61 protein-coding genes (2 of these 61 cut by a window edge) are annotated in these 55,463 nt (G+C 69.4%); 54 read left to right on the top strand and 7 right to left on the bottom strand.

Translation table 11 applies throughout. From position 1 onward, the window contains the following. Both rpoB and IF29_RS0108135 read left to right on the top strand, forming a co-directional pair. On the top strand, positions 1-254 hold the 3' end of the coding sequence (gene rpoB / locus IF29_RS0108140; protein WP_030251663.1) for a DNA-directed RNA polymerase subunit beta. It extends 3,220 nt beyond the left edge of the window; the window shows 254 of its 3,474 coding nt (coding positions 3,221-3,474); the start codon falls outside the window, past its left edge; it ends in the stop codon at positions 252-254. A gap of 104 nt (positions 255-358) precedes the next feature. Then, on the top strand, positions 359-4,258 hold the full coding sequence (locus IF29_RS0108135; protein WP_030251660.1) for a DNA-directed RNA polymerase subunit beta': 3,900 nt from the start codon (positions 359-361) through the stop codon (positions 4,256-4,258). Between the two features lie 81 nt (positions 4,259-4,339). On the opposite strand, the gene IF29_RS43305 is transcribed toward IF29_RS0108135, so the two are convergent. Together IF29_RS43305 and IF29_RS0108125 are read right to left on the bottom strand one after the other, a co-directional pair. After that, positions 4,340-6,694, bottom strand: a complete 2,355-nt coding sequence (locus tag IF29_RS43305; protein ID WP_051725040.1) for a helicase-associated domain-containing protein — start codon at positions 6,692-6,694, stop codon at positions 4,340-4,342. Positions 6,695-6,927: 233 nt separating this feature from the next. Continuing rightward, on the bottom strand, positions 6,928-8,331 hold the full coding sequence (locus IF29_RS0108125) for a DUF2786 domain-containing protein (RefSeq protein WP_084713729.1): 1,404 nt from the start codon (positions 8,329-8,331) through the stop codon (positions 6,928-6,930). Positions 8,332-8,567: 236 nt separating this feature from the next. Here IF29_RS0108125 and IF29_RS0108120 point away from each other — a divergent pair, with 236 nt between their 5' ends. The 6 genes from IF29_RS0108120 (at position 8,568) to tuf (ending at position 15,479) form a co-directional block, all read left to right on the top strand. Next, positions 8,568-9,875: a DUF2637 domain-containing protein gene (locus IF29_RS0108120; RefSeq protein ID WP_084713726.1), complete on the top strand. Its 1,308-nt coding sequence runs from the start codon at positions 8,568-8,570 to the stop codon at positions 9,873-9,875. Positions 9,876-10,024: 149 nt separating this feature from the next. Then, positions 10,025-10,747 carry a DUF1707 and DUF4190 domain-containing protein gene (locus IF29_RS0108115; RefSeq protein ID WP_051725039.1) on the top strand — a complete coding sequence of 241 codons (723 nt, stop codon included), beginning with the start codon at positions 10,025-10,027 and terminating at the stop codon, positions 10,745-10,747. Positions 10,748-11,098: 351 nt separating this feature from the next. After that, a complete protein-coding gene (rpsL, locus tag IF29_RS0108110; RefSeq protein WP_014144289.1) occupies positions 11,099-11,470 on the top strand; it encodes a 30S ribosomal protein S12 in 372 nt (123 codons plus the stop codon). Positions 11,471-11,472: 2 nt separating this feature from the next. Continuing rightward, positions 11,473-11,943 (top strand): 30S ribosomal protein S7, encoded by a 471-nt coding sequence (gene rpsG / locus IF29_RS0108105; RefSeq protein ID WP_030251646.1) that lies wholly within the window; start codon positions 11,473-11,475, stop codon positions 11,941-11,943. A gap of 42 nt (positions 11,944-11,985) precedes the next feature. Next, positions 11,986-14,091: an elongation factor G gene (gene fusA, locus IF29_RS0108100; RefSeq protein WP_030251643.1), complete on the top strand. Its 2,106-nt coding sequence runs from the start codon at positions 11,986-11,988 to the stop codon at positions 14,089-14,091. Between the two features lie 194 nt (positions 14,092-14,285). Beyond that, positions 14,286-15,479: an elongation factor Tu gene (tuf, locus tag IF29_RS0108095; RefSeq protein WP_030251640.1), complete on the top strand. Its 1,194-nt coding sequence runs from the start codon at positions 14,286-14,288 to the stop codon at positions 15,477-15,479. 118 nt (positions 15,480-15,597) lie between these two features. Here tuf and rfbC read toward each other — a convergent pair whose 3' ends face one another. Both rfbC and rfbA read right to left on the bottom strand, forming a co-directional pair. Then, the gene (gene rfbC, locus IF29_RS0108090; protein ID WP_198037344.1) at positions 15,598-16,191 is read right to left on the bottom strand and encodes a dTDP-4-dehydrorhamnose 3,5-epimerase; all 594 of its coding nucleotides are present in this window, start codon (positions 16,189-16,191) and stop codon (positions 15,598-15,600) included. 5 nt (positions 16,192-16,196) lie between these two features. Further along, positions 16,197-17,069, bottom strand: a complete 873-nt coding sequence (gene rfbA, locus IF29_RS0108085) for a glucose-1-phosphate thymidylyltransferase RfbA (RefSeq protein WP_030251634.1) — start codon at positions 17,067-17,069, stop codon at positions 16,197-16,199. 102 nt (positions 17,070-17,171) lie between these two features. Here rfbA and rfbB point away from each other — a divergent pair, with 102 nt between their 5' ends. The 39 genes from rfbB (at position 17,172) to truA (ending at position 43,973) form a co-directional block, all read left to right on the top strand. Further along, complete coding sequence (rfbB, locus tag IF29_RS0108080; RefSeq protein WP_030251631.1) at positions 17,172-18,149, top strand: dTDP-glucose 4,6-dehydratase; 978 nt, start codon at positions 17,172-17,174, stop codon at positions 18,147-18,149. A gap of 5 nt (positions 18,150-18,154) precedes the next feature. Beyond that, on the top strand, positions 18,155-19,072 hold the full coding sequence (gene rfbD / locus IF29_RS0108075; RefSeq protein ID WP_030251628.1) for a dTDP-4-dehydrorhamnose reductase: 918 nt from the start codon (positions 18,155-18,157) through the stop codon (positions 19,070-19,072). Beyond that, complete coding sequence (locus IF29_RS0108070) at positions 19,069-20,415, top strand: lipopolysaccharide biosynthesis protein (RefSeq protein WP_063757454.1); 1,347 nt, start codon at positions 19,069-19,071, stop codon at positions 20,413-20,415. The genes rfbD and IF29_RS0108070 overlap by 4 nt, the downstream gene beginning before the upstream one ends. A gap of 28 nt (positions 20,416-20,443) precedes the next feature. After that, entirely contained in the window at positions 20,444-20,869 is a 426-nt protein-coding gene (locus tag IF29_RS0108065; RefSeq protein ID WP_084713723.1) for a DUF2304 domain-containing protein, read from the top strand. After that, on the top strand, positions 20,866-21,597 hold the full coding sequence (locus IF29_RS0108060; protein ID WP_030251619.1) for a glycosyltransferase family 2 protein: 732 nt from the start codon (positions 20,866-20,868) through the stop codon (positions 21,595-21,597). The genes IF29_RS0108065 and IF29_RS0108060 overlap by 4 nt, the downstream gene beginning before the upstream one ends. After that, on the top strand, positions 21,594-22,532 hold the full coding sequence (locus tag IF29_RS0108055) for a glycosyltransferase family 2 protein (protein ID WP_232242063.1): 939 nt from the start codon (positions 21,594-21,596) through the stop codon (positions 22,530-22,532). The genes IF29_RS0108060 and IF29_RS0108055 overlap by 4 nt, the downstream gene beginning before the upstream one ends. Next, positions 22,529-24,163: a DUF2142 domain-containing protein gene (locus IF29_RS0108050; protein ID WP_030251611.1), complete on the top strand. Its 1,635-nt coding sequence runs from the start codon at positions 22,529-22,531 to the stop codon at positions 24,161-24,163. The genes IF29_RS0108055 and IF29_RS0108050 overlap by 4 nt, the downstream gene beginning before the upstream one ends. A 62-nt stretch (positions 24,164-24,225) precedes the next feature. Continuing rightward, positions 24,226-26,100, top strand: a complete 1,875-nt coding sequence (locus IF29_RS0108045; protein ID WP_030251609.1) for an ArnT family glycosyltransferase — start codon at positions 24,226-24,228, stop codon at positions 26,098-26,100. Positions 26,101-26,540: 440 nt separating this feature from the next. Further along, positions 26,541-26,849 (top strand): 30S ribosomal protein S10, encoded by a 309-nt coding sequence (rpsJ, locus tag IF29_RS0108040; RefSeq protein ID WP_020549238.1) that lies wholly within the window; start codon positions 26,541-26,543, stop codon positions 26,847-26,849. A 16-nt stretch (positions 26,850-26,865) separates the two neighbouring features. Beyond that, positions 26,866-27,510, top strand: coding sequence for a 50S ribosomal protein L3 (rplC, locus tag IF29_RS0108035; protein ID WP_030251605.1), 645 nt, complete (start codon positions 26,866-26,868; stop codon positions 27,508-27,510). Between the two features lie 4 nt (positions 27,511-27,514). Continuing rightward, positions 27,515-28,192, top strand: a complete 678-nt coding sequence (gene rplD, locus IF29_RS0108030; RefSeq protein WP_030251603.1) for a 50S ribosomal protein L4 — start codon at positions 27,515-27,517, stop codon at positions 28,190-28,192. After that, positions 28,192-28,521: a 50S ribosomal protein L23 gene (rplW, locus tag IF29_RS0108025; protein ID WP_030251600.1), complete on the top strand. Its 330-nt coding sequence runs from the start codon at positions 28,192-28,194 to the stop codon at positions 28,519-28,521. The genes rplD and rplW overlap by 1 nt, the downstream gene beginning before the upstream one ends. 42 nt (positions 28,522-28,563) lie before the next feature. Continuing rightward, positions 28,564-29,400 (top strand): 50S ribosomal protein L2, encoded by an 837-nt coding sequence (gene rplB, locus IF29_RS0108020; RefSeq protein ID WP_030251595.1) that lies wholly within the window; start codon positions 28,564-28,566, stop codon positions 29,398-29,400. Between the two features lie 11 nt (positions 29,401-29,411). Beyond that, positions 29,412-29,693, top strand: coding sequence for a 30S ribosomal protein S19 (gene rpsS, locus IF29_RS0108015; protein ID WP_030251592.1), 282 nt, complete (start codon positions 29,412-29,414; stop codon positions 29,691-29,693). Positions 29,694-29,737: 44 nt separating this feature from the next. Then, positions 29,738-30,085 (top strand): 50S ribosomal protein L22, encoded by a 348-nt coding sequence (rplV, locus tag IF29_RS0108010; protein WP_037594640.1) that lies wholly within the window; start codon positions 29,738-29,740, stop codon positions 30,083-30,085. After that, a complete protein-coding gene (gene rpsC / locus IF29_RS0108005) occupies positions 30,085-30,921 on the top strand; it encodes a 30S ribosomal protein S3 (protein ID WP_030251589.1) in 837 nt (278 codons plus the stop codon). Before rplV ends, rpsC begins: the two co-directional genes overlap by 1 nt. Before the next feature lie 4 nt (positions 30,922-30,925). Continuing rightward, positions 30,926-31,345, top strand: a complete 420-nt coding sequence (gene rplP, locus IF29_RS0108000; protein ID WP_030251586.1) for a 50S ribosomal protein L16 — start codon at positions 30,926-30,928, stop codon at positions 31,343-31,345. Beyond that, positions 31,345-31,569, top strand: coding sequence for a 50S ribosomal protein L29 (gene rpmC / locus IF29_RS0107995; protein WP_030251584.1), 225 nt, complete (start codon positions 31,345-31,347; stop codon positions 31,567-31,569). The genes rplP and rpmC overlap by 1 nt, the downstream gene beginning before the upstream one ends. Further along, positions 31,569-31,847, top strand: coding sequence for a 30S ribosomal protein S17 (gene rpsQ, locus IF29_RS0107990; RefSeq protein WP_030251582.1), 279 nt, complete (start codon positions 31,569-31,571; stop codon positions 31,845-31,847). The genes rpmC and rpsQ overlap by 1 nt, the downstream gene beginning before the upstream one ends. 112 nt (positions 31,848-31,959) lie before the next feature. Further along, the gene (rplN, locus tag IF29_RS0107985) at positions 31,960-32,331 is read left to right on the top strand and encodes a 50S ribosomal protein L14 (RefSeq protein WP_030251577.1); all 372 of its coding nucleotides are present in this window, start codon (positions 31,960-31,962) and stop codon (positions 32,329-32,331) included. Positions 32,332-32,346: 15 nt separating this feature from the next. Then, positions 32,347-32,670, top strand: a complete 324-nt coding sequence (gene rplX, locus IF29_RS0107980; protein WP_030251573.1) for a 50S ribosomal protein L24 — start codon at positions 32,347-32,349, stop codon at positions 32,668-32,670. Then, entirely contained in the window at positions 32,670-33,239 is a 570-nt protein-coding gene (gene rplE, locus IF29_RS0107975) for a 50S ribosomal protein L5 (RefSeq protein WP_030251571.1), read from the top strand. Before rplX ends, rplE begins: the two co-directional genes overlap by 1 nt. A 4-nt stretch (positions 33,240-33,243) precedes the next feature. Beyond that, a complete protein-coding gene (locus IF29_RS0107970) occupies positions 33,244-33,429 on the top strand; it encodes a type Z 30S ribosomal protein S14 (protein WP_030251570.1) in 186 nt (61 codons plus the stop codon). A 201-nt stretch (positions 33,430-33,630) separates the two neighbouring features. Then, positions 33,631-34,038: a 30S ribosomal protein S8 gene (gene rpsH / locus IF29_RS0107965; protein WP_030251568.1), complete on the top strand. Its 408-nt coding sequence runs from the start codon at positions 33,631-33,633 to the stop codon at positions 34,036-34,038. 23 nt (positions 34,039-34,061) lie between these two features. Further along, positions 34,062-34,601 carry a 50S ribosomal protein L6 gene (gene rplF, locus IF29_RS0107960; RefSeq protein WP_030251566.1) on the top strand — a complete coding sequence of 180 codons (540 nt, stop codon included), beginning with the start codon at positions 34,062-34,064 and terminating at the stop codon, positions 34,599-34,601. A gap of 3 nt (positions 34,602-34,604) precedes the next feature. Beyond that, positions 34,605-34,988, top strand: a complete 384-nt coding sequence (rplR, locus tag IF29_RS0107955) for a 50S ribosomal protein L18 (protein WP_030251564.1) — start codon at positions 34,605-34,607, stop codon at positions 34,986-34,988. A 45-nt stretch (positions 34,989-35,033) separates the two neighbouring features. Next, complete coding sequence (gene rpsE, locus IF29_RS0107950; RefSeq protein WP_030251561.1) at positions 35,034-35,660, top strand: 30S ribosomal protein S5; 627 nt, start codon at positions 35,034-35,036, stop codon at positions 35,658-35,660. Continuing rightward, complete coding sequence (gene rpmD / locus IF29_RS0107945) at positions 35,660-35,842, top strand: 50S ribosomal protein L30 (RefSeq protein WP_030251557.1); 183 nt, start codon at positions 35,660-35,662, stop codon at positions 35,840-35,842. Before rpsE ends, rpmD begins: the two co-directional genes overlap by 1 nt. Continuing rightward, positions 35,843-36,298: a 50S ribosomal protein L15 gene (gene rplO, locus IF29_RS0107940; RefSeq protein ID WP_030251554.1), complete on the top strand. Its 456-nt coding sequence runs from the start codon at positions 35,843-35,845 to the stop codon at positions 36,296-36,298. Positions 36,299-36,592: 294 nt separating this feature from the next. After that, positions 36,593-37,900, top strand: a complete 1,308-nt coding sequence (secY, locus tag IF29_RS0107935; RefSeq protein WP_030251552.1) for a preprotein translocase subunit SecY — start codon at positions 36,593-36,595, stop codon at positions 37,898-37,900. Beyond that, positions 37,900-38,562, top strand: a complete 663-nt coding sequence (locus IF29_RS0107930; RefSeq protein WP_030251549.1) for an adenylate kinase — start codon at positions 37,900-37,902, stop codon at positions 38,560-38,562. The genes secY and IF29_RS0107930 overlap by 1 nt, the downstream gene beginning before the upstream one ends. Positions 38,563-38,697: 135 nt before the next feature. After that, positions 38,698-39,531, top strand: coding sequence for a type I methionyl aminopeptidase (gene map / locus IF29_RS0107925; protein WP_030251547.1), 834 nt, complete (start codon positions 38,698-38,700; stop codon positions 39,529-39,531). A 217-nt stretch (positions 39,532-39,748) separates the two neighbouring features. Further along, complete coding sequence (gene infA, locus IF29_RS0107920; protein WP_003956442.1) at positions 39,749-39,970, top strand: translation initiation factor IF-1; 222 nt, start codon at positions 39,749-39,751, stop codon at positions 39,968-39,970. A gap of 63 nt (positions 39,971-40,033) precedes the next feature. Continuing rightward, on the top strand, positions 40,034-40,147 hold the full coding sequence (rpmJ, locus tag IF29_RS0107915; RefSeq protein ID WP_009740505.1) for a 50S ribosomal protein L36: 114 nt from the start codon (positions 40,034-40,036) through the stop codon (positions 40,145-40,147). 186 nt (positions 40,148-40,333) lie between these two features. Continuing rightward, on the top strand, positions 40,334-40,714 hold the full coding sequence (gene rpsM / locus IF29_RS0107910) for a 30S ribosomal protein S13 (protein ID WP_030251540.1): 381 nt from the start codon (positions 40,334-40,336) through the stop codon (positions 40,712-40,714). Positions 40,715-40,788: 74 nt separating this feature from the next. Further along, on the top strand, positions 40,789-41,196 hold the full coding sequence (gene rpsK / locus IF29_RS0107905; RefSeq protein ID WP_030251538.1) for a 30S ribosomal protein S11: 408 nt from the start codon (positions 40,789-40,791) through the stop codon (positions 41,194-41,196). 124 nt (positions 41,197-41,320) lie between these two features. Next, a complete protein-coding gene (locus IF29_RS0107900) occupies positions 41,321-42,340 on the top strand; it encodes a DNA-directed RNA polymerase subunit alpha (RefSeq protein ID WP_030251536.1) in 1,020 nt (339 codons plus the stop codon). Positions 42,341-42,478: 138 nt separating this feature from the next. Next, positions 42,479-42,994: a 50S ribosomal protein L17 gene (gene rplQ, locus IF29_RS0107895; protein WP_030251534.1), complete on the top strand. Its 516-nt coding sequence runs from the start codon at positions 42,479-42,481 to the stop codon at positions 42,992-42,994. 76 nt (positions 42,995-43,070) lie between these two features. Next, a complete protein-coding gene (gene truA, locus IF29_RS0107890) occupies positions 43,071-43,973 on the top strand; it encodes a tRNA pseudouridine(38-40) synthase TruA (protein ID WP_030251532.1) in 903 nt (300 codons plus the stop codon). A 39-nt stretch (positions 43,974-44,012) separates the two neighbouring features. Here truA and IF29_RS43300 read toward each other — a convergent pair whose 3' ends face one another. Then, positions 44,013-45,086, bottom strand: a complete 1,074-nt coding sequence (locus tag IF29_RS43300; RefSeq protein WP_051725038.1) for a hypothetical protein — start codon at positions 45,084-45,086, stop codon at positions 44,013-44,015. Positions 45,087-45,275: 189 nt separating this feature from the next. On the opposite strand from IF29_RS43300, the gene IF29_RS0107880 reads away from it, so the two are divergent. From IF29_RS0107880 to glmM, 5 genes are all read left to right on the top strand, one after another. Next, positions 45,276-46,175, top strand: coding sequence for an SGNH/GDSL hydrolase family protein (locus IF29_RS0107880; protein WP_037594651.1), 900 nt, complete (start codon positions 45,276-45,278; stop codon positions 46,173-46,175). 49 nt (positions 46,176-46,224) lie between these two features. Beyond that, positions 46,225-47,910, top strand: coding sequence for an ABC-F family ATP-binding cassette domain-containing protein (locus IF29_RS0107875; protein ID WP_030251524.1), 1,686 nt, complete (start codon positions 46,225-46,227; stop codon positions 47,908-47,910). A gap of 275 nt (positions 47,911-48,185) precedes the next feature. Then, positions 48,186-48,629: a 50S ribosomal protein L13 gene (gene rplM / locus IF29_RS0107870; protein WP_030251521.1), complete on the top strand. Its 444-nt coding sequence runs from the start codon at positions 48,186-48,188 to the stop codon at positions 48,627-48,629. A gap of 43 nt (positions 48,630-48,672) precedes the next feature. After that, complete coding sequence (gene rpsI, locus IF29_RS0107865; protein WP_030251518.1) at positions 48,673-49,173, top strand: 30S ribosomal protein S9; 501 nt, start codon at positions 48,673-48,675, stop codon at positions 49,171-49,173. Positions 49,174-49,327: 154 nt separating this feature from the next. Continuing rightward, a complete protein-coding gene (gene glmM / locus IF29_RS0107860) occupies positions 49,328-50,689 on the top strand; it encodes a phosphoglucosamine mutase (RefSeq protein WP_030251515.1) in 1,362 nt (453 codons plus the stop codon). A 76-nt stretch (positions 50,690-50,765) separates the two neighbouring features. Here glmM and coaA read toward each other — a convergent pair whose 3' ends face one another. Continuing rightward, entirely contained in the window at positions 50,766-51,746 is a 981-nt protein-coding gene (gene coaA / locus IF29_RS0107855) for a type I pantothenate kinase (protein ID WP_030251512.1), read from the bottom strand. A gap of 141 nt (positions 51,747-51,887) precedes the next feature. Here coaA and IF29_RS0107850 point away from each other — a divergent pair, with 141 nt between their 5' ends. Next, positions 51,888-52,889 (top strand): daunorubicin resistance protein DrrA family ABC transporter ATP-binding protein, encoded by a 1,002-nt coding sequence (locus tag IF29_RS0107850; RefSeq protein ID WP_037594632.1) that lies wholly within the window; start codon positions 51,888-51,890, stop codon positions 52,887-52,889. A 2-nt stretch (positions 52,890-52,891) separates the two neighbouring features. Further along, positions 52,892-53,698 carry an ABC transporter permease gene (locus IF29_RS0107845; RefSeq protein WP_030251507.1) on the top strand — a complete coding sequence of 269 codons (807 nt, stop codon included), beginning with the start codon at positions 52,892-52,894 and terminating at the stop codon, positions 53,696-53,698. Between the two features lie 2 nt (positions 53,699-53,700). Here the strand turns inward: IF29_RS0107845 and IF29_RS0107840 are convergent, their stop codons facing one another. Continuing rightward, positions 53,701-55,463: the 3' portion of an ATP-binding protein gene (locus IF29_RS0107840; RefSeq protein WP_051725036.1), read on the bottom strand. It continues 1,513 nt past the right edge of the window; only the last 1,763 of its 3,276 coding nucleotides appear in the window; the start codon falls outside the window, past its right edge — the gene reads right to left on this strand; the stop codon is at positions 53,701-53,703.

Raw genomic sequence — 55,463 nt, 5'->3', positions numbered from 1 at the left:
CCGACGACGTTCTCGGCCGCGTGAAGGTCTACGAGGCCATCGTCAAGGGCGAGAACATCCCCGAGCCCGGCATCCCCGAGTCCTTCAAGGTGCTCATCAAGGAGATGCAGTCGCTCTGCCTGAACGTGGAGGTGCTGTCCTCGGACGGCATGTCCATCGAGATGCGTGACTCCGACGAGGACGTGTTCCGCGCCGCGGAGGAGCTCGGTATCGACCTGTCCCGGCGAGAGCCGAGCAGCGTCGAAGAGGTCTGACGAGGGTCCGGGTCGGCGCTGTCCAACCAGCGCCGGCCCGCCGCCCCCAGGACCCCCTCAGACCAGATGTAAGACTTCGACCCCGAAGGTGGGATTGACGACCCGTGCTCGACGTCAACTTCTTCGATGAACTGCGAATCGGCCTGGCGACCGCTGACGACATCCGTCAGTGGTCCCACGGCGAGGTCAAGAAGCCCGAGACCATCAACTACCGCACCCTCAAGCCGGAAAAGGACGGGCTCTTCTGCGAGAAGATCTTCGGCCCCACCCGGGACTGGGAGTGCTACTGCGGCAAGTACAAGCGCGTCCGCTTCAAGGGCATCATCTGTGAGCGCTGCGGCGTCGAGGTCACTCGCGCCAAGGTGCGTCGTGAGCGGATGGGCCACATCGAGCTGGCCGCCCCCGTCACGCACATCTGGTACTTCAAGGGCGTGCCGTCACGTCTGGGCTACCTCCTGGACCTTGCCCCCAAGGACCTCGAGAAGGTCATCTACTTCGCCGCCTACATGATCACGTGGGTGGACGACGAGCGCCGCACCCGTGACCTGTCCTCGCTGGAGGCCCAGGTCTCCGTCGAGCGCCAGCAGATCGAGCAGCGCCGCGACGCCGACCTGGAGACCCGCGCCAAGAAGCTCGAGGGCGACCTGGCCGAGCTCGAGGCCGAGGGTGCCAAGGCGGACGTGCGCCGCAAGGTGCGCGAAGGCGCCGAGCGCGAGATGAAGCAGCTCCGTGACCGGGCCCAGCGCGAGCTGGACCGTCTGGACGAGGTGTGGGCCCGCTTCAAGTCCCTCAAGGTCCAGGACCTGGAGGGTGACGAGCTGCTCTACCGCGAGCTGCGGGACCGCTTCGGCACCTACTTCTCCGGATCGATGGGAGCCGCGGCGCTGCAGAAGCGCCTGGAGACCTTCGACCTGGAGGAGGAGGCCGAGCGCCTCCGCGAGATCATCAAGACCGGCAAGGGCCAGAAGAAGACCCGTGCGCTCAAGCGCCTCAAGGTCGTCTCCGCGTTCCTGCAGACCACCAACAAGCCCTCGGGCATGGTGCTGGACTGCGTGCCGGTGATCCCGCCGGACCTGCGTCCGATGGTGCAGCTGGACGGTGGCCGCTTCGCGACCTCCGACCTGAACGACCTGTACCGCCGCGTGATCAACCGCAACAACCGCCTCAAGCGGCTCCTCGACCTCGGCGCGCCCGAGATCATCGTCAACAACGAGAAGCGCATGCTTCAGGAGGCCGTGGACGCGCTGTTCGACAACGGCCGCCGTGGCCGTCCGGTCACCGGTCCGGGCAACCGCCCGCTGAAGTCCCTGAGCGACATGCTCAAGGGCAAGCAGGGTCGTTTCCGCCAGAACCTGCTCGGCAAGCGAGTCGACTACTCGGCCCGTTCGGTCATCGTCGTCGGCCCGCAGCTCAAGCTGCACCAGTGCGGCCTGCCCAAGGCCATGGCGCTGGAGCTCTTCAAGCCGTTCGTGATGAAGCGCCTGGTGGACCTGAACCACGCGCAGAACATCAAGTCGGCCAAGCGCATGGTCGAGCGCGCCCGCCCGGTGGTCTGGGACGTCCTCGAAGAGGTCATCGCCGAGCACCCGGTGCTGCTGAACCGTGCGCCCACGCTGCACCGCCTCGGCATCCAGGCCTTCGAGCCGCAGCTGGTCGAGGGCAAGGCCATCCAGATCCACCCGCTCGTCTGCACCGCGTTCAACGCGGACTTCGACGGTGACCAGATGGCCGTGCACCTTCCGCTGTCCGCGGAGGCGCAGGCCGAGGCCCGCATCCTGATGCTGTCCTCCAACAACATCCTGAAGCCGGCCGACGGTCGTCCCGTCACCATGCCGACCCAGGACATGGTGCTGGGTCTGTTCTTCCTGACCTCGACCCGTGACCCGGAGACCCTCCGCGGCGTGGGCCGGGCGTTCGGTTCGACGCCGGAGGCCGTGATGGCCTTCGACGCCAAGACCCTGGACCTGCAGGCCGAGATCGACCTGCGGCTGCCGCTGGGCACCGTGCCGCCGCGCGGCTGGACCGCGCCGGTGGACGAGGACGGGAAGCCGACCTGGCAGGAGGGTGAGCAGCTGCGACTGCGCACCACCCTGGGCCGCGCGCTCTTCAACGAGCTGCTGCCCGAGGACTACCCGTTCGTCGAGGACGAGATCAACAAGAAGCAGCTCTCGGCGATCGTCAACGACCTCGCCGAGCGCTACCCCAAGGTCGTCGTGGCGGCGACCCTGGACAACCTGAAGGCGGCCGGTTTCCACTGGGCCACCCGCTCGGGCGTCACCGTCTCCATCTCGGACGTCGTGGTCCCGCCGAACAAGCCCCAGATCCTCGAGGGCTACGAGGCGCAGGCCGAGAAGGTCCAGAAGCAGTACGAGCGCGGTCTGATCACCAAGGACGAGCGCCAGCAGGAGCTCGTGGCGATCTGGACCAAGGCGACCAACGAGGTCGCCGACGCCATGAACGCGAACTTCCCGAAGACCAACCCCATCTTCATGATGGTGGACTCCGGGGCTCGCGGAAACATGATGCAGATGCGTCAGATCGCCGGTATGCGCGGTCTGGTGTCGAACGCCAAGAACGAGACCATCGCGCGACCCATCAAGGCGTCGTTCCGTGAGGGCCTCTCCGTGCTGGAGTACTTCATCTCCACCCACGGTGCCCGTAAGGGTCTGGCCGACACCGCCCTGCGTACCGCCGACTCCGGCTACCTCACCCGTCGTCTGGTCGACGTCTCCCAGGACGTCATCATTCGCGAGGAGGACTGCGGCACCGAGCGCGGCCTCAAGCTGCCGATCGGCACCGTGGGCTCGGACGGCGTGCTGCGCAAGGCGGAGGACGTCGAGACCAGCGTCTACGCCCGTGCGCTCGCCGAGGACATCGTCGTCGACGGCGAGGTGCTGGCCCCGGCCAACACCGACCTGGGCGACGTGCTGATCGACGAGCTGATCCGCCGCGGCATCTCCGAGGTCAAGACCCGCTCGATCCTGACCTGCGAGTCCGCCGTCGGCACCTGCGCCATGTGCTACGGCCGCTCGCTGGCCACCGGCAAGCTGGTCGACATCGGTGAGGCGGTCGGCATCATCGCCGCCCAGTCCATCGGTGAGCCCGGCACCCAGCTGACGATGCGTACCTTCCACACCGGTGGTGTGGCCGGTGACGACATCACCCAGGGTCTGCCGCGTGTGGTCGAGCTGTTCGAGGCCCGCAACCCGCGTGGTGTGGCCCCGATCAGCGAGGCCGAGGGCCGGGTCCGGATCGAGGACACCGAGAAGACCCGCAAGCTCGTGGTCACCCCGGACGACGGCAGCGAGGAGATCGCCTACCCGGTCTCCAAGCGCGTCAAGCTGCGGGTGTCCGAGGGCGAGCGGGTGGAGGTCGGCCAGCAGCTGACCGCCGGTACCGTCAACCCGCACGACGTCCTGCGCATCCTGGGCCAGCGTGCCGTCCAGATCCACCTGGTGGCCGAGGTCCAGAAGGTCTACAACTCGCAGGGTGTGTCGATCCACGACAAGCACATCGAGATCATCATCCGGCAGATGCTCCGCCGGGTCACGATCATCGAGTCCGGCGACGCCGAGCTGCTGCCCGGCGAGCTGGTCGAGCGCGGCCGCTTCGAGACCGAGAACCGTCGTGTGGTGTCCGAGAGCGGCCAGCCCGCCTCCGGCCGTCCGCAGCTGATGGGTATCACCAAGGCCTCGCTGGCGACCGAGTCCTGGCTGTCGGCCGCCTCCTTCCAGGAGACGACCCGGGTGCTCACCGACGCGGCGATCCACGCCAAGTCGGACCCGCTGCTGGGCCTGAAGGAGAACGTCATCCTCGGCAAGCTCATCCCGGCCGGTACGGGTCTGCCCCGCTACCGCAACATCCGGGTGGAGCCCACCGAGGAGGCCAAGGCCGCGATGTACTCGGCCGTCGGCTACGACGACATCGACTACTCGCCCTTCGGCACCGGCTCCGGCCAGGCTGTCCCGCTGGACGACTACGACTACGGCCCCTACACCGGCTGACAGTCGCAGCACGTAGTACGACCGGAGGGCGGCCACCCCGAGAGGGGTGGCCGCCCTTCGGCGTTCCCGGGCCCGACCTGCTCAGACCCTGCCGCGGTTGCGGCGCATCCGGTCGTAGTCGGGCATCCGCTGCTCCGCCCGGGTGCCGGGGGCGCGCTCCACCACCGTCACGCCGCTCTCTGCCTCCAGCACCGGCGCGTACCCCGCGGCGCGCAGGGCCTCCAGGGTGGCGCTGGGGGAGTGGGTGCTGATCAGCACGGTCGGTGCGATCCGGCGCAGCCCCAGCTTGGCCAGCACCCTGGTCTTCGACAGCTCCAGCACCAGCGCCTCGTCGTCGGAGCGGATGCAGCAGGCGGAGCGGACCACCCGGACCCGGCCGTGGGTCCTGCCGGTGTCCTTGACCAGGTACTCCAGCGGCTGCGGGAGCGCCCCCTCGGAAGCCTCCCGCAGCGCCGCGAGCAGGTCGTCGGCGCTCATGCCGGCGTCCAGGGCGCGGCGTACCGAGCCGGCACTGAAGCGCCAGACCACCGCATGCCCCTCCGACTCCCGGTCGGCGGCCGAGCCCATCAGCTCCGCCAGGGCCGCCGAGGGGGCGCCGGCGGCGACGGCGGTCAGATCCGCCTGGAACCTGGCGGTCCGCTGCGGCGGGGGCAGCAGCGCCGCGCAGGCCTCCCGCAGCAGCCGCAGCGGGCCCGCGTAGGCGTCGCCGTCCTTGGCGGCGACGCCCGGCACGCAGGGGAACCAGTCGGCGGCGTCGGTCTCCAGCAGCGCCAGCACCGCCTCGCCCAGCGGGCTCGGCCGGCCGTGGGCCAGCACACCCAGCTGTTCCGCCTCCAGCAGCGTCTCCAGCACCCGGCCCAGGCCGTCCTCGTCCAGGGTGACCAGACCGGGGCTGTGCCAACCCACCAGCCGGACCAGCTCCTCCAGGGTCTCGGCGGCGAAGGCCGCCACCGGGCCCAGGCCCTCGCCGGGCGGCAGCGAGGCCAGCGCCCGGAGCAGTTCGCGGCGCAGCGGTACCGCCTCCCGGTCCTGCGGGGCCACCAGGGCCACCGGGGTCTCCTCCCGGTACTCCGGCCACCAGGTCAGCACCTCGGGGATGACCGCCCAGGTGGCCACCACCGGGACCAGCCGCTCGGCGGGGGACCGGGACAGCCAGTCGTCGTAGCGGGCGGTCGGCAGCAGTCGCAGCGGGGCGCTGGGCACGGCCGCGCGCCGGCTGCGGCCCCGGGGCGCCGGGCCGTCCGGCACCTCCTGGTGGTCGCCGAGCAGATCGGCGTTGTAGGCGAGATCCAGCCACAGCCGGGTCTGCTCCTCGGGCGCCTCGATGGCCTTGGCCAGCCTCCTGGTGTCCCTGACGGCCAGGCCGCCGGACTTGCGGATCCCCGGGGGAGCGGCGGCGCAGGCGGCCAGCAGCAGTTCCATCCTGCGGCTGGCCGAGGCCGCGGCGGCCCGCGCCTCCGGCAGGGCCTCGGGTACCGGGCGGACGCCGGTGGCGAGCACCGGGGGCTCGGGGTCGAACCGGGCGGTGATCCGGCCCCCGGCCGCGGCGTCCAGGACCTCGTAGGGCAGCTCGACCAGGTCGGGTCCGACCGGGACCAGCATCCCGTGCTCGGCCAGCCAGTCGGTGGCGGGGTCGCCGGAGCCGCCGGGCCGCAGCTGGTACTTGGTGGCCGCACCGTAGTGGTACCCGCCGAGCGGGACGAAGCAGTGGGTGCGCAGCAGGGGCGGTCCCTGCACCAGCAGCTGCAGCATTTCGGCCACGTCCGGCGGTGCGCCGGCGATCAGCGAACGCATCCGCTCGCGGTCGCCGAGCGCGGCGACCACGGCCGCCTGGGCGGTCTCCCGGTTGCGGTTGGACGGCAGGTCGAGTCCGGCCGCGATCCGGTGCACCTCGGGTGCGTTGAAGGCCTCGGTCATCAGCTGGGCGGCCGGGCGGCTCAGGCCCATGGCCTCGGCCAGGTGCCGGTGGACGAAGCCGGGCAGCGCGAGCTCCTCGGCGTCGGGTGGGGCGTCCGGTGGGGCGTCGGCGGGCAGTACCAGGGCCAGTCGCTGAAGCTCCGTCAGAACCCGCTCTGCGGCGGCCCGCAGGGCCTGGTCGTCACCGGCGAGGAACTCCAGCAGCGCCTCGGTCGCCACCGGGCGGGAGGACGGCTCCAGCGGGGTCCAGTAGGGCTGCGGCATCAGTGCGCCGTGCCGCCGGGCGGCCAGCCAGACCGCGGCGGACAGCAGCTGCAGCCCGGGCGCGGTCAGCCGGCCGACGGCGTCGCCGACCGAGCGGTCCTCCAGAAGCCGCTGGGCCAGCTCGTCGAGGCTCTGCGGGCCCGGCCCGGTGCGACGCCGGGTGTCGCCGTGCACTCGGCGGGCATCCAGCAGCTCGGCCAACTCGTCGGGGGTGAGCGCGGCGAGCGAGGCGGCCAGGGCTTCGACGGATTTCACGGGGGTGCTCCAGGTGCGTGCCGACGGTCCTCCGACGTTAGCGCGTGCCGCCTGGGGGGCGGGGCGGGTCGGTAGGGAACCACCCGTGGGCGGAGGTGCGGAGGGATCTGGGTTGCGGACCGTAGCTGGCTTGTCGCGCAGTTCCCCGCGCCCCTGAGCAATTGCAACTGAGCCAGTTGCAGCCCCCCAGGGGCGCGGGGAACTGCGCGGCCAACCATGCACACGCTTCAGCGCTACCGCGGCAGCTCCGCCCCGTGCCCCCGCAGCTGCGCGCGGTCCGCCGCGGCGCGCCCCTGGGTCCAGCCCTCGTAGTCGCTGGCCCTGATCGCCCGGCCGGCCCTGGCGTTGGGAAACATCTGCTCGGTGGACCGGCGCACCGCCTCCTCCCGGGCGGCGAGCACCGGCAGCAGCCCGGAGGAGTCCTCGCGGCCCTCGGCGCGCAGCCCGACCAGTGCCTCCTCGGTCGCCTGCGCGGTCGCCCCGGAGAGCCGCTCCCTGATCCGGGCCGCGTAGGAGATCAGGAACGACTGCCGGAAGCCCTTGGTGCGCGAGCCGCCGGCGCCCCCACCCTGTATCCCCGCGCTGTTCATCGCCCCGGTCGCCTGCACCAGCAGTGAGGTGTACAGCAGCTCGACCGCCTCCAGGTCGGCGGGGAAGCCCACCACCGTGCAGAAGCCCAACTCCTTGGTCCACAGCGAGGTGGCCCGGTTGGCACCGGCGACCGCGTCCAGCAGCAGCGCCTTGGGCGCCTCATAGGGGTTGTCCACCCCGATCCGGCAGGCCCCCGGCTCGGCCCGGCTGCCCGAGGAGGCCGCCAGCAGCGCCTCGTCGATGCTGTGCTGCGCCATCAGCTGCTGGGCCTTGGCGGTCAGCGCCTCGGCCTCGTCGGGGAACTCGGTGGACTCCGCCTTGGCCAGCAGCGCCCGGATCCGGCCGAGCATCCTGGGCTCGCTCCCGGTCTTCGGGGTGAACGGCAGGGCGGCGCCGTTGGTCCGCGGCGCGGCGCCGGGCGGTGGGCCGAGCAGGGTCAGTGGTGGCAGCCGGCCGATCAACCGGTACAGCTCCAGCAGCAGCGTCGCCACCGAGAAGCGGTCCAGCCGTTCCCGGTCCGAGACGCCGGGCAGGAAGGCGTCGTCCTGCCCCCACCACTCGGCGGCCTCCAACTCCCGCAGCTGGCCGGTCCAGCGCGGGTCGAGACCGGCCGCGGCGTAGCCGCGCAGCTCGGCGGCCATCAGGTCGACCGCCAGCCGCAGGTGTCGCGTCGTCAGTTCCCGGCGCACCGCCCGGGCCAGGTCGGCGGGCTGCCAGCCGGCCCGCCAGAGCCGTGCCAGCTGCGCGCCGCTCACCAGCAGCACCGCCCGCCCGGTCTCCGGCCAGCGTGCGGAGGGCTCGGAGAGCAGGCTCGCGGCCTGGTCCAGCGCGAGGTGGTAGCCGTCCTCGGAGGAGTACAGCACCGAGCCGCAGGCCGCCTCCACCAGCTCCCGCAGCGACGGCTCCTGCTGCTCCTGCCCCTGCTGCTGGGCGCGGGCGTGCTGCTGCGGGGTGCCGTCGTCGGGTACGTGCACGTGCCGGGCCTGCTGGTGGGCCGTCTGGTCCCGCTTCTTGACCCTGCGGTACTGCGGGTTGCGCCTGCCCATGACGGCCCTCCTTCTTGTCCCTCGGTGCGGCCCCCCACGGGCCGCGGTCCCCCCATTGTCCCGGAACGGGCCGCAAGGCCCCGAAGAACACGCTCCGCCACATCATGGCAGCAGGGTGTGACATTCCCCGGTGGCCCGAAAAAGCAGCGACCCGGTTGTGGCAAGCTGTCCCCGCTCACGGCACAACCAGACCGCCAAACCCAAATGAACGAGCAGACCCAGGGGTTGAACGAGCGATGGCAGGCCCTGCGATAACCCGTACGCACCGCGCGCTCATCGGCGTGGTCGCCGCCGGCGCGTTCATCATCGCCGGTATCGGCTTCACCGGTTCCTACGCCGCGGTGCGTGAACTGGCCCTGCACAAGGGCTTCGGGAACTTCTCCTACGTCTTCCCGATCGGCGTGGACGTCGGGATCGCCGTCCTGCTGGCGCTGGACCTGGTGCTGACCTGGCTGCGCATCCCCTTCCCGCTGCTGCGGCAGACCGCATGGCTGCTCACGGCCGGGACCATCGTCTTCAACGCGGCCTCCTCCTGGGGCGACCCGCTGGCGATGGCGATGCATGCCATCATCCCGGTGCTCTTCGTGGTGGTGGTGGAGGCGGCCCGGCACGCCATCGGGCGGATCGCCGACATCAGCGCGGACCGGCACATGGAGTCGGTGCGGCTGATGCGCTGGCTGCTGTCGCCGGTGCCCACGTTCCGGCTGTGGCGCCGGATGAAGCTGTGGGAGCTGCGCTCCTACGACGAGGTGGTCCGGCTGGAGCAGAACCGGCTGGTCTACCGCACCCACCTGCGGGCCAGGTACGGCCGCGGCTGGCGCCGCCAGGCGCCGATCGAGACCCTGCTGCCGCTGAAGCTGGCCAAGTACGGCGTGCCGCTGGACCTGGACGTGATCCGCAACGCCCCGCTGCCCGGCGCGGAGCAGGTCGCGCAGGCCCAGCCGGCGCCCCAGCTCGCCCCCGCGGCCCAGGACACGTCGGCACCGTTCCCGGCGCAGTCGGCGCAGCCCGCCCCCGCACCGGTCCAGCAGCCGATGCCCGGGCCGGTGCAGTACCTGGACGAGCCTCCGCTGGCCCGCCCCTTCGCCCCGGCGGGCCCGGGCGCGCCCGCGGCCCCCCAGTCGGTGCTCGGATTCCGGCCGGTGCCCCGGTCCCGTCCGGTCCCGGACCCCGACCCGGTCGCCGTGCTCACCAAGCTGGCCGCGGCCCGACACCGCCTCCCGGTCGAGCCCGAGCCGGTCGAGGCCGAGCCGGTCCAGGACGACGAGGGCCCCGAGGTGTGGTTCGCCACCAGGAACGCGCCCGATCCGGCGGTGGAGCCGGAGCACGACGCCGACACCGCCGATCCGCTGGACGCCTACCTCGACGGACTGCTCAGCTACCGCGAGGCGCACGGCGTCGACCCCGACCCGCACGGACTCTCCGAGCACCTCTTCACCGCCCACGGCCTGGCGGCTCCCAGCGGCGACCAGCCGATCGGCGCCGAGGCGCTGCGCCGGCACTGGCCGGAGCTGCAGCAGCGCTACGCCGCCCGCTTCGAGTAACCCCGCACCCGGCCCCACTGCTGAGGTTGTGTCACAACTCCTCTACACAGGACCCGGGCACGATGCGATCCGCCCGAACGTCTTGCACTATGGGGAAGCAAGACGCCGTGCCCGGGCCCAGGCGCCGGGTGCACTCGGGGAGGTCGCCGTTGTCCACGCACCAGCAGCCGAAGCATCCGATGCAGCAGTGGCAGGGCGCCCAGCCGGGACGCCCCCCGCGGCCGACCGTGCCCTACCGGCAGGTGCCGGCCCGGCCGGCCACGGACGACATCGCCGGGATGCGTGCCTCGCACGCGGACCGGGAGCGGACCATCGACGTGCTGAAGTCCGCCTACGCCGAAGGCAGGCTGACCCCGGACGAGTACAACGAGCGGGTGGAGCAGATCTACCGCTCGCAGACCTACGGCGAGCTGTCCGGTGTGATCCAGGACCTCCCCAGCGGCCCCATGCCGGTGCCCTACCTGACGCCCGCACCGGTCATCCCCGCGGCCTTCGCCCCCTACCCGGGCGGATACCCGGTGCCCGGCCCGTACGCCTACGGCCGTCCGTTCGATCCGTACAGCCCCAACCCCTACGCGCCGCCGCCCCGGCTGCGCCGTACCAACGGTCTGGCGGTGGCGGCCCTGGTGCTGGGCCTGGCCGAGCTGCCGACCCTCGGCATCACCGCCCTGCCCGCGCTGATCTGCGGCCACATCGCCCGCGGCCAGCTTCGCGACCGGGACGAGGACGGCGACGGGATGGCGGTGGCCGGTATCGTGCTGGGCTGGCTCGCGGTGGCGATCTTCTTCGTGGTGCTCTTCCTCGGCGTGGTCTCCTCCGCGCACGGCAGCTCCGGAGGTGGGATGATGCCCGCCCCGGCCGCCGGCGGCTGAGCCGCAGCGGCCCGAGGCCGGTCGTACCCGACCCCCGACCGGCGCAGGCACACTCCGTCCGCCCTCGCAACCGCTCCGGCGCCGACGCCCTGACCTGCGGCTGCCCATGTGTTTTGACCCGCGCCGATGCGCTAGGTACGCTCTGACCTTGTGCCTGGGGTGTCCCCGGGTCTCTTGTGCGTGCGTGCATATCAGGCCGCCGCGTCATGGGAACCGCGCTTCCACACCGCTCCTCCGCAAGGAGTCGAGGGGATGGGAAGCGGCCCGACACACCCGACCGCGTGGGTCGGCGTCGGAGAGACACAACCAGGGTAGTTTCACCAGCGATGGCACAAAGAAGACGGAGATAGCGTGCCTACGATTCAGCAGCTGGTCCGAAAGGGCCGGCAGGACAAGGTCGAGAAGAACAAGACGCCCGCACTGAAGGGTTCCCCTCAGCGCCGCGGCGTCTGCACGCGTGTGTACACGACCACCCCGAAGAAGCCGAACTCGGCTCTCCGCAAGGTCGCCCGCGTGCGCCTCACCAGTGGTATCGAGGTCACCGCCTACATTCCGGGCGAGGGTCACAACCTGCAGGAGCACTCCATCGTGCTCGTGCGTGGCGGTCGTGTGAAGGACCTGCCGGGTGTGCGTTACAAGATCATCCGCGGCTCGCTGGACACCCAGGGTGTCAAGAACCGCAAGCAGGCCCGCAGCCGCTACGGCGCCAAGAAGGAGAAGTAAGCATGCCTCGTAAGGGCCCCGCCCCGAAGCGCCCGGTCATCATCGACCCGGTTTACGGCTCCCCTGTGGTGACGTCGCTCGTCAACAAGATCCTCCTGCACGGCAAGCGCTCCACCGCCGAGCGCATCGTGTACGGCGCCCTCGAGGGCGTCCGCGAGAAGACCGGTGCAGACCCGGTGGTCGCGCTCAAGCGCGCCCTGGAGAACGTCAAGCCGACCCTCGAGGTCAAGTCCCGCCGTGTCGGTGGCGCGACCTACCAGGTGCCGGTCGAGGTCAAGCCGGGCCGTGCCAACACCCTGGCGCTGCGCTGGCTCGTCGGTTACTCCCGCGCCCGTCGCGAGAAGACCATGACCGAGCGTCTGCTGAACGAGATCCTGGACGCGAGCAACGGTCTGGGCGCCTCCGTGAAGCGTCGCGAGGACACCCACAAGATGGCCGAGTCCAACAAGGCCTTCGCGCACTACCGCTGGTAGTCCGAACCCCGTCAGAACCAAGAAAGAGAGAGACGAGCCACCATGGCTGCAACCTCCCTTGACCTTGCCAGGGTCCGCAACATCGGGATCATGGCGCACATCGACGCGGGCAAGACGACCACCACTGAGCGGATCCTCTTCTACACCGGTGTCTCGTACAAGATCGGTGAGGTCCACGATGGCGCTGCCACCATGGACTGGATGGAGCAGGAGCAGGAGCGCGGCATCACGATCACGTCGGCCGCGACGACCTGTCACTGGACGGTTGACGGTGTGGACAACACCATCAACATCATCGACACGCCGGGCCACGTCGACTTCACCGTCGAGGTGGAGCGTTCGCTGCGCGTGCTCGACGGTGCCGTCACGGTGTTCGACGGTGTGGCCGGTGTCGAGCCCCAGTCCGAGACCGTGTGGCGTCAGGCTGACCGCTACAACGTCCCGCGCATCTGCTTCGTCAACAAGCTGGACCGCGTCGGCGCGGAGTTCTTCCGCTGCGTCGACTCGATCATCGACCGGCTGGGCGCGACCCCGCTGGTGATGCAGCTGCCCATCGGTGCCGAGGCGGACTTCCAGGGCGTCATCGACCTGGTCGCCATGAAGGCGCTGGTGTGGTCGGCCGAGGCCGCCAAGGGTGAGATGTACGACACCCTCGACATCCCGGCGTCGCACGCCGAGATCGCCGAGGAGTGGCGCGCCAAGCTCATCGAGACGGCCGCCGAGGGCGACGACGAGCTGATGGAGCTGTTCCTGGAGGGCGAGGAGCCCACCGAGGAGCAGCTGGTCGCCGGCATCCGCCGCGGCACCATCGCCGGTAACTTCACCCCGGTCTTCTGCGGCACCGCGTTCAAGAACAAGGGCGTCCAGCCCCTGCTCGACGCGGTCGTGAAGTACCTCCCCTCCCCGATCGACGTCGAGGGCGTCATGGGCCACAAGCCCGGTGACGAGTCGGTGGAGATCTTCCGCAAGGCCTCGGACGACGAGCCGCTGTCGGCGCTGGCGTTCAAGATCATGTCGGACCCGCACCTGGGCAAGCTCACCTTCATCCGGATCTACTCCGGGCGTCTCGAGGCCGGCACCGCCGTCCTCAACTCGGTGAAGGGCCGCAAGGAGCGCATCGGCAAGATCTACCGCATGCACGCCAACAAGCGTGAGGAGATCGACTCGGTGGGCGCCGGCGACATCGTCGCCGTCATGGGTCTCAAGCAGACCACCACCGGCGAGACCCTGAGCGACGACAAGCAGCCGGTGATCCTGGAGTCCATGGACTTCCCGGCGCCGGTCATCCGCGTCGCCATCGAGCCCAAGTCGAAGGGCGACCAGGAGCGTCTGGGCGTCGCGATCCAGCGGCTGGCCGAGGAGGACCCGTCCTTCCAGGTCAACACCGACGAGGAGACCGGCCAGACGATCATCGCGGGTATGGGCGAGCTGCACCTCGAGGTGCTGGTCGACCGTATGAAGCGTGAGTTCCGGGTCGAGGCCAACGTCGGCAAGCCCCAGGTCGCGTACCGCGAGACGATCCGCAAGGCCGTCGAGCGTATCGACTACACGCACAAGAAGCAGACCGGTGGTTCCGGCCAGTTCGCGAAGATCCAGATCGCGATCGAGCCGCTGGACACCGCCGAGGGCTACGAGTTCGTGAACAAGGTCACCGGTGGCCGCGTTCCGAAGGAGTACATCCCCTCGGTCGACGCCGGTGCGCAGGAGGCCATGGAGTTCGGCGTGCTCGCCGGATACCCGCTCCAGGGCGTCCGCGTGATCCTGCTCGACGGTGCCTCCCACGACGTCGACTCCTCGGAGCTGGCGTTCAAGATCGCCGGTTCGATGGCGTTCAAGGAGGGTGCCCGCAAGGCGTCCCCCGTGCTCCTCGAGCCGATGATGGCCGTCGAGGTCACCACGCCCGAGGACTACATGGGCGATGTGATCGGCGACATCAACTCCCGCCGCGGCCAGATCCAGGCCATGGAGGAGCGCAGCGGCGCCCGGGTCGTCAAGGCCCTCGTCCCGCTGTCCGAGATGTTCGGCTACGTCGGCGACCTGCGCAGCAAGACGTCGGGCCGCGCCAGCTACTCGATGCAGTTCGACTCGTACGCCGAGGTTCCCCGGAACGTGGCGGAAGAGATCATCGCTAAGGCCAAGGGCGAGTAAGCACCGGGACATCCCGGTACGTACCACCCTTTAGGCTGTAGGAGGCGGCCCGGGGTCTGCCGCAAGGCGACCCCCGGGCCCCCTCCGGCCCCCACCCCCGGGCCGGAACCGGGCGCTGACAGGCGGCGGAACCGGCGCGATATCAGACCACCTGACGTCGTACGGCGTACAGAACCAGTCCTCAGGAGGACCCAGTGGCGAAGGCGAAGTTCGAGCGGACGAAGCCCCACGTCAACATCGGCACCATCGGTCACATCGACCACGGTAAGACGACCCTTACCGCGGCGATCACCAAGGTGCTGCACGACGCGTACCCGAACCTGAACGAGGCCTCGGCCTTCGACCAGATCGACAAGGCGCCGGAAGAGCGTCAGCGCGGTATCACCATCTCCATCGCGCACGTCGAGTACCAGACCGAGGCGCGTCACTACGCCCACGTCGACTGCCCGGGTCACGCGGACTACATCAAGAACATGATCACCGGTGCCGCGCAGATGGACGGCGCGATCCTGGTCGTGGCCGCCACCGACGGCCCGATGCCGCAGACCAAGGAGCACGTGCTCCTGGCCCGCCAGGTCGGCGTCCCCTACATCGTCGTCGCCCTGAACAAGGCCGACATGGTGGACGACGAGGAGATCCTGGAGCTCGTCGAGCTCGAGGTGCGCGAGCTCCTCTCCGAGTACGAGTTCCCGGGCGACGACCTCCCCGTCGTGCGCGTCTCGGCGCTGAAGGCGCTCGAGGGCGACAAGGAGTGGGGCGAGAAGCTGCTCGGCCTCATGGCCGCCGTGGACGAGGCCATCCCCACCCCGGCCCGCGAGGTCGACCTGCCGTTCCTGATGCCGATCGAGGACGTCTTCACGATCACCGGTCGTGGCACCGTCGTCACCGGCCGCATCGAGCGCGGTGTGCTCAAGGTCAACGAGACCGTCGACATCATCGGCATCAAGGAAGCCAAGACCACCACCACGGTCACCGGCATCGAGATGTTCCGCAAGCTGCTCGACGAGGGCCAGGCCGGTGAGAACGTCGGTCTGCTGCTCCGTGGCATCAAGCGCGAGGACGTCGAGCGCGGCCAGGTCATCATCAAGCCGGGTTCGGTCACGCCGCACACCGACTTCGAGGCCCAGGCCTACATCCTGTCGAAGGACGAGGGTGGCCGTCACACCCCCTTCTTCAACAACTACCGCCCGCAGTTCTACTTCCGCACCACGGACGTGACCGGCGTCGTCACCCTCCCCGAGGGCACCGAGATGGTCATGCCCGGCGACAACACCGCCATGACGGTCGCGCTGATCCAGCCGATCGCCATGGAGGAGGGCCTGAAGTTCGCCATCCGTGAGGGTGGCCGCACCGTCGGCGCCGGCCAGGTCACCAAGATCATCAAGTAGTACCTGATCTGATCGACCTGCCTGCACCAGCAGCGCACAGCAGAGAGCCCCGCACCGTCGTGAGACGGTGCGGGGCTCTCTGCTGCTTCCGCCCGTCCTCGCGGGCGAAGGTGAATTCTCAGCGAACAGTGAGGCCCGCGGTGAAGGCCTTGGTCTGCTCGTAGTCCGGCAGCAGCCCGGAGGCGATCGCCTCGGCGAGCGAGGGCGCCGACTCGTCCTTGGCGGAGAGCTGCGGCGCCGAGGCGGGCCACTCGATCGCCAGGTCGGGGTCGAGCGGGTGGACGCCGTGCTCGCCGGTCGGGCTGTAGGTCTCGGAGCAGAGGTAGGTCAGCGTGGCGTCGTCGGTGAGCGCGCAGAAGCCGTGCCCGAGCCCCTCGGAGAGGTAGACCGCACGGCGGTCCGTGTCGTCCAGCCGGACGCCCTCCCACTGCCCGAAGGTGGGGGAGCCCACCCGCAGGTCCACGATCACGTCGAGCACCGCGCCGCGCACGCAGGTCACGTACTTGGCCTGGCCGGGCGGCACATCGGCGAAGTGGATCCCGCGCACCACACCGGCGGCGGACACCGACAGGTTGCCCTGGGCCAGTCGCAGCGGGTGCCCGACCTCGGCGGCCAGGTGGTCGAAGCGGTACCACTCCATGAACAGTCCGCGCGGGTCGCCGTGCTGCTGGGGGGTGATCTCCCAGGCGCCCTCGATACCGAGCTCGCGGATCTTCACTAGACGGTCTCCTCTTCCAACAGGCGTACCAGGTAGTCGCCGTAACCGCTCTTCAGCAGCGGCTCGGCCAGTTCGCGGAGCTGCTCGTCGCTGATCAGGCCGCGGCGCCAGACGGCCTCCTCGATGCAGCCGATCTTCAGGCCCTGGCGCTCCTCGATCACCCGGACGAACTCCGAGGCCTGCACCATCGAGACGAAGGTCCCGGTGTCCAGCCAGGCGGTACCGCGGTCGAGGACGGTGACGCTCAGTTCGCCCGCCCGCAGGTAGGCGTCGTTGACCGCGGTGATCTCCAGTTCGCCGCGGGCGCTGGGCTCCAGCGTGGCGGCGATCTCGACCACCCGGTTGTCGTAGAAGTACAGACCGGGGACGGCGTAGCGGGACTTGGGCTTCTCGGGCTTCTCCTCGATGGAGACCGCCTTGCCCGCCGCGTCGAACTCCACCACGCCGTAGGCGCACGGGTCGGCCACGGGGTAGGCGAAGATCCGGCCGCCGACCAGGTCGGAGTGGCCGGCCAGCCGGCTGCCGAGACCGCTGCCGTGGAAGATGTTGTCGCCCAGGACCAGGGCGACCGAGTCGTCCCCGATGAAGTCGGCGCCGAGGACGAAGGCCTCGGCGATCCCGTTGGGCTTCTCCTGCACGGCGTAGCTCAGGCTCAGCCCCCACTGGGAGCCGTCGCCGAGCAGGCGCTCGAACTGGTCGCGATCGTTGGGGGTGGTGATGATCAGGATCTCGTCTATCCCCGCCATCACCAGTGTCGAGAGCGGATAGTAGACCATCGGTTTGTCGAATACGGGTAGGAGCTGCTTCGACACGGCACGGGTGAGCGGCCACAGGCGCGAGCCGGTCCCACCCGCCAGGAGGATTCCACGCATGAACGGAGTTTAGACCGGGCGAGGACCGCCACTGTGCGCCCCGTATGATGCCTCCTGGTACTCAGGTCGACCACATGAGATCTCTCCCCGGGAAGTTGGAGCATGCGAATTCTCGTAACCGGCGGTGCCGGATTCATCGGTTCCGAGTTCGTCCGCCAGCTGCTGGGCGCTGACGCCGGAACCCGGATCACGGTGCTGGACAAGCTGACCTACTCGGGTGTCGAGGAGAACCTCGCTCCGGTGGCGGACCACCCGGGTTACACCTTCGTCCGCGGTGACATCTGCGACGCCGACGTGGTCGACCAGGTGATGCCCGGTCACGACGCGGTCGTGCACTTCGCCGCCGAGTCGCATGTGGACCGTTCCATCGCCGGTGCCGGCCCGTTCGTGACCACCAACGTGCTGGGCACCCAGGTGCTGCTGGACTCGGCCCGCAAGCACGGCGTCGGCCGCTTCGTGCACGTGTCCACCGACGAGGTCTACGGCTCGATCAGCGAGGGCTCCTGGACCGAGGAGTGGCCGCTGCAGCCCAACTCCCCGTACTCGGCCTCCAAGGCCGCCTCGGACCTGCTCGCGCTGGCCTACCACCGGACCCACGGCATGGACGTGGTGGTGACCCGCTGCTCCAACAACTACGGGCACTACCAGTTCCCGGAGAAGGTCATCCCGCTGTTCACCACCAACCTGCTGGACGGCAAGACCGTCCCGCTGTACGGCACCGGCGGCAACATCCGCGACTGGCTGCACGTCTCGGACCACTGCCGCGGCATCGAGCTCGCGCTGCTCAAGGGCCGGGCCGGCGAGGTCTACAACATCGGCGGCGGCACCGAGATCACCAACAAGGAGCTCACCGGTCTGCTGCTGGACGCGGCCGGTGTCGGCTGGGACATGGTCGTGCCGGTCGAGGACCGCAAGGGCCACGACCTCCGCTACTCGCTGGACATCACCAAGATCGGCGACGAGCTCGGCTACGCCCCCCAGGTCCGCTTCGAGGACGGCCTCGCCGCCACCATCGCCTGGTACCGGGACAACCGGGCCTGGTGGGAGCCGCTCAAGCAGAAGGCGGCGCTGGAGTCGTGACTGCCATGGCGCCGAGTCGCTGGCTCGTGACGGGTGCGGCCGGGATGCTCGGCGCGGACCTGCTGGCCGTGCTGGACGGTGTCCCCGGGATCGAGACCACCGCTGTGACCAGGTCGCAGCTGGACGTCACCGATCCCGCGGCGGTGCGTGCCGCGATTGCCGGGCACGATGTGGTGGTCAACGCGGCGGCCTGGACCGACGTCGACGGCGCCGAGACCCAGGAGGCCGCCGCCACGGCGGTCAACGGGGCCGGCGTCCGCAACCTGGCCGAGGCCTGCGCCGGGCAGGGTGCCGTGCTGCTGCACGTCTCCACCGACTACGTCTTCGACGGCAAGGGCACCTCGCCGTACCCCGAGGACGCGCCGACCGACCCGCTCAACGCCTACGGCCGCAGCAAGCTGGTCGGCGAGCAGGCGGTGCTGGAACTGCTGCCGGCGCACGGCTACGTGGTGCGGACCGCCTGGCTCTACGGGGAGCACGGCGGCAACTTCGTCGCCACCATGCTCAAGCTGGCCGGCCGGATGGACAGCCTGACCGTGGTCGACGACCAGCGCGGCCAGCCCACCTGGTCCTACGAACTGGCACGGCAGCTGGTCGCCCTCGGCCGCGCCGCGCTGGACGGCGACGCCCCGGCCGGGGTCTACCACGGCACCGCGTCGGGGGAGACCACCTGGTTCGGACTGGCCCGCGCCGCCTTCGAGCTGTCGGGGCTCGATCCGGAGCGGATCGCGCCGACCACCTCGGACGCCTTCGTCCGCCCGGCCCCGCGCCCCGGCTACAGCGTGCTCGGCCACGACCGCTGGTCCGCGGCCGGCCTCAAGCCGCTGCCGCACTGGCGGGACAGCCTCGCCGAGGCCGTCGGCAGGAGTGCCTTCACCAGCCTGCTCGCGGCCCCCGCCGCGGAGCCTGGACGCCAGTCGTGAACCGAGCGGTCGCCAGGCTGCTGGGCATCGTGCCGCCGGGGACGCACCTGGTCATCGGCGGGACGCTGACTCTGGGCGTCGCCTCGTACATCCAGATCGCGGCCGCCAACCACGCCCTCACGGGTGATCCGCGGGCCGCGGTCTCGGCGCTCTGGTCCCTGATCATGACCCTCAGCCTCGGGCTGTTCTTCCCGGTGGAGCAGGAGCTCACCCGGGTGGTGGCGGCCCGGGTGGTGCGCGGTCAGGGTGTGCTGCCGGTGCTGCGCCGGGCGACCGGGGTCACCCTGGGCATGATCGCGGCGATCGCACTGCTGCTGGCCCTGGCGGCCGGACCCACCGCCCGGCTGTTCCTGCACGGCCAGACGTCGCTGCTCTGGACCTTCGCCGCCGCCATGGCCGGCATGGGTCTGGTCTACGTGACCCGCGGCGTGCTGGCCGGGCTGGGCCGCTTCAACGCCTACGGCGTCTCCCTGGGCGTCGACGGCGCGCTGCGCATCGTGCTGGCGCTGGCCCTGCTGGTCTGCGGGGTGCACGCGGCCTGGGCCTTCGCGCTGGTGCTCGCGGTGGCCCCGCTCGGCGCAATGCTCTGCACGCTGCCGGCCACCCTGCGCGACTGCCTTCCGGGCCCCCAGATGGCCTGGTCGGAGCTGTTCCAGAACACCGGGCTGCTGGTCGGGTCCTCGCTGCTGGCCCAGGTGGTGGTCAACGCCGCGGTGATCACCGCCGGCCTGGTCGCGCCGCACGACAGCGACCTCCAGGTCGCGGTGCTCAACGCCGGGGTGCTCTGCCGGGTGCCGCTGTTCGTCTTCGGCTCGCTGCAGCCGACGCTGATGACCGGCCTGTCCACCGCGGCCACCCAGGGCGACCGGGCCGGCTTCCGCCAGCTGCTGGTGCGCACCTGCGGTGTGGTGGGTGCGCTCGGGCTGCTCGGCGGCATCCCGGCGGTGCTGATCGGCCCCTGGCTGCTGCGGACCCTGCTGGGGGCGCCCGGCGTGCTGGGCTCGGCGGACCTGTTCTGGTTCTCGGCCGGGACCATGTTCTACATGCTGGCCATGGTGGTCGGGCAGGCCCTGGTCGCGATGGGCCGGCACCGGCTGCAGCTCGTCGGCTGGGCCGTCGGCACCGCGGTGCTGGTGGGCGTCGCCTGCGTGCACGGGTCGTTCGCCGTTCGGGTCGAGGTGTCATACTTCCTGGGCTCCCTCGCGGCGGCCCTGACGATGCTCGTGTTCATCATGCGCTCGCAGGGACAGCGCATGCCGTCCGCGGCCGCGGACCAGGAGGCGGACCCCGAGCCCCGGGTACCGCCCGGCGCGGGCGCCGGTCGACGGATATCTTCTAGCTGAGCCACCCCAGACGAAAGGCAAGGCAGTCGTGCAACTCTCTGTGCTCACCTCCATCACCGGTGTGGTGGTGCTGGCGTGCATCCTGGAGCTGCTGCGCCGCCAGCAACTCCGGGAGAAGTACGCAGCCATCTGGCTCGGGATCGGTGCCGTGGTGGCGCCGCTCGGCTTCTTCCCGACGGTACTGAACGGTGTGGCCCACAAGATCGGCGTGGCGAACGGCGCCAGCCTGGTGCTCTTCGCCGGCTTCATCCTGGTGCTGCTCGTCTGTCTGCACCTGAGCTGGGAGTCGAGCCGCCTGGAGGCGGAGACCCGGATCCTGTCCGAGGAAGTCGCCCTGGTGCGGAGCAAGGTCGCCGAGCACACCGTGCTGCTGGCGGCGCTGGACGCGGAGCGCCGGCGCACCGCCTCCCGGAGCGACGACCCGGCCATGGCCGAGCAGGAGGCCCAGGCGTGAACCCGCAGCAGAAGATCCTGATCATCCTTCCGGCCTGGAACGAGTCCGAGGGCCTGCCCTCGGTGCTGAAGGAGATCCAGACCAAGATCCCCTTCGTCGACGCCCTGGTGGTCGACGACGGCTCGTCCGACGACACCGCCCGGGTGGCGGCGGAGGCCGGCGCCACCGTGGTGCGGCTGCCCTACAACCTGGGTGTGGGCGGCGCCATGCGGCTGGGCTACCGCTACGCCTACGAGCACGACTACGACGTCGCCGTGCAGATCGACGCCGACGGCCAGCATGACCCGGCGTTCGTCCCCGACCTGCTGAAGGCGCTGGACACGGTGGACCTGGCGGTCGGGGCGCGCTTCGCCGGGGTGGGCGACTACACCGTCCGCGGCCCGCGCAAGCTGGCGATGGGGCTGCTCTCGGCGGTGCTGTCGCGGATAGCGCACACCCGGCTCACCGACACCACGTCCGGCTTCCGGGCCTGCAACCGGCAGCTGATCGAGTTCTTCGCGCACTGGTACCCGGTGGAGTACCTCGGCGACACCGTCGAGAGCATGGTCGGCGCGGTCCGCTGCGGGTTCACCGTGCAGCAGGTCCCGGTCGCCATGCGCGAGCGGACCACCGGCACCCCGAGCGCCTCCCCGGTCAAGGCCATGGTCTACCTCGGCAGGGCCGGGTTCGTGCTGATGCTCGCCATGATCCGGCGGATGCCCGCACGCAGGGCCGGGAGCAGCACGTGACCGGTCCGACGCCGCAGTTCGACATCATGATGCCGTACTACGGCGATGTCGGGATGATGCAGGACGCCGTGCGCAGCGTCCTCGCGCTGGACGGCGACGACTGGCGGCTCACCGTGGTGGACGACGGCACCGAGCCGGACGTGCCGGGCTGGTTCGAGCAGCTGGCCGACCCCCGGGTCCGCTACTTCCGCAACGAACGCAACCTCGGGGTCACCGGCAACTTCAACCGCTGCCTCGAACTCGCCGACTTCGACCACGTGGTGCTGATGGGCTGCGACGACCTGATGCACCCCAACTACCTGCGGGTGGTGCGCGGGGCGCTGGCGTCGACCCCGGACGCGGCCATGGTCCAGCCCGGTGTGCTGGTGATCGACGGCTCGGGGAAGCCGGCCGACAGCCTGGTCGACTCGGTGAAGCGGCGCATCTACGCGCCGAAGGAGCAGGGGACCGAGGGGTCGGCGGAACCGGGCCCCGGCGAACTCCACGGCGAGGAACTCGCGGTGAGCCTGCTCCGCGGGAACTGGCTCTACTTCCCGGCGATCTGCTGGCGCACCGACGCCGTGCGGGAGCGCGGCTTCCGCGAGGACCTGAAGGTGATCCAGGACCTGGCGCTGGTGATGGAGCTGGTGGTCGCGGGGGAGCGGCTGACCGTCGCCGGCGAGGTCTGCTTCAGCTACCGCCGCCATGCGCTGAGCGAGTCCTCCGCCCAGGCGTTCTCCGGGGACCGCTTCGCCGAGGCCCGCCGGTTCTTCCTGGAGACCGCCGACCTGCTGGACCGCCAGGGCTGGCCGCGTGCCGCGGCCGTGGCCCGGCGGCACCTCTCCACCCGCCTGCACGCACTGACCCTGCTGCCGGGCGCGGTGCGCCGAGGCAACTCCACCGGTGCCGGAACGCTGCTCCGGTTCGCAGCCCTGCCTGCCAGGAGAAATTCATGAGATCTCCGTTCCCGGCCGCTTCCACCTGGCTGTTCGCGAGTCGGCTGCGATTGGGGGTCGCGTCGTTCGCGGTCTTCTTCATGCTGATGTCGGCCTGGTCCTTCGCGACCCCGCTGACCGCGGCCCCGGACGAGCCGGACCACATCACCCGGGCCGCCTCGGTGGTCCGCGGACAGATCAACGGCCCCGACGTGTCCGGCGTGGTGAAGATCGAGAACATCCCGCGCCAGCTGGTGTTCACCGGTATCAAGCTGCCGTCCGGCTACGACGCCCTGCCGGCGCTGACGCTGTGCTACCGCCACGACCCGACCAAGCCGGCCTCCTGCGCCGCCCCCTTCAAGACCGGCAGCACCACCGTCTCGATGACCACGGGGGCCGGGCGCTACAACCCGGCGTACTACCTGATGATCGGCTGGCCCAGCCTGTTCCTCAAGGGCCCCTCGGTGATCTACGCGATGCGGCTGCTCTCGGCGGTGCTGTGCGCCCTGCTGATGGCGCTGGCGGTAGTGACCGCGAGCACCTGGCGCAAGAGCACGGTGCTGGTCGGCGTGTACGCCGCGGCGACGCCGATGACGCTGTTCCTGGGCGGCGTGGTCAACCCCAACGCGGTCGAGGCGGCCGCCGGGATCCTGGCCTGGACGGCGCTGCTCCCGGTCTTCCTGAGGCCCGACCCTGAACTGCTGCGCAGCAGGATGGCCTACGGCGGCATCGCCGCGGTGAGCCTGTTCTGCATCCGGCCGCTGGGGCTGCTCTGGGTGGCGGCGGTGCTGCTGATCGGGCTGCTGGTGGCCCAGCGCGGGGTGCTGCGGTCGATCCTGCGCCGCCGGGTGACCTGGGTGTGGACCGCAGTCTCCGGGGTCGCCTTCCTGCTCGGCGAGGCCTGGAACCTGACCCATCCGGACCACTCCAACCTGGGCAGTCTGAAGCTGTCGACCGTCTCGGTCGCCAAGTCGACCTTCCTCTACAGCCGCAACTACATCACCAACATGATCGGCGACTTCGGCTGGCTGGAGACCACGTCCCCCTACGCCACCTATGTGATCTGGACCGCCGTGGTCATCGGTCTGGTGCTGCTCGGCTGGTCCTGCGCCCGGCGCCGGGAGGTGCTCGCCCTGGTGGCCCTGATCCTGGGGATCGTCTTCATCCCGGTGATCGGCAACGCCTACGCGACCGGTTCCACCGGACCGATCTGGCAGGGCCGCTACCTGCTGGCGTTCGCGGCCGGGCTGCCGATCCTGGCGTCCATGCTGATCGCCAAGTACAACCCGCTGTCGAAGGCGCCGGCGGTGCGGCTGAACCGGCTCATCGGCGCGGCCCTGACCGCTGCCTCGTTCATGGCCTTCTGGGGAGCCCTGCACCGCTACATGGTGGGTGTGAACGGCCGGCTGATCCCGCTGCACGCGGACTGGACGCCGCCGGCCGGGGCCCTGGTGTGGGTCCTGCTCATCCTGGTCGGCCTGGTGGCACAGTGGTGCCTGCTGCGCGCCTTCGACCCCGCGGCGCAGTCCGCCGCCCCCGCGGCCGAGGAGCCTGCGGCCGCGCTGCCGCTGACGACGGACGGCGCGGAGGCCGGTGCGAAGGCCGACGGGGACGAGCACCTGGCCGGACCGGGGCCGGTGAGCGCCTGGTAGCGTACCGCTGCTCGGCCAAGGGTGCCTGTACGACGAAGATCTGCTCCAGGAGAGAAGCAAGCATGGAAAGCGTCGACAGCGCGGCCGGGGGGACCGGGTCGACCAGGCCCGCCGTCGCTGAGCCCGCGGACCGGGCCGGGGACCGTTCCGAGCGCGGCAGCAGCGGGGTGGTCGGCAGCCGGGCGGTCGGCGGCCGGGCGGTGCTCCGGGGGCGGGGACTGACCTCCCGGGCCTGGTTCCTCCCGGCGGCGCTGGTGGCGGCCTACCTGGTGCAGGTCGCCTTCCGGCTGGCCCTGGTGACCTCCTTCACCTATCCGAGCGTGCACCCGGACGAGGACGCCTACCTGGTGCTCGCCCGGATCCTGGCCGGCGGTCGCAACACCTACATGCCCGCCGGGGAGGTGCTGCCCGGCGGCTACCCGCTGCTGATCACGCCCGCGCTCTGGCTGGGGCACAGCGCGGAGACGGCGTACCGGCTGGTGCTGGTGACCAATGCGCTGCTGAACGCGCTGGTCATGCCGGCCACCTACATGTTCCTGCGCCGCCTGGCCCTGGGCCGCAAGCTCGCCTTCCTGGCGGCGTTCGGGGTGGCCCTGATCAACCCGGTGGTCTTCTACTCGCAGTTCGCGATGACCGACGTCATCTTCCCGCTGCTGGTGCTCTGCTGGCTGTTCTGCATGCACGCCTGGCTCAGCACCGGGGGTTCGCGCCGGAGCCGCGCCTGGTACGGGGCCGGCTCGGGCCTGGCCGCCTCCTACGCCATGGCGACCCATGACCGCGGCGGTGTGATGGTCGCCATCACCTGCGCGGTGCTGCTGCTCGTCCTGGTGCTGCGCTGGGTGCCCTGGGCCGCGGTCTTCTCCATGGCGGCGGGGCTGGCCCTGGGCGTCGGGCTGGACAAGTTCCTGGTCCACCACTTCCTGGCGCGGACCCACAGCATCCCCAGCGCCGTGGGCACCGCGGTGTTCCAGGGCCTCTTCGACCGCACCCTGCTGGACCGCAACCTCAGCCGGACGCTCGGTCAGTTCTGGTACTTCTGCACCTCCACCTGGGGGTTGGGCGCGCTCGCGATCGTGCTCTGTGCGGTGGCGCTGTTCGGGCGCGGGAGCAGCCGTCCGAACCGGGTGGTCGCCGGGGTGATGCTGGCGACCCTGTTCGGCGTCGCGCTGGCCTCCGCGTCCGGACTCCCGTCCGACACCAGGGTCGACACCTGGGTCTACGCCCGCTACCTCACCCTGCTGGCGCCGGCGATGTTCGCGGTGGGACTGGCCGGGCTGGTCAGGCTGAGCCGGACCGCGCTGATCCGCGCCTCGCTGGCAGCGGTCGTGCTGACGGTGGGTCTGACGGCGTTCGTGGTCGTGCACATCAGCCCCAACTTCAAGACGCTGGGGATCGTCCCCTGGGGGCTGCCCGACGCGTTGATCCTCGGTGGCGACACCAACGACCTGCACGTGCTGCGGACCACGGTGGTGTCGCTGCTGCTGCTCGCCCTGGTCGTGGTTCCGGTCGTGCTGTTCCGACGCAAGGCGCTGCTGCCGGTCCTGGTCTGTGTCGCGCTGCTCGCGGCGGCGGAGACCGTCGCGGTCACCGAGCAGATCTCCAAGCCCTGGGCCGCCGCCAGGGAGTGGCCCGCGACCGGGTTCATGGAGGACGCCGGGATCACCCCGACCGACAACGTCGTGCTGACCTGGAGCACGGACTGGACCGTTCAGAAGGTCCTGCCCTACGAGGTCTTCCGGGGCAGCGTCTGGGTCCAGGACCCGACCAAGCACCTGCCCGCGGCGGCCAACGTGGCCGTGGTCAAGGCGCCCGACGACCAGAGCGAGCCGTTGGCGGCGAGCTGGCCGGACGCGCCGGCCGGCTGGTACCCGGTCAAGGCGGTCACCAGCCACGGATCGACCGGGATCCCGGACGTCGTGGTGTGGCGCAAGAAGTAGGTTTGACGGCGGTGCTGCCGGGGGTACCCTCACTGGCCCTGATTGGCGTGGGGCATGTCCGGTATGGCACACTAGCCAAGTTGCTCGGTTGAGCGCCGATGCTGCGCGCCTCCCATCAGGAGGACCGGAAGCGAGTCCCACAGTACTCGTCGTGCCCGTGATGGCCGTTGCCTAGTTGATGTTCGACGAAGCGCGGCAGCTGCGGCACGGACGTACGGGAATCTTCCGGGAAGTGCGGACAAGCCCTCAACCCGGCGTTCCGCCCCGGGTGTGAACCTCACGGTTCCGCCGCCTGGGGCCTTTGAGTTCGGCCAAGGATTTTTTGTGGCGGGCAGCGCGACACGCCCGACCGCGTGGGTCGAACGGGACGCCACCGAGGACTCCACCCGGAGCCTCGGCCGCAGAAGCAGCACTATCGACACGAAGGACTACAAGAAGCCATGGCGGGACAGAAGATCCGCATCCGGCTGAAGGCCTACGACCACGAGGTCATCGACTCCTCGGCGAAGAAGATCGTCGAGACGGTGACGCGTACTGGTGCGCAGGTCGCAGGCCCGGTGCCGCTGCCCACTGAGAAGAACGTGTACTGCGTCATCCGCTCGCCGCACAAGTACAAGGACTCGCGCGAGCACTTCGAGATGCGCACGCACAAGCGTCTGATCGACATCCTCGACCCGACCCCCAAGACCGTTGACTCTCTGATGCGACTCGACCTCCCGGCCGGCGTCGACATCGAGATCAAGCTCTGAAGGGCGGGAGCTGAAGATGGCTAAGCAGATTAAGGGCATCCTGGGCGAGAAGCTCGGCATGACGCAGGTCTGGGACGAGAACAACCGGATCGTTCCGGTGACCGTCGTCAAGGCCGGCCCCAATGTCGTCACCCAGGTCCACACCGCTGACGGCACCGGCTACGACGCCGTGCAGTTCGGCTTCGGCGAGATCGACCCGCGCAAGGTGAACAAGCCCCTCGCGGGCCACTTCGCCAAGGCCGGCGTCACCCCTCGTCGCCACCTCGTCGAGCTGCGCACCAGCGACGCCGGCGAGTACACCCTGGGCCAGGAGATCACCGCTGAGGTGTTTGAGGCCGGTATCAAGGTCGATGTGACCGGTACCAGCAAGGGCAAGGGCTTCGCGGGTGTCATGAAGCGCCACAACTTCCACGGTCTGGGTGCCGGCCACGGCGTGCAGCGCAAGCACCGTTCGCCCGGCTCGATCGGTGGCTGCGCCACCCCGGGTCGCGTGTTCAAGGGCATGAAGATGGCCGGTCGCATGGGCCACGAGCGTGTGACCACCCAGAACCTGACCGTCCACGCCGTTGACGCGGAGAAGGGTCTGCTGCTCATCAAGGGCGCGGTCCCCGGTCCGAACGGCGGCCTCATCCTGGTCCGCACTGCGGCAAAGGGGGCCTGAAGCAATGAGCACCATCAATGTTCTCTCCCCCGCGGGTGAGACTGTCGGCACCGTCGAGCTGCCGGCCGAGATCTTCGACGCGAAGGTCAGCATTCCGCTGATCCACCAGGTCGTCGTCGCCCAGCTGGCTGCGGCCCGCCAGGGCACGCACAAGACCAAGACCCGCGCCGAGGTCCGCGGTGGCGGGCGCAAGCCCTACCGCCAGAAGGGCACCGGCCGCGCCCGTCAGGGTTCGACCCGCGCTCCGCAGTTCGCCGGCGGTGGCGTCGTGCACGGCCCCGTGCCGCGCGACTACTCGCAGCGGACGCCCAAGAAGATGAAGGCCGCCGCGCTCCGTGGCGCCCTGACCGACCGGGCCCGCAACGACCGCATCCACGTCATCACCGGCGTGACCGCGGGCGATGCGCCGTCCACCAAGACTGCCCGCACCCTGATCGGCAAGATCAGCGAGCGCAAGAACGTCCTCCTCGTGGTCGAGCGCGACGACGAGCTGGCGATCAAGAGCGCCCGCAACCTGCCCGAGGTGCACATCCTGGACGCCGGTCAGCTGAACACCTACGACGTGCTCGTCTCCGACGATGTGGTCTTCACCCAGGCCGCCTTCGAGCGCTTCGTGGCCGGCCCTGCCGCGTCCGCGAAGGCCGTTGCCTCTTCGAGCGAGCTCGAAGGGAGCGACGCCTGATGAGCGACGCGACGATCACCAGCAAGACGTTCACGGACCCCCGTGACGTGCTGCTCAAGCCGGTCATCTCGGAGAAGAGCTACGCGCTCCTCGACGAGGGCAAGTACACGTTCATCGTGGCGCCGGGCTCAAACAAGACCCAGATCAAGCAGGCCGTCGAGGCGGTCTTCGCGGTCAAGGTCGCCAACGTCAACACGATCAACCGGGTGGGCAAGCGCAAGCGTTCGCGCACCGGTTTCGGCAAGCGCAAGGACACCAAGCGCGCCATCGTGACGCTGGCAGAGGGCAGCAAGCCCATCGACATCTTCGGGGCTCCGACCTCCGCCTGACGGCGAGTCGGATAACCGAAACGGACGAGGACAGAAGAAGCCATGGGCATCCGCAAGTACAAGCCGACAACGCCGGGCCGTCGCGGCTCCAGCGTTGCCGACTTCGTCGAGATCACGCGGTCCGAGCCGGAAAAGTCGCTGGTCCGCCCGCTGCACAGCAAGGGCGGTCGTAACAACACCGGTCGTGTGACTGTTCGCCACCAGGGTGGCGGCCACAAGCGCGCGTACCGCGTCATCGACTTCCGTCGTCACGACAAGGACGGCGTTCCGGCCAAGGTCGCTCACATCGAGTACGACCCCAACCGCACCGCACGCATCGCGCTGCTGCACTACGCAGACGGCGAGAAGCGCTACATCATCGCCCCGGCCAAGCTGGGCCAGGGCGACCGGGTTGAGAACGGCCCCCAGGCCGACATCAAGCCCGGCAACAACCTGCCGCTGCGCAACATCCCGGTCGGTACGGTCATCCACGCCATCGAGCTGCGGCCCGGTGGCGGCGCGAAGATCGCCCGTTCCGCGGGTTCCTCCGTGCAGCTGCTCGCGAAGGAGGGCGTCTACGCCCACCTCCGCATGCCCTCCGGCGAGGTCCGCCTGGTCGACGCCCGCTGCCGCGCCACGATTGGCGAGGTCGGCAACGCCGAGCAGTCGAACATCAACTGGGGCAAGGCCGGCCGTATGCGCTGGAAGGGCGTCCGCCCGACCGTGCGTGGTGTCGCCATGAACCCGATCGACCACCCGCACGGTGGTGGTGAGGGCAAGACCTCCGGTGGTCGCCACCCGGTTTCGCCGTGGGGTCAGAAGGAGGGTCGTACTCGTTCGCCGAAGAAGGCGTCCAACAAGTACATCGTCCGCCGCCGCAAGACGAACAAGAAGCGCTAGGAGCAGTCTCGATGCCGCGCAGCCTCAAGAAGGGGCCCTTCGTCGACGACCACCTCATGAAGAAGGTGGATGTCCAGAACGAAGCTGGTACCCAGAACGTCATCAAGACCTGGTCCCGCCGCTCCATGATCGTGCCGGCGATGCTGGGCCACACCCTCGCGGTGCATGACGGTCGCAAGCACATCCCGGTGTTCGTCACCGAGTCGATGGTCGGCCACAAGCTCGGTGAGTTCGCGCCGACCCGCACCTTCCGCGGCCACGTCAAGGACGACCGCAAGTCGAAGCGCCGCTAAGGCGGGGTGCGAAGACCATGACAGACACCAACAAGGGGATTCCCATGGAAGCCAGGGCAACGGCGCGGTACATCCGCGTAACGCCCATGAAGGCCCGCCGCGTGGTGGACCTTGTCCGTGGCATGAATGCCACGGAGGCCCAGGCGGTCCTGCGTTTCGCTCCGCAGGCCGCGAGCGTGCCGGTCGGCAAGGTGCTCGACAGCGCCATCGCCAACGCCGTGCACAACTACAACCACAACAACGTGGAGTCGCTGTACGTCGCTGAGGCGTTCGTCGACGAGGGCCCGACCCTGAAGCGTTTCCGTCCGCGGGCCCAGGGCCGCGCGTACCGGATTCGCAAGCGGACGAGCCACATCACCGTGGTTCTCGCCTCGAAGGAGGGCACCCGCTAATGGGTCAGAAGATCAACCCGAACGGGTTCCGACTCGGCATCACCACGGACTTCAAGTCCCGCTGGTACGCCGACAAGCTGTACAAGGACTACGTCAAGGAAGACGTCGCCATCCGCAGGATGATGACGTCCGGCATGGAGCGCGCCGGCATCTCGAAGGTTGAGATCGAGCGCACCCGTGACCGCGTGCGGGTGGACATCCACACCGCCCGTCCCGGCATCGTCATCGGCCGTCGCGGCACCGAGGCCGACCGCATCCGCGGCGACCTCGAGAAGCTGACCGGCAAGCAGGTCCAGCTGAACATCCTCGAGGTCAAGAACCCCGAGATGGACGCTCAGCTGGTCGCCCAGGGCGTTGCCGAGCAGCTGTCCTCCCGCGTCTCCTTCCGTCGCGCCATGCGTAAGAGCATGCAGGGCACGATGAAGTCGGGCGCCAAGGGCATCAAGATCCAGTGCTCCGGCCGTCTCGGCGGCGCCGAGATGTCCCGCTCGGAGTTCTACCGCGAGGGCCGCGTGCCCCTGCACACCCTGCGCGCCAACGTGGACTACGGCTTCTTCGAGGCCAAGACCACCTTCGGCCGCATCGGCGTCAAGGTCTGGATCTACAAGGGCGACGTCAAGAACATCGCTGAGGTCCGTGCCGACAACGCCGCCGCCAAGGCCGGCAACCGTCCGCCCCGTGCGGGCGGCCCGGGCGAGCGCCCCCGTCGGGGCGAGCGTCCCGCCGGTGGCGAGCGCGGTGGCCGTGGTCGTCGTCCCGCCACCGAGGCTCCGGCCGCGGTGACCGAGGCCCCGGCCGAGGCTTCCACCTCGAACGACACTGGAACGGAGGCCTGACCCCATGCTGATCCCTCGCAGGGTCAAGCACCGCAAGCAGCACCACCCCAAGCGGCGTGGCATGGCTAAGGGCGGTACCGAGCTGGCGTTCGGCGAGTACGGCCTGCAGGCCGTCTCCCCGGCGTACGTGACGAACCGGCAGATCGAGTCCGCTCGTATCTCCATCACCCGTCACATCAAGCGCGGCGGCAAGGTCTGGATCAACATCTACCCGGACCGTCCGCTCACCAAGAAGCCTGCCGAGACCCGCATGGGTTCCGGTAAGGGTTCGCCGGAGTGGTGGATCGCCAACGTGCACCCCGGACGCGTGATGTTCGAGTTGTCGTACCCGAACGAGAAGATTGCTCGCGAGGCGCTCACCCGCGCCGCGCACAAGCTTCCGATGAAGTGCCGGATTGTCCGGCGCGAGGCAGGTGAGAGCTGATGTCGGCCACCACCAAGGCTGCAGAGCTTCGCGAGCTCGACGACGAGGCCCTCGTCGCCAAGCTCCGTGAGGCCAAGGAGGAGCTGTTCAACCTCCGCTTCCAGGCGGCGACCGGGCAGCTCGACAACCACGGACGGCTCAAGCTCGTCCGCAAGGACATCGCGCGGATCTACACCCTGATGCGTGAGCGCGAGCTGGGCATCGAGACGGTGGAGAGCGCCTGATGACTGAGACTGAGAACACGACCGCAGCACGCGGCTTCCGCAAGACCCGTGAGGGTCTGGTCGTCAGCGACAAGATGGACAAGACCGTCGTCGTCGCCGTCGAGGACCGCGTCAAGCACGCGCTGTACGGCAAGGTCATCCGCCGTACGAACAAGCTGAAGGCGCACGACGAGGCCAACGCCGCGGGCGTCGGCGACCGCGTCCTCCTCATGGAGACCCGGCCGCTGTCCGCGACGAAGCGCTGGCGCGTCGTCGAGATCCTCGAGAAGGCCAAGTAGTAACGAACGCGATTGGGCGCGGTCCGTATGTGCCTGAGGTTCCTCCCCGGAGGAGCGCTCGGGTGAGCAGCGGGCCGGCCCGGTCCCGATCGTTGACGATCAGGAGAAAGCTGTGATCCAGCAGGAGTCGCGACTGCGTGTCGCCGACAACACTGGTGCGAAGGAGATCCTTTGCATCCGTGTTCTCGGTGGCTCCGGCCGACGCTACGCGGGTATCGGTGACGTCATCGTCGCCACCGTCAAGGACGCGATCCCCGGTGGCAACGTGAAGAAGGGCGATGTGGTCAAGGCCGTCATCGTCCGCACCGTGAAGGAGCGCCGTCGTCCGGACGGTTCCTACATCCGTTTCGACGAGAACGCCGCCGTCATCCTCAAGAACACCGATGGTGACCCGCGCGGCACGCGCATCTTCGGCCCGGTGGGCCGCGAGCTGCGCGACAAGAAGTTCATGAAGATCATCTCGCTTGCGCCGGAGGTGCTCTAAATCATGGCGAACAGCATGAAGATCAAGAAGGGTGACCTGGTCCAGGTCATCACCGGCAAGGACAAGGGCAAGCAGGGCAAGGTCATCCAGGCCATCCCCACTGAGAACCGCGTCCTGGTCGAGGGTGTCAACCGGGTCAAGAAGCACACCAAGGTCGGCCAGACCGCCCGTGGTGCCCAGACCGGCGGCATCGTGACCACTGAGGCCCCGATCCACGTGAGCAACGTTCAGCTCGTCGTGGAGAAGGACGGCAAGAAGGTCGTCACCCGCGTCGGTTACCGCTTCGATGACGAGGGCAACAAGATCCGCGTTGCCAAGCGAACCGGTGAGGACATCTGATGACCGACACCTCTGTTGAGAAGGTGACCCCCCGTCTCAAGGAGCGCTACCGCTCCGAGATCAAGGGTCAGCTGCAGGAGCAGTTCTCGTACGAGAACGTCATGCTGATCCCCGGCCTGGTCAAGGTCGTGGTCAACATGGGTGTGGGCGACGCCGCCCGCGACTCCAAGCTGATCGACGGTGCGGTCAAGGACCTCACCGCGATCACCGGCCAGAAGCCGACCGTGACCAAGGCCCGCAAGTCCATCGCGCAGTTCAAGCTGCGTGAGGGCCAGCCGATCGGTACCCACGTCACCCTTCGCGGGGACCGCATGTGGGAGTTCCTGGACCGTCTGGTGTCGCTCGCGCTCCCGCGCATCCGCGACTTCCGCGGTCTGTCGCCGAAGCAGTTCGACGGCAAGGGCAACTACACCTTCGGTCTGACCGAGCAGGTCATGTTCCACGAGATCGACCAGGACAAGGTCGACCGGCAGCGGGGCATGGACATCACGGTGGTCACCACTGCCCAGACCGACGACGAGGGCCGGGCGCTGCTGCGTGCCCTTGGCTTCCCGTTCAAGGAGAACTGAGCACATGGCGAAGAAGTCCCTCATCGCGAAGGCGGAGCGCAAGCCGAAGTTCGGCGTCCGGGGTTACACCCGCTGCCAGCGCTGCGGTCGCCCGCACTCCGTGTACCGCAAGTTCGGCCTCTGCCGCGTCTGCCTTCGTGAGATGGCTCACCGCGGCGAGCTGCCGGGTGTCACCAAGAGCTCCTGGTAGTCCAGGAACTCTGGGTCAGCAGGGCCGCCGGCCTGGCCGCCGTTTTGGGAACTCCGTGAGGAGTCCCGTAAGGTGGTGAGGTCGGGGCCCTGCGCCCCTGATTCGTCTTACTACACCGTAGGTCCCCGCGCCGCGCCCGCTCTGGTTCAACCCCGGGCTGCGCGCTTCGGGAAACCGCGGTGAGAGAGGCCACAGGCCATCATGACCATGACCGACCCGATCGCAGACATGCTGACGCGTCTGCGAAACGCGAACTCGGCCTACCACGACACTGTCGTGATGCCCCACAGCAAGATCAAGACTCACATCGCCGAGATCCTCCAGCAGGAGGGCTACATCACGGGATGGAAGGTTGAGGAGCCCAAGGAGGGCGAGGTCGGCAAGAAGCTGACCGTCGACCTCAAGTTCGGCCCCAACCGCGAGCGCTCGATCGCGGGCATCAAGCGGATCTCCAAGCCGGGTCTGCGGGTCTACACCAAGTCCACCGCTATGCCGAAGGTGCTCGGCGGCCTGGGAGTGGCGATCATCTCCACTTCCGCTGGTCTGCTCACCGGACAGCAGGCAGCCAAGAAGGGCGTGGGTGGGGAAGTCCTCGCCTACGTCTGGTAACTCAGGGAAACGGAGGTACAGCAATGTCTCGCATTGGACGGCTGCCCATCCCGGTTCCCGCCGGCGTGGACGTCACCATCGATGGCCGCACGGTCTCGGTCAAGGGCCCCAAGGGTTCCCTTGCCCACACCGTTGCCGCGCCGATCGACATCGCCAAGGGTGAGGACGGCACTCTGCTCGTCACCCGCCCCAACGACGAGCGTCAGTCCAAGGCCCTGCACGGCCTGACTCGCACGCTGGTGGCGAACATGATCACCGGCGTGACCGCGGGCTACCGCAAGTCGCTCGAGATCAGCGGCGTCGGCTACCGAGTCGCAGCGAAGGGCTCCTCCATGGAGTTCGCGCTCGGCTACAGCCACCCGATCGTGATCGAGGCCCCCGAAGGCATCGCCTTCGTCGTCGAGTCGCCCACCAAGTTCCACGTGGACGGCATCGACAAGCAGCAGGTCGGTGAGGTCGCGGCCAAGATCCGCAAGCTGCGCAAGCCCGACCCGTACAAGGCCAAGGGTGTCAAGTACGCCGGCGAGGTCATCCGCCGCAAGGTCGGAAAGAGTGGTAAGTAACTCATGAGCCTCAGTGTGAAGATCGGCAAGGGCAACGCCTACAAGGCTGCCGCCCGCAAGCGCCGCGCCATCCGCGTCCGCAAGCGCGTCTCCGGTACGCCGGTGCGTCCGCGCCTGGTCGTGTCCCGGTCCAACCGCCACATCGTGGCGCAGGTGATCGACGACCTCGCGGGCCACACGCTGGCTTCGGCGTCCACCCTCGACGTGTCCATCAAGGGCGTCGACGGTGACAAGACCGAGCAGGCCAAGAAGGTCGGAGCCCTGGTCGCCGAGCGCGCCAAGGCCGCCGGCATCGAGTCGGTCGTCTTTGACCGCGCGGGCAACCAGTACGCCGGGCGCATCGCCGCCCTGGCGGACGCCGCCCGTGAGTCCGGGCTCGACTTCTGACCCGCTCGCCCAAGCTGGCGGACGTAAACGAGAGAGGTAAATCCAATGGCTGGACCCCAGCGCCGCGGTAGCGGCGCCGGCGGCGGCACCGGCGGTGGCGAGCGGCGTGACCGTAAGCGGGATGGTCGTGACGGCGCTCCCGTCGTCGAGAAGACCGCGTACGTCGAGCGTGTTGTCGCGATCAACCGTGTCGCCAAGGTTGTCAAGGGTGGTCGTCGCTTCAGCTTCACCGCGCTGGTCGTGGTGGGCGATGGTGACGGCACCGTAGGTGTCGGTTACGGCAAGGCCAAGGAAGTTCCCGCGGCCATTGCCAAGGGTGTCGAGGAAGCGAAGAAGAACTTCTTCAAGGTTCCCCGCATCCAGGGCACCATCCCGCACCCCATCCAGGGTGAGAAGGCCGCGGGCGTCGTCCTGCTCAAGCCGGCTTCGCCGGGTACCGGTGTCATCGCCGGTGGTCCCGTGCGCGCCGTGCTCGAGTGCGCCGGCGTCCACGACATCCTGTCGAAGTCCCTGGGCTCCGACAACGCCATCAACATCGTGCACGCCACGGTCGCCGCTCTGAAGGGCCTCTCGCGCCCCGAGGAGATCGCGGCCCGCCGTGGCCTGCCGCTCGAGGACGTCGCTCCCGCAGCCCTGCTGCGTGCGCGTGCGGCTGGGCAGGGGGCTGCGTAATGGCTCGCCTGAAGATCACCCAGACCAAGTCCTACATCGGCAGCAAGCAGAACCACCGTGACACCCTGCGTTCGCTTGGTCTCAAGCGCATGCACGACGTGGTCGTGAAGGAGGACCGTCCCGAGATCCGCGGGATGGCCCAGACCGTCCGCCACCTCGTCACGGTCGAGGAGGTGGACTAAATGGCGGAGCAGAACCCGCTGAAGATCCACAACCTGCGTCCCGCCCCGGGTGCCAAGACCGCCAAGACCCGTGTCGGTCGTGGTGAGGCATCCAAGGGTAAGACCGCTGGTCGTGGTACCAAGGGCACCAAGGCCCGCTACCAGGTGCCGGCGCGTTTCGAGGGTGGCCAGATGCCCCTTCACATGCGCCTGCCGAAGCTCAAGGGCTTCAAGAACCCGTTCCGGGTCGAGTTCCAGGTGGTGAACCTGGACAAGCTCGGTGCGCTCTACCCCGAGGGTGGCGAGGTCACCGTCGAGGACCTGGTCGCCAAGGGTGCGGTTCGCAAGAACTCGCTCGTCAAGGTGCTCGGCACCGGTGAGATCACCGTCGCGCTGCAGGTTTCGGTTGACGCCGTCTCCGGCTCCGCCGCGGAGAAGATCACCGCTGCCGGCGGTTCGGTGACCGAGCTCATCTGAGTTCTCACCTGACAGGCCTTCAAGGCCCGGTTCCCCCCTGTTCGCAGGGGGGAACCGGGCCTTTCGGCGTGCCGACCCGGGTGCCGGTCCAAGCTGTGCGGGCAACGCGCTTCATTCGAGTGGCCACGGACTGTTAGAGTCCGTGGAGTCCACTTGTAGGTTGGCCGCAGACTCTGTCCGTGAGCCGTTGCCGAACGGTGGCACACCCACCGTCTTCCGGCCCTGTTGCACTCGTAGCGGGCCCAGAACCACCGTCCCTCCCGCCGCTCTCGGCAGGGAGCTGCAGGAGGCACCGTGCTCACCGCGTTCGCCCGGGCGTTCAAGACGCCCGACCTGCGCAAGAAGCTGCTGTTCACGCTGGGCATCATGGTCGTCTTCCGGATGGGTGCCCACATCCCCGTCCCCGGAGTGAACTTCAAGGCCGTCCAGGCGTGTGTGAGTGCCTCGTCGAAGAGCGGGAACGGGCTGCTCGGCCTGGTCAACCTCTTCAGTGGTGGCGCTCTGCTGCAGATCACCGTCTTCGCGCTGGGCATCATGCCCTACATCACCTCCAGCATCATCCTTCAGCTGCTGACGGTGGTGATCCCGCGCCTGGACGCTCTGAAGAAGGAGGGCCAGGCCGGTCAGACCAAGATCACGCAGTACACCCGCTACCTGACCATCGCCCTGGCGATCCTGCAGGCGACCGGCATCGTGGCCACCGCCTCGACCGGTGCCCTGTTCGGCAGCGTCAACTGCGACACCACCCAGATCGTCCCGGACCAGAGCATCTTCAGGATCGCGACCATGGTCATCACGATGGCCGCGGGCACCGTGGTCATCATGTGGCTGGGTGAGCTGATCACCGACCGGGGCATCGGCAACGGCATGTCGATCCTGATCTTCACCTCGGTCGCGGCCGGCTTCCCGTCCTCGCTGTGGTCCATCAAGGCCAGCAAGGGCTGGGCCACCTTCGCCTTCGTGATCATCATGGGTCTGGCCATGGTCGCCCTGGTGGTCTTCGTGGAGCAGGCACAGCGCCGGATCCCGGTGCAGTACGCGAAGCGCATGATCGGGCGGCGGGCCTACGGCGGGACCTCGACCTACATCCCGCTGAAGGTCAACCAGGCCGGTGTGATCCCGGTCATCTTCGCCAGCTCGCTGCTGTACATCCCGGGCCTGATCGTCCAGCTGAGCGGAAGCACCGCCGGATGGGCCCAGTGGATCGACACGAACCTGGTCAAGAGCGACAAGCCGCTCTACGGCGGGCTGTACTTCCTGTTGATCGTCTTCTTCGCCTTCTTCTACGTGGCCATCTCCTTCAACCCCGAAGAAGTTGCCGACAATATGAAGAAGTATGGTGGCTTCATCCCGGGCATCCGGGCGGGCCGCCCGACGGCCGAATACCTGAACTACGTGCTGACGAGGATCACCTGGCCGGGCTCGCTGTACCTGGGCCTGATCGCGATGGTGCCGCTGGTCGCACTCGGGTTGTTCGGGGCGTCGCAGAACTTCCCGTTCGGCGGTACGAGCATCCTCATCATTGTTGGTGTCGGCCTTGAAACTGTGAAGCAGATCGAGAGCCAGCTCCAGCAGCGCAACTACGAAGGGTTCCTCCGCTGATGCGTATTGTCCTCGTCGGGCCGCCTGGGGCCGGGAAGGGTACTCAGGCCGCTCTGCTGGCCAAGACCCTGTCCATTCCCCATGTGTCCACCGGTGACCTCTTCCGCGCCAACATCAGCCAGGGCACCGAGCTCGGTCTCGCTGCCAAGAGCATCATGGAGTCGGGCAAGCTGGTACCCGACGAGGTGACCATTGGCATGGCCAAGGACCGCCTGGCCCAGCCCGATGCCGCCGGCGGCTTCCTGTTGGACGGTTTCCCGCGCAACGTGGCCCAGGCGGCTGCGCTGGACGAGATCCTGGCGGAGTGGGGCATCGAGCTCGACGGCGTGCTCGACCTGGAGGTCCCGGAGGACGAGGTCGTCCGCCGGATCGCCGGTCGGCGGGTCTGCCGCAACGACAACGCACACATCTTCCACGTGGAGTACCACCCCCCCGTGGCCGAGGGTGTGTGCGACGAGTGCGGCGGGCAGCTGTACCAGCGCGCCGACGACGCCGAGGACAAGGTGCGGGTTCGGCTGGAGGTCTACCACACGGAGACCGAGCCGATCATCGAGTACTACCAGAAGCAGGATCTGGTCACGACCATCTCGGCGCTGGGCACGGTCGACGAGGTGACCCGGCGCGCGATCGAGGCGCTGCGGAAGAACGACGACGAGGGCTGACCCCTTCGAACGAGCACGCCGGCCGTGACGCCCTGACGGGTGTCACGGCCGACGCGCGTTGCGCGGCAGGGCCGTACCGTGGATGGCGGGCGGCAGCGAATGCAGAGAACCCGTGGTACTGGAAGGCGAGAGTGCATGGTTGAGATCAAGACCCCCGAGCAGATCAGGAAGATGCGGGAGGCGGGCCTGGTCGTCGCCGAGGCGCTGAAGGCGTGCCGGGAGGCGGTGGCACCGGGGATCAGCACTGGTGAGCTGAACTCCATCGCGGCCAAGGTGATCGCCGACCACGGCGCCACCTCCAACTTCCTCGGTTACCACGGATTCACCGGTGTGATCTGCGCCTCCGTCAACGACGAGGTGGTCCACGGCATCCCCGGCGAGCGGGTGCTGGCCGACGGCGACATGATCTCCATCGACTGCGGCGCCATCGTCGACGGCTGGCACGGCGACGCGGCCGTCACCTGCTTCGTCGGCAGCGGCCACGCCGAGGAGCTGCTGCGGCTCAGCCAGGTCACCGAGGACTCGATGTGGGCCGGCATCGCCCAGGTGAAGAAGGGCAACCGGCTGTCCGACATCAGCCGGGCCATCGAGTCCTACATCCGGCGCCAGCCGCTTCCGCCCAAGGGCAAGTACGGGATCATCGAGGACTTCGGCGGCCACGGCATCGGCTCGGCCATGCACATGGACCCGCACCTGCTGAACTACGTGGACCGCCGGCGCGGCCGGGGGATGAAGCTGGTGCCCGGCTTCGCCATCGCCATCGAGCCGATGGTCAGCCTCGGCACCCCGAAGACGCACACCCTGGCCGACGAGTGGACCGTCAAGACCAACGACGGCACCTGGTCCTCGCACTGGGAGCACTCCATCGCCGTCACCGAGGAGGGTCCGCTGGTGCTGACCGCCTTCGACGGCGGCCGGGCCAAGCTGGCCGAGCTGGGCATCACCGCGGCGCCCGACCCGCTGGGCTGACGGTGCGGGGATGAGGAGCGGGGATGAGGGTGCAGGGCGGGCGACGCCGGGATTGACGGATTTCGCGATCGCTTGTCCGCTGACGTAGACTGCTGTGTCGGCTCACTCGTAGCTTGCTCCCGCATGCCTTCGTCCGTTGTGGCGAGGGTGGACTTAGCGGTCCCTGCGTGAGTGCCGACTACGGTAGTCGAACCCCGGAAGGCGATACCCGCAGGACATGGCCAAAAAGCAAGGCGCCATCGAGATCGAGGGCACCGTCATCGAGTCTCTGCCGAACGCCATGTTCAAGGTAGAGCTGCAGAACGGGCACAAAGTCCTCGCCCACATCAGCGGCAAGATGCGTATGCACTACATCCGCATCCTCCCGGACGACCGGGTCGTCGTCGAGCTCAGCCCGTACGACCTGACCCGCGGTCGAATTGTCTACCGGTACAAGTAAGCAAGAAGCAGATCTCGCGCCGCGTGCACTCGCGGCGCGCTCGACCCGGAGAACCTGAATCCCATGAAGGTCAAGCCGAGCGTCAAGAAGATCTGCGACAAGTGCAAGGTGATCCGCCGTCACGGTCGGGTCATGGTGATCTGCGAGAACCTGCGCCACAAGCAGCGTCAGGGCTGATCACTTCCCTTCACGGGTCGTAACTCTTCGCGCGACGCGAAAAACAACATGAAGCGGGATGCCCGATCCGTTCGTCGGAAACGATGAGCGGACTGCCACCCTCGGTCCGGAGGCCGGGGCTCCCTCGACGAGAGTCGAAGGAGAGGCATCGCGTCAGACCTCCGAAGGAACACAGGAGCCACATTCATGGCACGCCTCGCCGGCGTTGATCTCCCCCGCGAAAAGCGGATCGAGATCGCCCTCACCTACGTGTACGGCATCGGCCGTACCCGCTCGAAGCTCGCCCTCGCCGAGACCGGTGTCAACCCGAACATCCGTGTTCGCGACATCACCGAGGACGACCTGGTCAAGCTGCGCGACTTCGTCGACGCCAACTTCAAGGTCGAGGGTGACCTCCGCCGTGAGGTCGCCGCTGACATCCGCCGCAAGGTCGAGATCGGCTGCTACCAGGGTCTGCGTCACCGCCGCGGCCTGCCGGTCCACGGTCAGCGCACCCACACCAACGCCCGTACCCGCAAGGGTCCGCGTCGCGCGATTGCCGGCAAGAAGAAGCCCGGCAAGAAGTAGTCCGCCCCAACACCGGACTTGAATCCGGCCCGCTGGGCTAGCGGACCGACCACCTCAGTAGGAGAAACAGACTTATGCCCCCCAAGGGTCGTCAGGCTGCCGGCGCGAAGAAGATCCGCCGCAAGGAAAAGAAGAACGTCGCTCACGGCCACGCGCACATCAAGAGCACGTTCAACAACACCATCGTCTCCATCACGGACCCCTCGGGCAACGTGATCGCGTGGGCGTCCTCGGGCCACGTCGGCTTCAAGGGCTCCCGCAAGTCGACTCCGTTCGCCGCGCAGATGGCCGCCGAGGCCGCCGCGCGTCGCGCCCAGGAGCACGGCATGCGCAAGGTCGACGTCTTCGTGAAGGGTCCGGGCTCCGGCCGCGAGACCGCGATCCGCTCCATCCAGGCCACCGGCCTGGAGGTCGGCTCGATCCAGGACGTCACCCCCACCCCGCACAACGGCTGCCGCCCCCCGAAGCGCCGTCGCGTCTGACGCACGGCTGCTTCTGAAGCAGCGGTAGTACTCGGATACGGCCCCTGTTCGCTCGGGGGCCGTATCCTTGCTTTCGTCGGCATCAAATAGTGGGTGCCGAAGATCTAACTGGAGGATTCACCTCATGCTGATCGCTCAGCGTCCGTCGCTGACCGAAGAGGTCGTCGACGAGTTCCGCTCCCGGTTCGTGATCGAGCCGCTGGAGCCGGGCTTCGGCTACACCCTCGGCAACTCGCTCCGCCGCACCCTGCTCTCCTCGATCCCCGGCGCTGCTGTCACCAGCATCCGGATCGACGGTGTCCTGCACGAGTTCACCACCGTGCCGGGCGTCAAGGAGGACGTCACCGACCTCATCCTGAACATCAAGCAGCTGGTCGTCTCCTCGGAGCACGACGAGCCGGTCGTGATGTACCTGCGCAAGCAGGGCCCGGGTCTGGTCACCGCCGCCGACATCGCGCCCCCGGCCGGTGTCGAGGTGCACAACCCCGAGCTGGTCCTGGCCACGCTCAACGGCAAGGGCAAGCTGGAGATGGAGCTGACCGTCGAGCGCGGTCGCGGCTACGTCTCCGCCGTCCAGAACAAGCAGTCGGGCCAGGAGATCGGCCGGATCCCGGTCGACTCCATCTACAGCCCGGTGCTGAAGGTCACCTACAAGGTCGAGGCGACCCGAGTCGAGCAGCGTACCGACTTCGACAAGCTCATCGTCGACGTCGAGACCAAGCCCGCCATGCGTCCCCGTGACGCCATGGCCTCGGCCGGCAAGACCCTGGTGGAGCTGTTCGGCCTCGCCCGCGAGCTGAACATCGACGCCGAGGGCATCGACATGGGCCCGTCCCCCACGGACGCCGCCCTGGCCGCCGATCTCGCCCTGCCGATCGAGGAGCTGGAGCTCACCGTTCGGTCGTACAACTGCCTCAAGCGCGAGGGCATCCACACCGTGGGTGAGCTCGTCGCCCGCTCCGAGGCCGACCTGCTCGACATCCGCAACTTCGGTGCGAAGTCGATCGACGAGGTCAAGGCGAAGCTGGCCGGCATGGGCCTGGCCCTCAAGGACAGCCCGCCCGGATTCGACCCGACCGCCGCCGCCGACGCCTTCGGCGCCGACGACGACGACCCGGGCTTCGCGGAGACCGAGCAGTACTGAGCCTGATCGAGTGGTACGGGACCGCCCCGGCGGTCCCGTACCCTTGAAGGCTGTGCAACCAAGTCGTCCGGGCAACAGTGCCCGTACGCCCGCCCCGGTACCTGGTACGGCCGGGGGTCGGAGATCCAAGGAGACACCATGCCTCGCCCCGCGAAGGGTGCCCGCCTCGGTGGCGGTCCCTCCCACGAGCGTCTGCTGCTGGCCGGTCTGGCCCGCGAGCTCTTCCAGTACGGCCGGATCACCACCACCGAGGCCAAGGCTCGCCGCCTGCGCCCGGTGGCGGAGAAGCTGATCACCAAGGCCAAGAAGGGTGACATCCACAACCGCCGTGAGGTCCGCAAGACCATCACCGACGTGGCTGTGCTGCACACCCTCTTCACCGAGATCGGTCCTCGCTACGAGAACCGTCCCGGTGGCTACACCCGCATCACCAAGATCGGTCCCCGTCGTGGCGACAACGCCCCGATGGCCGTGATCGAGCTGGTCGAGGCCCTGACCGTGGCCCAGACCGCGGTCGGCGAGGCCGAGGCTGCGACCAAGCGCTCCGTCAAGGAGACCGAGGCTGCCGCCCCGGTCGACGCCGCGCCGGCTGACGCCGCCCCGGTTCAGGACGCCGCTCCGGTCGACTCCGTCGAGGAGACCGAGGAGGCCTGACCGCCTCCGCAGCGGGCCCGCTCTCCCTTCGGGGAGGGCGGGCCCGTTCTCGTACTGCGAACTTTCGGGGCCTTTGATGACTGAGTGTGTGGAAGAGCGGGAGCCCCGGCGCGAGGGTGCTGCCGAGGGCTTCGTCCGGGTGCGGCTGGACCTGTCCTACGACGGGACCGGGTTCTCCGGCTGGGCCAAGCAGAAGAGCGGGCGGCGGACGGTCCAGGGCGAGCTGGAGGACGCGATCCGGGTGGTGCTGCGGCAGCCCGAGGTCTTCCCGCTGACGGTGGCCGGGCGCACCGACGCGGGGGTGCACGCGCGCGGCCAGGTGGCCCATGTCGACCTGCCGGGTGACATCTGGGCGGCCGAGGGCGAGAAGCTGCGCCGCCGGCTCGCCGGACGGCTGCCGGGCGACATCCGGGTCTGGCGGGTCGCCGAGGCCCCGGCCGGGTTCGACGCCCGGTTCTCCGCGGTGTGGCGCCGCTACGCCTACCGGATCTGCGACCACCCGGCCGGCGTCGACCCGCTGCGGCGGGCGCACGTGCTGTGGCACGACCGGCCGCTGGACGTGGACGCCATGAACGAGGCGGCCCGGCTGCTGGTGGGCGAGCACGACTTCGCGGCCTACTGCAAGAAGCGCGAGGGCGCGACCACCATCAGGGAGCTGCTGGACTTCTCCTGGGAGCGGCTGCCGGGCGACGCGCTGCTCGGCCCGGAACTGCCCGGCCTGGTGGTCGGCACGGTGCGGGCCGACGCCTTCTGCCACAACATGGTGCGAGCCCTGGTCGGCGCGATGCTGCTGGTCGGCGGTGGGCAGCGGCCGGTGGGGTTCCCGGGCGAGGTGCTGTCCGGCGGCGTCCGGAACTCGGCGGTGAGCGTGGTGCGGCCGTACGGCCTGACCCTGGAGGAGGTCGGCTATCCGGCCGACCGGGATCTGGCGGCGCGCAGCCGGGAGGCGCGGAACCTGCGGGTGCTGACGCCCCGCTAGCAGGCCGCCGTCCCGGTCGGAGCCGGATCTCCCGCACCGTCAGTTCTTCGCCGTCGCCTCGCCCCTGGCCCGGGCGAGCAGGTTCTCGAAGACCATCCGGCCCATGTCCGTGCCGGCGGCCAGGGCCGAGGTGTCCGCGGCCGGGACCGGCTTCCCGGTGGTGTAGCCGGCCACGGTGAAGTAGGCGTAGCGGCCGTAGGCGTTGACGCTCAGTCGGCAGGCCACGGCGTGGCAGAAGGCCGGGAGGGCGCCGCCGGACAGGGGTTCCAGGTTCCCCGCGGTGGCCTGGGCCTTGACCGCGGCCGCCTGGGCCGCGCTGTCGAAGACGCCGACGCCGACCGTCACCGCGGTCGTCCCGGTCGCGTAGCTGGCCCGGAACACCTTGCGGCAGCCGTACTTGGTGAGCACCGCGGCGAGGTTGGGGGTGACCGCGGGGACGCAGGCCGAGGCCGTTGTCAGTGCCTGCGTGTAGGAATGGTTGTCGACGGTGACGCTCTTGCCGGGGAAGAGCGTCACCGCACTCAGCGGTGCGGTGTCGGTGGCTGCGGCACCCAGCAGCGTGGCCGGGTCGACGGCCGTCGTCGGCGCCAGGGCGGACGGTACGGCCGTGGGTGAGGGTGTGTCAGTCGGGGTCTGCTGCACCGGGATCGCGGGTGCGGTGTCCGCCGGGGCGGAGGCGGTCGGCGCGGCGGCGGACGGCGAGGCGGCGGCCGACTGCTTGGCCGGCCGGGTGGTGAGCAGGGTGGCCCCGGTGCCGACCAGGACCAGCACGGCCACCAGTGCCGTGCCCAGCCAGAGCTGGCGGCGCCTGCGCGCCGAGGCGGCCTCCTGCCGGTCCAGCATGGCCTGGAACTCCTCGTGCACGGACGCGTCGGGGGTGCCCGGCCGTACCGCGAAGGACATCGGCGACGGTTCGCCGTCGGGTTCCGCGGCTCGCTGCGGTTCGGGGATCGGCAGGTTGGGCGCCCCCGGACGGACCCGGTACTGGCTCTCGGTCAGGGTCTCGGCGACGGGGTTTCCCGGTCCGTACTGGGTCGGGATGCGCCCAGGGGTGTCCGCGCCCCGGCGCGGGAGCGGCTTGGCGGCATTGTCCGGTGCGGGCCCGTTGCTCATGGGCCGCGAGCATAACGGGATTCGCTGATTCCGGGACATCCCCCAGGTCGGAGTGGTTCACCAAAGAGAGTGAACCTGGCGGCCGAGCGCCTCTGTGCACGTACTGTGCGCCGACTGAGGGTCTATTCTCGCGCGGGTCGTGGGGGCGTTGGGGGTCAGGAGAACTGATGGAGCAACACCATGTTCAGCATGCCGCGCCGTAGAGGCCTGATCGCGACCCTGCTCGGCTGCCTGCTGTGGGTGCCGGCCGCGGTGACCGGCCCGGCGGCGGCCCAGTCGCCGGTGCCCGGGTACCACTCCTACGTGGCCCTCGGGGACTCCTTCCAGGCGGACAGCGCGATCCTGCCGGGGGTGACCGCCGCTTTCGTCCCGGCCGGCTGCGCCCAGGTGTCCTACGACTATCCGCACCAGGTCGCTGCGGCGCTCGGGGTGGCCGACTTCAAGGACGCGACCTGCGGCGGAGCGGTGAGCGGCAGTATGACCGGACCCCAGCCGGTGCTCGGCGGAGTGAACCCGCCGCAGTTCTCCAGGCTGGGGCGGGACACCGAGCTGGTGACGGTCGGGATCGGCGGCAACGACCTCGACCTGATCGGCCTGATCGGGCGCTGCCTGGCCCTGCTGCCGCTGCCCACCACCACCTGCCCGCACGACCCGATGACCGACCGGATCGCCGCCGAGCAGCGGGTGGTCGAGGGCGTGCTGGCCGGGATCCACCAGCGGGCCCCGCGGGCCAGGGTGCTGCTGGTGGACTACCTGGCGGTGTTCCCGGAGCACGGCGGCTGCTGGCCCTACGTCCCGATCGAGGACCAGGACATGGCGTACCTGCACCGGGTCCTGGCGGCGGTGAACACGATGCTGGCGGGGGCCGCCGCCGCGGACCCCCGGGGGACGGAGCTGGTCGACACCTACACCCCCTCGATCGGGCACGACGTGTGCCAGAGCCCGACCGTGCGGTGGACCGAGGGGCTGCTGCCGCTGTCGGTGAACACCCTGAGCGTCGCGGTCCCGTTCCACCCCAACCGGGCCGGGGCCGACGGCCAGGCCAGGGCCGTGTTGGCGCAGGTCCGAGCCGGTGCGCCGGTGCGCTGAACGGAAACCCATTTGGGTCCGGAGTCGGCTCGGCAGAGAATTACCGACCATGGGACATGTCGAGATTTCACACCTGGAGTACTACCTGCCGGACGGGCGGGTGCTGTTCGACGACGTGTCCTTCCGGGTGGGGGAGGGCGCGGCGGTCGCCCTGGTCGGCGCCAACGGCGCTGGCAAGACCACGCTGCTCCGGATGATCGCCGGAGACCTGCAGCCGCACGGCGGTTCGGTGACCGTCAGCGGCGGCCTGGGCGTGATGCGCCAGTTCGTCGGGACCACCGGCCGCGGCGGCGAGGCCGGTTCCGACGACACCAGAGCGGCGCAGGAGGACGACGGCCATGTGCTGCCGCCGGACGCCTCGGTACGCGATCTGCTGGTGTCGGTGGCGCCGCCACGGATCCGCACCGGCGCCAGGACGGTGGACGCCGCCGAGCTGGCGATGATGGCGCAGGACGACGAGAAGACCCAGCTCGCCTACGCCCAGGCGCTCTCCGACTGGGCGGACGTCGGCGGCTACGAGTACGAGACCGTCTGGGACGTCTGCACCACCGCCGCCCTGGGCATGCCGTACGACCGGGCCCAGTGGCGCGGCCTGAACACCCTCTCCGGCGGTGAGCAGAAGCGGCTGGTGCTGGAGGCGCTGCTGCGCGGCCCCGACCAGGTGCTGCTGCTGGACGAGCCGGACAACTACCTGGACGTCCCCGGCAAGCGCTGGCTGGAGGAGCAGATCCGCAGCACCTCCAAGACGGTGCTGTTCATCTCGCACGACCGGGAGCTGCTGGCGGCCAGCGCCGAGAAGATCGTCAGCGTGGAGGCGGGAATCGACGGCAGCGAGGTGTGGGTGCACGGCGGCGGCTTCGCCACCTTCCACGCCGCCCGTGAGGAGCGCTTCGCCCGCTTCGACGAACTGCTCCGCCGCTGGGACGAGAAGCACGAGCAGCTGAAGAAGCTGGTGCTGGACATGCGCGACTACGCGGCCCGCAGCCCCAAGATGGCCTCGCGCTATGCGGCCTCGGTCACCCGGCTGAAGAAGTTCGAGGAGGCCGGCCCGCCGCCGGAGCCGCCGCGCAAGCAGAACATCGCCATGCGGCTGCGCGGCGGCCGTACCGGGGTGCGCTCGCTGACCTGCGAGAAGCTGGAGCTCACCGGGCTGATGAAACCGTTCGACCTGGAGGTCTTCTACGGCGAGCGGGTCGCCGTACTCGGCTCCAACGGCTCCGGCAAGTCGCACTTCCTGCGGATGCTGGCGGGCGAGGAGGTGGCGCACACCGGCAGTTGGAGGCTGGGCGCCAGGGTGGTCCCGGGCCACTTCGCGCAGACCCACGCCCACCCCGAGCTCTTCGGGCGGACCACCAGGGAGATCCTGGAGTCCGAGCACGCGATCGACCGCAAGGCGGCGATGAGCGTGCTGCGCCGCTATGAGTTGCATCACCAGGAGGAGATCCGGTTCCAGGACCTCTCCGGCGGCCAGCAGGCCCGGTTGATGATCCTGCGGCTGGAGCTCTCCGGCGCCACCGCGCTGCTGCTGGACGAGCCCACCGACAACCTGGACCTGGACAGCGCGGAAGCGCTCCAGGAGGGGTTGGAGAGCTTCGAGGGGACGGTGCTCTCGGTGACCCACGACCGCTGGTTCGCCCGCAGCTTCGACCGCTTCGTGGTCTTCGGCTCTGACGGCCGGGTCTACGAGGCGCCGGAGCCGGTCTGGGACGAGGGCCGGGTTACGCGGGACCGATGACCTTGATAAAGGACGTAGACTGGACGACGGCTTGCGGGGTACCGCGGTGCTCGACCGGGCGATTTTGACCCGTACGGCTCCGTCCCGGTATCCTGCGAGTTCGTTGTGCGTATTGGCTCGCTCCATCTCACGTGAGAGGTCGGTACGCCGGTCCACCGGGCCGATAAGCAGCGACGCGCCCATCCGATTGCGTCCGGGGAAGTGCGTCTCGGCTGCTTCCGATCGTCCGGGTGGTCCTGTCAGGACACACTCACTGAAAAGCGAAGGCTACGACCGTGCGTACGTACAGCCCCAAGCCCGGCGACGTCCAGCGTCAGTGGCTCGTTATCGACGCTCAAGACGTCGTTCTCGGCCGCCTGGCCTCTCAGGCCGCGAACCTCCTCCGGGGTAAGCACAAGCCGGTGTACGCGCCGCACGTTGACATGGGTGACTTCGTCATCATCATCAACGCGGACAAGGTGCACCTGTCCGGGAACAAGAAGACCCAGAAGCTGGCCTACCGCCACTCCGGTTACCCGGGCGGCCTGCGCTCCGTGCGCTACGACGACCTCCTGGAGAAGAACCCGGAGAAGGCCGTCGAGAAGGCCATCAAGGGCATGATCCCCAAGAACTCCCTGGGCCGTCAGATGCTCTCCAAGCTGAAGGTCTACTCGGGCGACCAGCACCCGCACGCTGCCCAGCGTCCGGTGCCGTTCGAGATCACCCAGGTCGCGCAGTAACACCGGCCACACCCCGAAAACAGAAACGCAGCTGAGGAGAACCGTGGCCGAGACCACTGCCGAGACCCCGCTCGAGGTCGACGAGACCTTCGAGGTTGAGGTCGAGGAGCCCACCGAGTACACCACCGAGTCCCTTGTGGGCCGCTTCGCCGAGGCCGTTCCGGCCGCCGGTCTGGGCCGCCGCAAGGAGGCGATCGCCCGCGTGCGCATCGTCCCCGGCACCGGTGTCTGGAAGATCAACGGTCGCACCCTGGAGGAGTACCTCCCCAACAAGGTGCACCAGCAGATCGTGAACGAGCCCTTCAAGCTCCTTGAGCTGGACGGCCGTTACGACATCATCGCCCGCATCAACGGCGGCGGCATCTCGGGTCAGGCCTACGCCCTGCGCCTGGGCGTCGCCCGCGCGCTGAACGAGGTCGACGTCGACGCGAACCGCCCGGCCCTGAAGAAGGCCGGCTTCCTGACCCGTGACCCGCGCGCCGTCGAGCGCAAGAAGGCCGGTCTGAAGAAGGCTCGCAAGGCGCCGCAGTACAGCAAGCGCTAAGCCTCCCCGCCTCGCGCCGCATGGTCCTCCGGAATGTCGGAGCCCGCGGCCGGAGCTGGACTGTCACGCCCCGGGAGCACACCATGTGCTCCCGGGGCGTGATGCGTTGATGGACTTCTGATCTGGGTTGACTGAGCCGCGGAGGATTGACCAAGTGGGACGACTGTTTGGCACGGACGGCGTGCGCGGGCTTGCGAACGTGGATCTCACCGCCGAGCTGGCGCTGGGCCTTTCTGTGGCCGCAGCGCATGTGCTCGGTGACGCCGGCGCCTTCGAGGGGCACCGTCCGGTGGCCGTGGTCGGCCGCGACCCGCGCGCCTCTGGGGAGTTCCTGGAGGCCGCCGTCATCGCCGGCCTGGCCAGCTGCGGGGTGGACGTGCTGAAGGTCGGCGTGCTGCCGACGCCCGCCGTCGCCTACCTGACCGACGTGCTGGACGCGGACCTCGGCGTGATGCTGTCCGCCAGCCACAACCCGATGCCGGACAACGGCATCAAGTTCCTCGCCCGCGGCGGCCAGAAGATCGACGACGCGGTCGAGGACGCCATAGAGGCCGAGTACGAGCGGTTCGAGGGGCACGCCTGGGCGCGTCCCACCGGAGAGGCCGTGGGCCGGGTGCGCAGCCACGAGGAGGGCTTCGAGCAGTACCTGCAGCATCTGCTGTCGGTGCTGCCCAACCGCCTCGACGGCCTGAAGGTGGTCATCGACGGTGCGCACGGGGCGGCGGCCAAGGTCTCCCCGGAGGTTTTCCGCCGGGCCGGGGCCGAGGTGCTGCACACCATCGGGGACGACCCGACCGGGCTCAACATCAACGACGGCATCGGCTCCACCCACCTGGCGCCGCTGCGGGCGGCCGTGCTGGAGCACGGCGCGGACCTGGGCATCGCGCACGACGGCGACGCCGACCGCTGCCTGGCGGTGGACGCCGAGGGCAACGAGATCGACGGCGACCAGATCCTCGCGGTGCTGGCCTGCGCGATGCGGGAGTCCGGGACGCTGACCAAGAACACCGTGGTGGCCACGGTGATGTCCAACCTCGGCTTCAAGCTGGCCATGGAGCGGGAGGGGATCGACCTGGTGCAGACCGCGGTCGGCGACCGCTACGTGCTGGAGTCGATGAAGGAGCACGGGTACAACCTGGGCGGCGAGCAGTCCGGCCATGTGATCTTCCTGGACCACGCGACCACCGGGGACGGGACGCTGACCGGGCTGATGCTGGCGGCTCGGGTCGCCGCGACCAAGCAGTCGCTGAAGGACCTGGCGGGAGTGATGACCTGCCTGCCGCAGGTGCTGATCAACGTCAAGGGCGTGGACAAGGCACGGGCGTCCACCGATGAGACGCTGCGCAGGGCGGTGGCCGCGGCCGAGGCGGAGTTGGGGTCTGCGGGGCGGGTGCTGCTGCGGCCCTCCGGGACCGAGCCGTTGGTGCGGGTGATGGTCGAGGCTGCGGACATCGAGCAGGTTCATGCCGTCGCCGAGCGGTTGGCCGAGGTCGTGCGGACGGCTCTGCCGCTGTAGCGGGTTGCTGTTCGCGCACGCAGGTGAAAAAGCACAGCCCCGCGCCCCTGAAAACACAAGGGGCGCGGGGAACTCGTCACAGCTTGCGCAGGCGGACGCGTTGGACCTTGTGGTCGGCGCCCTTGCGGAGGATCAGGCTGGCGCGGCCCCGCGTGGGGGCCACGTTCTCGACCAGGTTGGGGCGGTTGATGGTGCGCCAGAGCTGGCGGGCGTAGTCCATGGCCTCGTCCTCGGGGACCTCCGCGTAGCGGCGGAAGTAGGAGGTGGGGTCCTGGAACGCGGTCTCGCGGAGCTTGCGGAACCGTTCCAGGTACCAGCGCTCGATGTCGTCCGCGCGGGCGTCCACGTAGATCGAGAAGTCGAAGAAGTCGGCGACCGCCACCCGGGTCCGGCCGTCCAGGCCGGGGAGCGCCGGCTGGAGCACGTTGAGGCCCTCGACGATGAGGATGTCGGGGCGGTGCACGGTCAGCCGCTCGCCCTCGACGATGTCGTAGACCAGGTGCGAGTAAACCGGTGCGGTGACCTCCTCCTTGCCCGACTTCACGTCGGCCACGAAGCGGGTCAGCGCCCTGCGGTCGTAGGACTCGGGGAAGCCCTTGCGGGCCATCAGCCCGCGGCTGCGCAGTTCGGCGTTGGGCAGCAGGAAGCCGTCGGTGGTGACCAGCTCGACCCGGGGGTGCTCCGGCCAGCGGGCCAGCATCGCCTGCAGCAGCCGGGCCGTCGTGGACTTGCCGACGGCGACGCTGCCGGCGACGCCGATCACGAACGGGGTGCCCGGCTGGGTGTGGGTGTGCTCGTTGCTGTCCAGGAAGGCGTTGAGCGCGCCGCGCAGTCGTCCGGTCGCGGTGACGTACAGGTTGAGCAGCCGTGACAGCGGCAGGTAGACGTCCTGGACCTCCTGGAGGTCGATGACGTCGCCGAGGCCCCGGACCCGTTCCACCTCGTCGGCGGTCAGCGGGAGCGGCGTGCGCTCATGGAGCGCGCTCCACTCCGATCGGACGAGGTCGACGAAGGGGGACGCGTCAGCGCGGCGTTGGGCTTCGAGCGTGGTCGGCACCTGTCCATTGTCGGTGCGGGTGGCGTTCACGTGCGTGTCAGCGGCCTGTCAGTGGCGAGAGATTCGTCTCAGCCGGATGTCAGTGCCGGGGTGGATCGTCAGTGGCGGACACAGTGACGGCACGACGACGGGGGAGACCCGATGAGCTACGCGTTCCAGGCCGAGGGCCTGGTGAAATCCTTCAAGGAGACTCGGGCACTGGACGGGGTGGACCTCGCGGCCCGCACCGGAACGGTGCTCGGGCTGCTGGGGCCCAACGGTTCCGGCAAGACCACCACGGTGCGGGTGCTGGCGACGCTGCTGCGCCCGGACGCGGGCCGGGCGCTGGTCGGCGGCCTGGACGTGGTGCGGCAGGCGCCCGCCGTGCGCGCCCAGATCGGGCTCACCGGCCAGTACGCGGCGGTGGACGAGATGCTCACCGGGTTCGAGAACCTGTTGATGATCGGCCGGCTGCTGGGACTGTCCCGGCCGGACGCCAGGAAGCGCGCCGCCGAACTGCTGGAGCGCTTCGCGCTGACCGAGGCGGGCGGCAGGGCCGCGGGCACCTTCTCCGGCGGGATGCGGCGCCGGCTGGACCTCGCGGCCTCGCTGGTGGGCCGGCCCCAGGTGCTGTTCCTGGACGAGCCCACCACCGGGCTCGACCCGCACAGCCGCAACGAGCTCTGGGAGATCGTCCGCGGACTGGTGGGCGAGGGCGTCACCGTCCTGCTGACCACGCAGTACCTGGAGGAGGCGGACCAGCTGGCCGACGAGATCGTGGTGATCGACAAGGGCCGGGTGATCGCCGGGGGCACCCCGGACGCGCTCAAGGCCCAGGTCGGCGGTCAGGTGCTGGAGCTGCGGCCGCAGCGCGCCGAGCAGCTGGAGCTGGTCTACGGAGTGGTCGCCTCGCTGGCCGGGACCGGCACCGAGATGACCCCCAACGGGCTGGTCAGCGCTCCGGTACGGGACGTCGCGCTGATGCCGGCCGTGGTCGCCCGGCTGGAGCAGGCCGGGCTGGTGGTCAGCGAGCTGTCGCTGCGCGGATCCAGCCTGGACGAGGTCTTCCTCACCCTGACCGGCCACCGCACCGCGGTGACCGACGAGACCGAACCCGGCGTGGACGCCGGATCCGAGGCCGCCACCGTGAAGGCAGGAGTCTGACCATGGCCACCGCAACGCTCACCGCACCCACCGCTCCCGCCGGCCGGGTCGGCCTGCTCGCCGGGCTGCAGCACACCGCGACGCTGACCTGGCGCAATCTGGTGCAGATCAAGCACAACCCGATGGAACTGATGGACCTCAGCGTCCAGCCGATCATGTTCCTGCTGCTGTTCACCTATGTGTTCGGCGGCCAGATGTCCGGGTCCACCCATGCCTACCTGCAGTTCGCGCTGGCCGGGATCATGGTCCAGAACGGCCTGTTCGCGACGCTGACCACCGCGGTCGGGTTGAACAGCGACATCCAGAAGGGCGTCTTCGACCGGCTCCGCAGCCTGCCGATCGCCCGGTCCGCGCCGCTGGCCGGACGGGTGGCGGCCGACCTGGGCAAGCAGGTCTGGTCGATGCTGCTGATGCTGGGCCTCGGCCTGGCCCTCGGCTTCCGCCCGGACGGGGTGGCCGGGGTGGTCGGCGCCGTCGCGCTGATGGTGGTCTTCGCCCTGGCCATGTCCTGGATGATGGTGCTGGTCGGGATGGTCGCCGAGAACGCCGAGAAGGTCCAGATGCTGGGCTTCGTGGTGATGTTCCCGCTGACCTTCTCCTCCAGCGCCTTCGTCAGCGTTTCCTCGATGCCCGGCTGGCTGCAGGCCTGGGTGAAGGTCAACCCGGTGACCTCGCTGGTCGACGCGATGCGGGCGCTGCTGGTCGGCGGCCCGGTGCAGGGTCCGGTGGTGCACACCCTGCTGTGGGCGGCGGCCATCGCGGTGGTGTTCTTCCCGCTGGCGCTGCGCGCCTACCAGCGCCGCAGTTGACGCTACTGCCCGGCCCGGCGCCGGGGCTCGCGGTGCCCGCCGGCCAGTGAGCCTTCGACGGCCACCCCGAACGAGGAGAACAGCTCCTGGTCCGGGGTGGCCCGTCCGCGTGCGTAGGCCTGCGCGTAGGCCTGCTCGCCCAGCTCCGCCGAGGCCTGCCGGCTGATCCGGACGACGTCCGCCGAGGAGAGGTCCGGCATGCCCCGGCGGGTGTGCGCCGCGCCCAGCAACTCCGCCGCGCGGACGGCGTCGCCGCTCTGCAGCGCCAGGTCGGCCCAGCCGTGCAGGGCCAGGGCCAGCACCGGGCCGTCGTAGAAGTGCACGGCCGCCTCGGCGGCGGTGCGCAGCAGTTCCCCGGCGCGGTCGAACCGCCCGTCGGCGATCTCGATCTGGGCCTGCGCCGTGTGCAGCATCGTGGTCATCTGCGGCAGGGCCTGGTGCCGGCTGCCGATCACCGCCTCGACCTTGGCCATCGTCGTCCGGGCCTCGTCGGTCCGGCCGAGCCTGCGATAGCCCTCGGCGAGGGCCAGCTGCGCCATCATCACGACCGACCAGGAGCTGTCCCGGGTGGCGATCTCGGCCTCGGTCTCCATGGCGGCCAGCGACTCCGCGTCCAGCGGCTCGCCCACCCGCCGGGCGGTGAGCAGCCGGGTCCGGTAGTCGGCGGAGTCGGCGCTGACGCCCATCCGCTCCTCCAGACTGATGGCCAGCTCCCACAGCCGTACCGCCTCGGCGCCCTCGCCGCGCCACTGGGCGATCTCGGCGCGGCCGGCGTTGGCGAAGGACTGCCCCCACAGGTCGCCGACGGCCTCGAAGCGCTCGGTGGCCTCCCGCAGGTGCTCGTCGGCGAGTTCGGGGTTGCCCTCGTTCTGCCGGGCGTAGCCCATGAAGAGGTGGGCCGTGGCCCGGACCCAGGGGTCCGGCGCCTCGAACAGCGGCTCGGCGAGGCCGACGATGTTCCAGTCCTCCTGGCTGAACATCGCGTCCATGATGTCCATCAGGGGCAGCAGCGGATGGGCGAAGGGGTCGCCCAGCTCGGCCCGCAGCACCATGGCCGTGCGCATCATGGTGAGCGCCGGTTCCGGGTCCCAGTTGGTGTCCAGGCTGTAGAGCGCGGTGATGCCGTGGGCGACGGTGCGCGACAGCAGCGGGACGCCGTCGGCGGGCAGTTCCAGCGCGGCGTGCACCAGCGGAAGGTTCTCGCCGCGTTCGCCGCGCCGCCACAGGTACCAGCCGATCCCGGCGACCAGCCGCACCGCGGTGACGGCGTCGCCCTGCTCCACCGACCAGCGCAGTGCCGAGATCAGGTTCTCGTGCTCGGCCAGGAAGCGGGCCAGCCAGGGGATCTGCTGCGGGCCGTAGAGGTGCGGCTCGCCGGTCTCGGCGAGTTCGGCGAAGTACGCCGCGTGCGCGGCACGGGTCGCGGCGACCGCGCCGTCCTCCTCGGCCAGCCGCTCGGCCGCGTAGACCCTGATGGTCTCCAGCAGCCGGTAGCGGCCCGAGGAGGTGTGCACCACCAGCGACCTGTCGACCAGTGAGGACAGTGCGTCCATCACCTGACCAGACGTCAACTCGGGCGAGCTGCAGACCTGTTCGACCGTCTCCAGGTCGGCGCCGCCGGAGAAGACGGACATCCGGGCCAGCAGCGAGCGCTCGGGCTTCTCCAGCAGGTCCCAGCTCCAGTCCACGACCGCGCGCAGGGTGCGGTGCCGCGGCAGCGCGGTCCGGCTCCCCCCGGTGAGCAGCTGGAAGCGCTGGGCCAGCC

The organism is Streptacidiphilus jeojiense (genome assembly GCF_000719095.1).
GTDB lineage: Bacteria > Actinomycetota > Actinomycetes > Streptomycetales > Streptomycetaceae > Streptacidiphilus > Streptacidiphilus jeojiensis.
The sequence above is the reverse complement of the archived record's forward strand: the minus strand, read 5'-3'. Positions and strand labels throughout refer to the sequence as shown.

Excerpts from the sequence above, each read along its gene's own strand:
- IF29_RS0108125 (WP_084713729.1), bottom strand. The coding sequence starts at position 8,331 with ATGGGCAGGCGCAACCCGCAGTACCGCAGGGTCAAGAAGCGGGACCAG.
- IF29_RS0108120 (WP_084713726.1), top strand. The coding sequence starts at position 8,568 with ATGGCAGGCCCTGCGATAACCCGTACGCACCGCGCGCTCATCGGCGTG.
- rpsG (WP_030251646.1), top strand. The coding sequence starts at position 11,473 with ATGCCTCGTAAGGGCCCCGCCCCGAAGCGCCCGGTCATCATCGACCCG.
- fusA (WP_030251643.1), top strand. The coding sequence starts at position 11,986 with ATGGCTGCAACCTCCCTTGACCTTGCCAGGGTCCGCAACATCGGGATC.
- rfbA (WP_030251634.1), bottom strand. The coding sequence starts at position 17,069 with ATGCGTGGAATCCTCCTGGCGGGTGGGACCGGCTCGCGCCTGTGGCCG.
- rfbB (WP_030251631.1), top strand. The coding sequence starts at position 17,172 with ATGCGAATTCTCGTAACCGGCGGTGCCGGATTCATCGGTTCCGAGTTC.
- rfbD (WP_030251628.1), top strand. The coding sequence starts at position 18,155 with ATGGCGCCGAGTCGCTGGCTCGTGACGGGTGCGGCCGGGATGCTCGGC.
- IF29_RS0108050 (WP_030251611.1), top strand. The coding sequence starts at position 22,529 with ATGAGATCTCCGTTCCCGGCCGCTTCCACCTGGCTGTTCGCGAGTCGG.
- IF29_RS0108045 (WP_030251609.1), top strand. The coding sequence starts at position 24,226 with ATGGAAAGCGTCGACAGCGCGGCCGGGGGGACCGGGTCGACCAGGCCC.
- rpsJ (WP_020549238.1), top strand. The coding sequence starts at position 26,541 with ATGGCGGGACAGAAGATCCGCATCCGGCTGAAGGCCTACGACCACGAG.
- rplC (WP_030251605.1), top strand. The coding sequence starts at position 26,866 with ATGGCTAAGCAGATTAAGGGCATCCTGGGCGAGAAGCTCGGCATGACG.
- rplD (WP_030251603.1), top strand. The coding sequence starts at position 27,515 with ATGAGCACCATCAATGTTCTCTCCCCCGCGGGTGAGACTGTCGGCACC.
- rplW (WP_030251600.1), top strand. The coding sequence starts at position 28,192 with ATGAGCGACGCGACGATCACCAGCAAGACGTTCACGGACCCCCGTGAC.
- rplB (WP_030251595.1), top strand. The coding sequence starts at position 28,564 with ATGGGCATCCGCAAGTACAAGCCGACAACGCCGGGCCGTCGCGGCTCC.
- rpsS (WP_030251592.1), top strand. The coding sequence starts at position 29,412 with ATGCCGCGCAGCCTCAAGAAGGGGCCCTTCGTCGACGACCACCTCATG.
- rplV (WP_037594640.1), top strand. The coding sequence starts at position 29,738 with ATGGAAGCCAGGGCAACGGCGCGGTACATCCGCGTAACGCCCATGAAG.
- rpsC (WP_030251589.1), top strand. The coding sequence starts at position 30,085 with ATGGGTCAGAAGATCAACCCGAACGGGTTCCGACTCGGCATCACCACG.
- rplP (WP_030251586.1), top strand. The coding sequence starts at position 30,926 with ATGCTGATCCCTCGCAGGGTCAAGCACCGCAAGCAGCACCACCCCAAG.
- rpmC (WP_030251584.1), top strand. The coding sequence starts at position 31,345 with ATGTCGGCCACCACCAAGGCTGCAGAGCTTCGCGAGCTCGACGACGAG.
- rpsQ (WP_030251582.1), top strand. The coding sequence starts at position 31,569 with ATGACTGAGACTGAGAACACGACCGCAGCACGCGGCTTCCGCAAGACC.
- rplX (WP_030251573.1), top strand. The coding sequence starts at position 32,347 with ATGAAGATCAAGAAGGGTGACCTGGTCCAGGTCATCACCGGCAAGGAC.
- rplE (WP_030251571.1), top strand. The coding sequence starts at position 32,670 with ATGACCGACACCTCTGTTGAGAAGGTGACCCCCCGTCTCAAGGAGCGC.
- IF29_RS0107970 (WP_030251570.1), top strand. The coding sequence starts at position 33,244 with ATGGCGAAGAAGTCCCTCATCGCGAAGGCGGAGCGCAAGCCGAAGTTC.
- rpsH (WP_030251568.1), top strand. The coding sequence starts at position 33,631 with ATGACCATGACCGACCCGATCGCAGACATGCTGACGCGTCTGCGAAAC.
- rplF (WP_030251566.1), top strand. The coding sequence starts at position 34,062 with ATGTCTCGCATTGGACGGCTGCCCATCCCGGTTCCCGCCGGCGTGGAC.
- rplR (WP_030251564.1), top strand. The coding sequence starts at position 34,605 with ATGAGCCTCAGTGTGAAGATCGGCAAGGGCAACGCCTACAAGGCTGCC.
- rpsE (WP_030251561.1), top strand. The coding sequence starts at position 35,034 with ATGGCTGGACCCCAGCGCCGCGGTAGCGGCGCCGGCGGCGGCACCGGC.
- rpmD (WP_030251557.1), top strand. The coding sequence starts at position 35,660 with ATGGCTCGCCTGAAGATCACCCAGACCAAGTCCTACATCGGCAGCAAG.
- rplO (WP_030251554.1), top strand. The coding sequence starts at position 35,843 with ATGGCGGAGCAGAACCCGCTGAAGATCCACAACCTGCGTCCCGCCCCG.
- IF29_RS0107930 (WP_030251549.1), top strand. The coding sequence starts at position 37,900 with ATGCGTATTGTCCTCGTCGGGCCGCCTGGGGCCGGGAAGGGTACTCAG.
- map (WP_030251547.1), top strand. The coding sequence starts at position 38,698 with ATGGTTGAGATCAAGACCCCCGAGCAGATCAGGAAGATGCGGGAGGCG.
- infA (WP_003956442.1), top strand. The coding sequence starts at position 39,749 with ATGGCCAAAAAGCAAGGCGCCATCGAGATCGAGGGCACCGTCATCGAG.
- rpmJ (WP_009740505.1), top strand. The coding sequence starts at position 40,034 with ATGAAGGTCAAGCCGAGCGTCAAGAAGATCTGCGACAAGTGCAAGGTG.
- rpsM (WP_030251540.1), top strand. The coding sequence starts at position 40,334 with ATGGCACGCCTCGCCGGCGTTGATCTCCCCCGCGAAAAGCGGATCGAG.
- rpsK (WP_030251538.1), top strand. The coding sequence starts at position 40,789 with ATGCCCCCCAAGGGTCGTCAGGCTGCCGGCGCGAAGAAGATCCGCCGC.
- IF29_RS0107900 (WP_030251536.1), top strand. The coding sequence starts at position 41,321 with ATGCTGATCGCTCAGCGTCCGTCGCTGACCGAAGAGGTCGTCGACGAG.
- rplQ (WP_030251534.1), top strand. The coding sequence starts at position 42,479 with ATGCCTCGCCCCGCGAAGGGTGCCCGCCTCGGTGGCGGTCCCTCCCAC.
- truA (WP_030251532.1), top strand. The coding sequence starts at position 43,071 with ATGACTGAGTGTGTGGAAGAGCGGGAGCCCCGGCGCGAGGGTGCTGCC.
- IF29_RS43300 (WP_051725038.1), bottom strand. The coding sequence starts at position 45,086 with ATGAGCAACGGGCCCGCACCGGACAATGCCGCCAAGCCGCTCCCGCGC.
- IF29_RS0107880 (WP_037594651.1), top strand. The coding sequence starts at position 45,276 with ATGCCGCGCCGTAGAGGCCTGATCGCGACCCTGCTCGGCTGCCTGCTG.
- IF29_RS0107875 (WP_030251524.1), top strand. The coding sequence starts at position 46,225 with ATGGGACATGTCGAGATTTCACACCTGGAGTACTACCTGCCGGACGGG.
- IF29_RS0107850 (WP_037594632.1), top strand. The coding sequence starts at position 51,888 with ATGAGCTACGCGTTCCAGGCCGAGGGCCTGGTGAAATCCTTCAAGGAG.
- IF29_RS0107845 (WP_030251507.1), top strand. The coding sequence starts at position 52,892 with ATGGCCACCGCAACGCTCACCGCACCCACCGCTCCCGCCGGCCGGGTC.